Below are 56,279 nucleotides of genomic sequence, written 5' to 3' on the forward strand. Positions count from 1 at the left end.
CGAACGCCTGCGCGACGGACAGCCAGGCCGCGGCGGCCTCGCCGACCGCCGTGACGGCCAGGTCGTCGCGGTGCCTCCGCTGGGTCGCCAGCAGGCAGAAGTCCAAGGCGGGACCGGTGATCCGGTTCTCCGCGTCCTCCGGGCCCCACGTCCACGCACCGCCGTCCGGGGCCACCAGCTCGACCCGGACCGGCACCTGCGGCGCGGCCTGCCCGTGGACGACGAACGACCAGCCGAACGTGCGGACCGCGATGTGCGCGACGTGCTTGAGCCGGTCGGTCGGCTCGCGGGTCACGCCGAGCGCGTCGGCGACGTCCTGGCCGTGCGCCCACGTCTCCATCAGCCGGGCGGTGGCCATGGACGTGGCGCTCATCGACGGCCCGAACCACGGCATCTTCACGCCCGGCGGCAGCGCCGCCAGGGCTTCGGCCACCTCGACGCGGCTCGCCCGCCACTCCGCCAGCGTGATCGGCTCCCGGGCACCCTCCTCCAGCGCGTCCAACCCGGCCCGCCGCAACGCCTCGGCGAACGCGTCCGGGTCGCGGGCGGCCAGCGCGGCCACGCGGTCGGTCCAGCGCAGGTGGCTGATCTGGTTGGCGATCGTCCAGCCCTCGGCGGGCGTCGGGACGGACCAGTCGTCGAGCGGCGCGACCAGGTCGTCCAGCACCTGGCTCTCGGCACGCAGGTCGGCCAGCAGTTCGGTGATCACGGTGCCTGCCCTTCGAGGAGTTCCTCCAGCACCCGCGCCCAGTGCCGGACGATCCGACTCCGGCGCCTGCCGTCGTCGGTGAGCTGGTTGGCCAGAGCCAGGCCGCGCACCAGGTCCAGGGTGAGCTGCACGGTCTCGCGGACGCCCGGCTTGGTCTCGTCGGCGTCCAGCAGCTCGACGGCCAGGCGGTGCGTCTCCCGGCCGAGGCGGACCTCCAGCGGCACCACCACGGTCTTGAGGTCGGGATCGGTGCGCGCGGCGACCCACAGTTCGAGGGCGGCGGTGAACAGGTCGCTGGCGTAGAAGTCGGCGATCAGCTCGACCACGGCGACGGTGCTGCCGTTGACCTGCCGAGCGCGCTCCTTGAGGTCGAGGACGCTCTCCGCGCCCAGGTACTCGACCGCGGCGGCGACCAGTTCGCCGCGGGTGCGGAAGTGGTGCAGCTGAGCGCCGCGGGACACGCCGGCGCGCTCGGCCACCACGGTCGTCGTCGTGCCCGCCCAGCCCCGCTCGACCAGGCACTCGACGGTGGCTTCCATGAGCTTGCGCCGGGTCTCGCGGCTGCGGTCGGCCTGCCGCCTGGTTTCCCGCTGCCCGGTGTCGCGCTGCCCGGTGTCGGTGGACATGGCACCGAGTGTTCCGCGCCAACTAACAAACAGTCAAGACTGATTGTTAGTTGGCGCGGAGGGGTGACGCTGAGGGGACTGTCCCCTACCAGCCGCCCTGGACCATCGTCTGGAACAGCCACTTGCCGTCGACCTTCACCAGCAGGTCGCCGTACCGCACGACCTGCGAGAACTCACCGGCGGTGATGGTCGCGTCGGTGATCACGAACACCAGGTTCGCGTTGACGAACACCGGCGTGCGGACGGACTCCATCCGCACGTCACCGTCACCCAGGCTCGCCCTCATGTCGTCGAGGAACCGCGCCCGGTCCCACGACTGCGCCGACCCGTCGGTCACCGCGTTGACCGGGAACAACGCCTGGTCGGCCATCGCCTCGACGTCCTTGGCGACGGCCAGCGCGTCCCACTGCTCGAACCACGCGAGCACGCCCGCCACGTCTTCGTCGGTCGGCACGAACCCCGCTCCACTACCCGGCACAGCACTCATGCCGTACATTGTACCGTACGCCGTACGGCGATGAGCGCGCCCGAGGTCGGACGGGTTGTCCGTCCGGGTTTTCGACGTGATCTGGACGCAGGTTTCCGCGTCGGGCTTCCAGGGCTCAGGCGGGCCAGGACGTCAGCGCGATGTCGACCATCCGGTGCAACCGCTCGCGGTCGACGCCGTCCGCCGCCTGGACCGAGATGCCCTGCGCGACCAGCACCACGAACTTGGCCAGGTCCGCCGCGTCCACGTCGGCAGGGAGGTCGCCGTCGGCCTTGGCCCGCTCGAAGCGGTCCCGCAGCCCGGCCTCGCCACTGCGACGCCAGTCGGCCAGTCGCTCACGGGTCGCCACGGCGTCCTCGCCCATGGCCAGCCCGCCCTGGAGGCTCAGGCACCCCGCCGGACAACCGGGCTGGGTCGACACCTCGACGGCGCCGCGCAACATGCGCTCGGCGGCGGCACGGGCGGTCGGCTCGTCGAGCGCGTCCCGCACGTGGACGGCCTTCTGGTCGGTGTAGTGGTCGAGCGCCTTGCGGAACAGGGACTCCTTGTTCCCGAAGGCCGCGTACAGGCTGGGCCGGTTGATGCCCATCGCCTCGGTCAGGTCGGAGAGGGCCGCACCCTCGTAGCCGCGCTGCCAGAACACCCGCACGGCCTGGTCCAGCGCCTCGTCGACGTCGAACTCACGTGGACGACCGCCCGCCATCGACTCATCACCTCGATTCTGGACCTATCAGTACGGTACTCGATCCGGCCTGGTGAGGGCCGTCACAGGTTGTTGACCGTTCGGTACAGAATCGGAAATGTGTACCTCATGGTAAATAACTCGGGCAGGTTGGCTGGACGACGTGCGGTGGTCACCGGCGGCACGCGGGGCATCGGTGCGGGGATCGTGCGAAAACTGGCGGCCGAGGGCGCGGTCGTGCTGACCACGGCCCGTACGGCGGCCGTCGAGGAGCTGCCGGAGGGCGTCCTCTTCACCACGTCGGACGCGGCCGACCCGGACGCCGCGTCCCGGTTGGCGGACGAGGCGGTGAAGCAGCTCGGCGGGGTCGACATCCTGGTGAACAACGCGGGCGGCGGCCAGGCCCGGCCGGGAGGCGCCCTCGACATCGACGACAAGGCGTGGCAGGACGTCCTGGAGACGAACCTGCTCGGCGCGGTCCGGCTCGACCGCGCGTTGCTGCCCGGGATGGTCGAGCGCGGCACGGGCGTGATCATCCACATCTCCTCGTCCTCGGCGCACGTGCCCGTCGGGCCGCTGCTGCACTACTCGGCCGCCAAGGCCGCGCTCTCGAACTACAGCAAGGGGTTGGCCGAGGAGGTGGCCGCCAAGGGGGTCCGGGTGAACCGGGTCTCCCCCGGCATGACCGAGACCTCGGCGGTCGACGCGGTGATCGGCGACCTCGCCGCGAGCAGCGGCGGTGACCGCGACGACGCCCGCGCCGCGTTGGTCGAGCTGATCGGCGGCATCCCGATCGGCCGCACCGGCACGCCGGAGGACATCGCCAACCTGGTGGCGTTCCTGGTGTCCGACGAGGCGTCCTGGATCACCGGCGCCGACTACGTGATCGACGGCGGCACCCTCAAGGCCGTGTAGTCCGGCCGTCGACCGGCCGCTCCTCGGCGGTCCGAACAGCGGTTCCACCGTGATCAGGAGCCTTGTTCGATGGGTGCGGGCTGACGAGGAGGTCGGGGTGGCGGTGTCGCGGCGGGGCTTGTTGCGGTGGACGGGCGCGGCGGTGGTCGCCGGTGGCGCGGTGGCGGCGGGTGGCGCGCCGGCGGGAGCGGGACCCGGCAGGTGGGCACGGCTGCGTGCCCACCTGGGCGGTGAGCTGCTGCTCCCCGGCGACGCCGGCTACGACACCGCCCGCCTGCCGTTCAACTCGCTGTTCGACCACCACCGACCGGCGGCCATCGCCCGGTGCGTGCGGCCGGAGGACGTGCAGCGGTGCCTGGCGGAGGCCCGGCGCGGTCGGCTCCGGGTGGCCGCGCGCGGCGGCGGGCACAGCTACGCCGCCTACTCGACGCCCCACGACGGCCTGGTGGTCGACCTCGCGCCGATGAACGACGTCGAGCTGCGGCCCGACGGCACCGCGGTGATCGGCGCGGGCGCACGCCTCGGTGACGTCTACGCGGCCCTCGCCGCCGCCGGCCGGTGCCTGCCGCTGGGCAACTGCCCGTCCGTCGGCATCGCCGGTCTCACGCTGGGCGGCGGTCTCGGCTGGGTGGACCGCGCCTTCGGCCTCACGTGCGACTGGCTGCGCGCCGCCCGGGTGGTCACCACCGACAGCCGGCTGATCACCGTCTCGGAGGACCGCGAGCCCGACCTGTTCTGGGCGTTGCGCGGCGGCGGTGGCGGCAACCTCGGCGTGGTCACGTCGTTCGAGTTCGCCACCGCGCCCGTCCCGGAGGTGCTGACCGTGTTCCGGATGAGGTTCCCGGCCGGTTCGGCGGCGGACGTGCTCGGCGCCTGGCAGCCGTGGAGCGCGGCGGTTCCCGACCACCTGTCCAGCACGTGCGTGGTGCTGCCGGACGGCTCGGTGGACCTCACCGGCTGCTCGCTCGGCCCGGAGGCCCTGCTGCTCGGGGAACTGGCGCACCTGGGCGTCGCCGGGCCGCTGGAGCACGCCGAGGTCGACTACCCGACCGCGACGGCGATCATGACCCAGGGGCACCCGCCCCGCAACGCCTTCCGCGCGTCCTCACGCATCGCGGACGGCATGTGGGACGACCCGGCGGCGGTGGCGGACACCGTGCGGGGCAAGGACAGCGCGCTGCTCATCGTCGGCGCGCTCGGTGGCGCGATCGACCGGCTCGGCCCGACCGACACGGCCTACCCCCACCGCGGCGCGCCGACGTCCGTCGAGGTCTTCGGCACCGTCGGCGACCTGCCGCCCGAGCAGGTCACGCGCGAGGTGGACGACGCCCAGTCGGCGTTGGCGCGCCTGATCGGCACCGGCACGTACATCAACTACCTGGACCCGGAGCAGGACGACTGGGCGGAGACCGGCTACCGGCACAACCTGCGACGGCTGCGTGCCGTCGCCCGGCGCTACGACCCGGACGGCGTGCTGCGGTTCCCGCAGTCGGTGCGCTGAGCGTTGAACTCAGGGGTCGTGGACGTAGGACTCTCGCGGCCTGGACGTAGGACTCTCGGGTCAGAGGAGGGTCAGCTGTTCCTGGGCGACCGGGGCCGTCGGGGTCGAGGAGGGCAGGCTGCCCGCCGGCCACACGCCCTCGTCGTCACCCGGCACGCCGACCGTGTCACGGCCGCCGCGCACGTCCAGGCCGTGCCGCCGCAACAACGGCTCGATGCGCGCCGCCAGCCACCGCCGGTACCGTGCGTCCACATAGGACCCCCGCGCGTACAGCCGCCGGTAGTGGTCGACCAGGTCCGGCCGTTCACGCGCCAGCCAGCGGGCGAACCACTCGCGCGCGCCCGGCCTCAGGTGCAGCGGCAGGACCGTCACGCCGGTGGCGCCGGCCGCCGCGATCGAGGCCAGCAACGCGTCCAGCTGCTCCTCCGAGTCCGTCAGCTTCGGCAGCACCGGCGCGACGAACACGCCGCACGGCAAGCCCGCGTCCCGGACCCGGCGCACCAGCTCCAGCCTCGCCTGCGGGCTCGGCGTGCCCGGTTCCAGCCCGGCCTGCAGCTCGCGGTCCAGCAGCGCCAGCGACACCCCGATGCCCACCGACACCGAGGACGCGGCCTGCGCGAGCAGCGGGATGTCCCGCGACAGCACGGTCCCCTTGGTGAGGATCGAGAACGGCGTGCCGGAGTCGGCCAGCGCCCGGATGATGCCCGGCATCAACGCGTACCGGCCCTCCGCCCGCTGGTACGGGTCGGTGTTCGTGCCCATCGCCACGTGCTCGCGCCGCCACCGCTTGGACCGCAGCTGCGCCTTCAGCACGTCCACCGCGTTGACCTTCACCACCACCTGGGTGTCGAAGTCGCGCCCGGCGTCCAGGTCGAGGTAGGTGTGCGTGTTGCGGGCGAAGCAGTTGTGGCTCACGAGGCCGTTGGCCACGAAGTCGCCGGTGCCGGTGGTGATGTCGTACAAGGTCCGCGTCACCCCGAGCGACTCCACCGACACCACCGCCAGCCGGGACGTCACGGGCACCTCCAGACCCTCGACCGCGTTGCCGCGCGGGATCGCCGGGCCCACCAGGTGCAGGAACCGCAGCCGCTCGGCCAACCCGCCGACGATCCGCACCCCGCGCACCTCGACCACGTGCGACACGCGCAGCCGCAGCAACGCCACCACCGCCGCCTCGAACACCGCGCTGTCCGAACTGGACATCACCAGCTCGCCGCCGGTCGAGCTGCCCCGCGCGTCGAACAGGCCCGCCAGGAAGCCCTTCGACCACTCCTCCCCCGGCGTGGTCGGCCACTCCACCAGCTCGTCCTCGCGCGGCACCCGGCCGCCGGCGAACTCGCGCACGCGCGCCTGCACGTCCGGGTGGGTGGGCAGGCCGCCGCGCACCGCGCCCCACAGGTAGCCCGCGCGGTACTCCTCGCCGTGCGCGGGCGGCGTGGTGAACCGGCCCGTCCCGACCAGCCGCGCGCCCTTGACCAGGAACGGCCGCTCCTCGAAGTCGTCGCACCGGCCGGGCGTGACGTGCTTCCAGCCCTCGGCGGTGAGGAACCGGTGGTCGCCGCCCGCCACCACCTGCGTGCCGTCGCTCAACGTCAGCCGGTAGGCAGGCTTGGAGGTCTTCCAGTGCGCCTGGACGCGGGTGACCACGAACCGGCCCTCCGCCGTGCCGAACACCTCCTCGCCCACGGCCAGCTCGGCGATGGGCTTGGTGCGGCCGTCCGCCAGCAGCACGGGCGTGTCACCCGTCAGGCAGTACGTGCAACCGTGCGTGCAGCCGCGGTACGGGTTGATCGTCCAGTCGAACGGCAGCCCGTCGCCGGGCACCTTGTTCAACACGGACTTGGCGTTCACCTCGTGGAACACGACGTCGGCGAAGTCGGGAGTTCGTACGCTGCGCACCAGCCCCGGCAAACCCGGCAGAACCTGCTGCCGGTCAGCCCCGTCCTTCTGCCCGTCCCATCGCATGTCCACATTCGAACACGTGTTCGAATCACGGTCAATCGGAGTGCTCGTGTCTGTGCTGGACGTCATCCTCTGGCCCTTCAAAACCACCGCCTTCACGTTCGCCGGCGTCCCCACGAGCTGGGGCGAGGTCGCCGGTTTCGTCACCGGCGCGCTCTGCGTGTGGCTGGTGGCCCGGCAGAACCCGCTCAACTGGCCGATCGGCATCCTCAACAACCTCGCCTTCCTGGTGCTCTTCGCGACCAGCGGCCTCTACGCGGACTCGGGCCTTCAGGTCGTCTACGTGGTGCTCGCGCTGTACGGCTGGTGGGCGTGGCTGCGGGGCGGCGTCGAGCACACCCCGCTGCCGGTCAGCCGCACGACGCGCGAGCAGTGGTGGTGGCTGCTCGCGGCCGGCGTGGCGGGCACCCTGCTGCTGGTGTGGGTGCTCACCACGTTCAGCAACTCGACCGTGCCGTGGGCGGATTCCGTGACCACCGTCCTCTCGCTGCTGGCCACGTGGGGCCAGACCCGCAAGAAGGTCGAGTGCTGGTGGCTGTGGATCGCCGCGGACGTGATCTACGTTCCGTTGTACGCCTACAAGGACCTGTGGCTGACCGCGATCCTCTACGTCGGCTTCATGGCCCTGTGCGTGCTCGGCCTGCGCAACTGGACGAAGGCGCTGCGCCAAGACGAACTGGTGGCCGCGTGACCGACTTCGACCACGCCCTGGTGCTCGGCAAGTTCTACCCACCGCACGCCGGTCACCACCATCTCATCCGCACCGCCGCCGCGCGCAGCCGGCGCACCACCGTGACCGTGCTGGCGTCGAGCGTGGAGTCGATCCCGCTCGCCGACCGGGTGTCGTGGCTGCGCGCCGAGCACGCGGGCACGCCCGGCCTCGTCGTGCTCGGCGACGTGGACGACCACGAGATGGACTTCCACAGCGACCCGGTGTGGGAACTGCACATGGGCGTGGCGCGGGCGGTGCTGGCGCGGCGGGCCATCCTGGACGGCGACCCCGCGTCGGCGGCGGTCGACGCGGTGTTCTCCAGCGAGCGCTACGGCGACGAGATGGCCAAGCGGCTGGGCGCCCGGCACGTGCTGGTCGACGTGGACCGCGGCGCGTTCCCCGTGTCGGGGACGGCGGTGCGGGCCGACCCGCGCGGGCAGTGGGGGCGGCTGGGGCGGGCGACCAGGGTCGGGTTGTGCGCGCGGATCGTGGTGCTCGGCGCGGAGAGCACGGGCACCACGACGTTGTCGCGCGACCTGGCCGACGCGCTGGGCGCGCCCTGGGTGCCCGAGTACGGCCGGGAGCACACCGAGCTGAAGCTCGTCGCGGCGCGGGCGTTCGACCGTGGTGCGACCGTCGACGATCTGGTGTGGACGGTCGGTGACTTCCAGGACGTGGCGCGCAGGCAGCGGGAACTGGCCGACGCCGCCGTGGACGGGCCGGTCCTGGTGTGCGACAACGACCCGTGGGCGGCGACCGTGTGGGGCCACCGGTACCTCGGCGCGCCGCACCCGGACATCGCGCCGGACGCCCACCGGCCCGCCCTGTACCTGCTGACCGATCACGTCGGCGTGCCGTTCGAGCAGGACGGGTGGCGGGACGGCGAGCACCTGCGCGCGTGGATGACGGACCTGTTCCGGGACGGGCTGGCTCGGCGGGGCGTGCCGTGGCGGCTGGTCACCGGGTCGCCGGAGGAGCGGCTGCGGCAGGCACTGGCGGCGTGCGAGGAGGCGGTGGCGGCGCACTTCCGGTTCGCCGATCCGATGGCCCCACCCGGAGATCCGCACTGAACCGTCCGGCATGCGGACGAACCGGGTGGGCGGGCAGTATGTGCGCGTGCGCGCAAAGGACCTCATCGCCGCCCATGGACACGGCCATGGGCACGGCCCCGCCGAACCGGCCTCCCGACCTGTGCGCAAGCTGCTGATGCTCCTGCTGCTGCCGTTCGTGCTGGCGACCGTGGTCGGCACGCTGCTGCTGTACCCGTTCGGGCACGAGCAGCGCACGGGCGCGGAGGCGGGGCTCGCGCAGGTGCCGGTGCGCGGCGACGTGACGGCCGTGGCGCAGGGCGGGTGCGGTCCGGAGGTGGGTGAGCCGGGCGGCACCGGCTGCGTGCTGGTGACCGTGAAGATGAGCGACGGCGCGGCGGCGGGCCGGGAGGTCCGGGTGCCGGTGCCGGACCAGCCGGGCACGCCGACGTTCACCGTGGGTGACGCCGTGGTGCTGTCGTACGGCGGGGGCGACCCGAACGACAGCACGTCCTACCAGCTGGCCGACTTCCAGCGCGGCGTGCCGCTGCTGCTGCTGGCCGTGCTGTTCGCGGCGGCCGTGCTGCTGCTGGGGCGTTGGCAGGGGTTGGCGGCGCTGGGCGCGCTGGCGTTGAGCTTCGTGGTGCTGGTGCTGTTCGTGCTGCCCGCGATCCTGGCCGGCGAGAACCCGCTGACGGTGGCCGTGGTCGGCGCGGGGCTGATCATGTTCGTGGTGCTGTACCTGACGCACGGGGTGTCCGCGCGGACGTCCACGGCGGTGCTGGGCACGTTGGTGAGCCTGGCGTTGATCTGCGTGCTCGGCGCGGTGTTCTCGGCGTTCGGCAAGCTGACCGGGCTGGACCAGGAGACGTCGAACCTGGTGGCGCTGCTCGGGCACGGCATCGACACGCGCGGGCTGCTGCTGGCGGGCACGATCATCGGCGCGCTCGGCGTGCTGGACGACGTGACGGTGACGCAGACCAGCGCGGTGTGGGAGCTGCGGCGGGCCAACCCGTCGCTGGGGTTCCGGGAGCTGTACGCGGCGGGGTCGCGGATCGGCCGCGACCACCTGTCGTCCGTGGTGAACACGCTGGTCATGGCGTACGCGGGCGCGGCGCTGCCGTTGCTGCTGGCGTTCACGCTGTCGGGGCGGAGCCTGGGCGAGATCCTGACCGCGCAGGAGGTGGCGCAGGAGGTCGTGCGGACCCTGGTGGGCAGCATCGGGCTCGTGGCGGCGGTGCCGATCACGACCGCGTTGGCGGCGTTCGTGGCCGGGCGGGAGCCGGTGCGGGTGCCCGCGTCGGTGTCGGGTTCTGGTTCGGGGTCGGGTCGTGATTTGGAGTCGGGTTCGGGTTCGGAGTCGAGTTCGGGGTCAGGGCAGGGCGCGGGTGACGACCCGCTGTGGCGCAAGCACGTGCGGGGTGATTTGCGGACCGGTTACGACCCGGCCAAGGGACCGTGGCGACGTCCGGCTACCGGGCAAGCAGGACCAGGAGCAGCGCGATCGCGGCGGGGACGGACTGCACGACCAGGATCCGACGACTGACGGTCGCGGCGCCGTACAGGCCCGCGACGATCACGCAGATCAGGAAGAACACGGCGAACGCGAACCCCGTCGTGCCGCGCGCGATCAAGGCGAAGATCAGCCCGGCGGCCAGGAAACCGTTGTAAAGGCCCTGGTTGGCGGCCAGCACCTTGGATTCGGCGGCGAACTCGGGCGTGGTGCCGAACGTGGCACGGCCACGTGGCGTGTTCCAGAGGAACATCTCCAGCACGACGATGTAGAGGTGGATGGCCGCGACGAGCGCGGTGAGTACGTCTGCGGCGAGCTGCACGGATGGGTACCGTACCGCCATGCTGCGCACCGTGCTGGGCCTCACCGCCCGTGTCGCCGCCGGGCTGGTGTCGGGTGTGCTCGCGTTGCCGCGGATCGCCGACGCGCTGGAGAAGCTGACACCGTTGGCGCAGGCGTTGCCGCAGGTAGCGGAGCTGCGGGGCACGTTGGAACGGCTGGAGCAGCTGGCCACGTTCCTGGCCAACGAGATGCCCGAGGCGTTGCACCAGCTCGAAGCGGTGCAGCACCAGTTGGCGCAGCTGGAGCCGAAGATCGCGACGTTGGCCGGCAACACCGGGCAGCTCGACGAGTCGATCCGCGTGCTGGCCGCCGCGCTCGGGCCGCTGCAGGGCACCGCCGAACGCCTGGGCAGGCTGGTCGACCGCCTACCGGACCGCAAGCGCCGCGCGCAGCCGCTACCGGGATAATCGTCGGGTGGGACGGATCCGGAAAGCCGACGAGACCATCAGCCGGGAGGTCGACTCGGGCATCGCGGAACTGATCCCGGACCCCGACGTGCCGAGGGCGTGGATGCTGCGCCTCAACGGCACACCGCAGTCCCACGTCGACCTGGACGACCCGGGGCACCTGGAGTTCGAGTACCTGCGGCGGCTCGGCCACGTCGCCGACCTGGTCGCGCCGGGCAGCGAGCCGATCCGGGCGCTGCACCTGGGCGGCGGCGCGCTCACGTTGCCCCGGTACATCGCGGTGACGCGCCCGCGGTCCAGCCAGCAGGTGGTCGAGATCGACGCGGCGTTGATCGACCTGGTGCGCGGCGTGCTGCCGTTGGACCGGAACTGGCGGCTGCGGATCCGCAACGGTGACGCGCGGGCGGTGCTGGAGAAGGCGCCGGAGGCGGCGTTCGACCTGGTGGTGACGGACGTGTTCGCCGGGTCGCGGACGCCCGCGCACCTGACGTCGGTGGAGTTCGTGGCGCTGGCGTCGCGGACGCTGCGCGCGGGTGGTGTCTACGCGGCCAACATCGGCGACGGCGGGAAGCTGGCGTTCGCCAAGGCCCAGGCCGCGACGGTGCGCGCGGTGTTCCCGCACGTGTGCGTGGTGGCGGAGCCGGCGGTGTTCAAGGGGCGGAGGTTCGGGAACTTCGTGCTGGTCGGGTCGCACGTGGAGCTGCCGGTGGCGGCGTTGACCCGGTTGACGGCCGGAGACCCGTTCCCGGGGCGGGTCGAGCACGATGATTCGTTGATCCGGTTCATCGGCGGGGCGCCGGCGACGACGGACGCGACGGCGACGCAGTCGCCCGCGCCGCCGAAGGGGACCTGGGGTTTGCCGGATGATTAGAGGTTAAGAGCAGGTCGAGCCGATCAGGATCAGTCAGGAAGGTTCGTGGGTTTGCATGATCTGCCACGCCTTCGCGGCTGACCGCACCACGTCGTCCCACCTCGGGTCGGCGAGGTAGACGGCGTCCGGCTGGTCGCCCAGGTCGTCGATCAGCGGGCCGAAGACCGCGCCCAGTTCGGTGAGTGGTTCGACCTCGTCCGGGTGGATCACGGTTCCCACGGCGGTGGTCGGGTCGGGGAGCACGGTGGAGTCGTCGAACAGGCTGTGGATGGTGAGGTCTAGTTCGTCGTAGTAGCCGGGGTGTGGAAGCTCGTGGCGGATCCACACCCGTTCTTGGTAGGCGCGGTCGGAGAGGGACTCGACGGCGGCCAGCACCTGGGTTCGGACGCCGGGGTATTTGATGGTCACGGGTGGTTCCTAAAGATTAAAAGCGTCCTCGCCGGACGGGCAGATCAGCAGGATGACCCCAACTGCCTGGTTCTGTGCCGGGTCCGTTGTTGGTCCGGGTTTCGTGTCATCCCACCGACCTCCCTACGGGCTACCACACGCGTCAAGGGGGGCGGCAACAGTTGGCGCCGACAGGCATTGGTGGACAGCGCCCCCCTTGACACGCGCGGTAGGGCGGAGCCAGGTCGGCGGGATGACACGAAGCCCTTCCTTTGGGAGAAAGGCTTGCCAGTGGACGCCGGGGCGGGTTGCCGGGGGCCGTAGGCGGTATCGGTATCGGTATCGGTATTGGTATCGGTGTCAGGATTGGTCGAGGGTGGAGACGAAGCGGGAGATGGCTTCGGGGTTGAGTTTTTGGGCGAGGCGGCCGGTGGGGGCCATGGAGCCCAGTTGGTAGAGGGGGCGGTCGGCGGCGGGGAGGCCTCGGGCTTCCGCGCGGAGTTGGGCGACCAGGAGTTCGGAGAAGACGAGGCCTGGGGCGTCGCCTCGGCCGGCCAGGGTGTCGGCCAGTTTGCGGAGGGGGAGGACGCCCTGTTCGCGGCCGCCCGTGCCGGCGTAGATGGCCAGGGCCAGGTTGATGGCCTTGCCGCCGCCGCGGACGAAGAGGCCGACGGTTCGGGTGCCGCGGACGTCCGTGACCAGCAGGTCGAGTTGGTCGGCGGTGTGGAGGTCGACGGAACGGGTGCCGAAGGCGCGCACTGAGAGGACGTGGCCTTCCAGCCAGACTCGGCGCTTGGCTTCCGACCAGGCCAGCATGAGGAGGGGGATGGCGAAGACGGCTGCCGTGATCAGGCCGGCGGTTCGGCCGGCGAGCAGGCCGAGAAGGCCGCCGAACGCGGCGGCGACGATCAGCGCGCCGATGGCCACCGTTCGCGCGCGTTTGCGCACCGCCTTCGGGTCAAGCAGGTCAAGGGCAATCCGCTCGCTCACCGGCCCAACGCCTCCAGCACAGAGATCACCACGTCCGCCAGCGGCACCTCGCGCTGGTCGCCCGACGACAGTTCCTTCAGCTGCACGACACCGGCCTCGATGTCGCGCTCACCCAACACGAGGGCGAAGCGTGCGCCCGAACGGTCGGCGCCCTTCATCGCGCCCTTCAGGCCCTTGCCGCCATAAGACAGGTCGAACCGCACACCGGCGGCCCGCAGGGGGGCGGAGAGCGCGACCAGCCGCGACTTCGCCGCCTCGCCCAGCGGCACGCCGTACACGTCGCACCGCGTCACGTCACCCGGCGAGACGCCCTCGACCTGGCACGCCAGCAGCGCGCGGTCGACGCCGAGGCCGAAGCCGACGCCGGACAGCGGCTGCCCGCCCAGCTGCTCCATCAGGCCGTCGTACCGGCCGCCGCCGCCGATGCCGGACTGCGCGCCGAGGCCGTCGTGCACGAACTCGAACGTCGTCTTCGTGTAGTAGTCCAACCCGCGCACCATCCGCGGGTTCTCCACGAACTTCACGCCCAGGTCGTTCAGGTAGCCCTTGACCTGCTCGTAGTGCGCCAGCGACTCGGCCGACAGGTTGTCCACCATCAGCGGCGCGTCGGCGACCAGCTCGCGCACCTCGGGCCGCTTGTCGTCCAGCACGCGCAGGGGGTTCAGCTCGGCACGCCGCCGCGTCTCGTCGTCCAAGGGCAGCTGCGCCAGGAACGCCTGCAGCTTCTCCCGGTACTGCGGGCGGCACGTGGAGTCGCCCAGCGAGGTCAGCTCCAGCCGGAACCCGGTCAGCCCCAGCGCGCGGAAACCGGCGTCGGCGACGGCGATGACCTCGGCGTCCAGCGCCGGGTCGTCGACGCCGACCGCCTCGATGCCGACCTGGTGGAACTGGCGGTAGCGGCCCGCCTGGGGCTGCTCCGCCCGGAAGAACTGGCCCGCGTACGCGAGCTTCACCGGCAGCTGGCCGCGGTCGAGGCCGTGCTCGATGACGGCCCGCATCACGCCCGCCGTGCCCTCGGGGCGCAACGTGATGGACCGCCCGCCCCGGTCGGTGAACGTGTACATCTCCTTGCTGACCACGTCGGTGGACTCGCCGACACCCCGCGCGAACAGCGCGGTGTCCTCGAAGACCGGCAGCTCGATGTAGCCGTAGCCGGCTCGGCGCGCCGACTCCACGAGCGTGTCGCGCACCGCCAGGAACGACGCCGAGGTCGGCGGGAAGTAGTCGGGTACGCCCTTGGGGGCGGCGAAGGGGGTCGTCACTGTTCTCTACAGTCCTCGGTGCGGTGCGGCCGGCGCGCCCGGTGAGTCCAGCTCCAGCAGGAACGGGTTGCTCACGCGCTCGCGACCGATGGTCGTCGTCGGTCCGTGGCCGGGCAGCACCACCGTGTCGTCGGCCAACGTCAGCACCTTCGTGCGCAGTGACGTCAGCATCTCGCGGTGGTTCCCGCCCGGCAGGTCGGTGCGTCCGATGGAGCCGGCGAAGAGGGTGTCGCCGGACAGCACGAGCCGTCCGCCCTCCTCGGCGCCGGCGCGGAACATCACCGACCCGCCGGTATGGCCCGGTGTGTGGTCGACGGTCAGCCGGAGACCTGCCAGGTCCAGCTCGGCGCCGTCCACCAGCTCACGCACCTCCCGCGGCTCCCGCATCTCCAGCTTGCCACCGAAGAAGGCAGCCTGTGACTGCGCGCTCATGCCCCTGAGCGGGTCGGACAGCATCCCGCGGTCGTCGGGGTGGATCCACGCGGGGATGTCGTTGCCGTCGCAGACGGGCGCGACGGAGAACGTGTGGTCGAAGTGCCCGTGCGTCAGCAGCACCGCCACCGGCGACAACCGGTGCTCCCGCAGCGCCTCGGCCACCGGCTCGGCGGCCTCCTGACCGGGATCGACCACCACGCAGGGCCCGCCCGCGCCCGTGGCCAGCACGAAGCAGTTGGCCTGGAGAGCGCCGGTCGGGAACCCGATCACCAGCACGGGATCACCTCTCGACGGCAACGGATCGACAACGGATCCCTGTGGACCCCGTCAAGCAGCCTATCCGGCATACACCAGTCACATACTTGCCCCCTAGACTGCTGACCGATCGTCGCCGTCGACGTAGAGATCAGGGAGGTTGCAGGTGCCGACCAACGTGCAGCGCCGCGAGCAGGCCAAGCGGAAGCTGGAACGCCAGCTCGTCCGCAGGACGGAGCGCGCGAAGCGGCGCCGGGTGATCGCCATCGTCGCGACGGCGGTCACCGTCGTCGTGGTCGCGGGCGGTGTGTACTTCCTCGCCACGGCCGACTTCAGCAACACCGGCGACGACGCCGCCGCCGCCAGCTCGAACACCCCGGCCCCGATCGAGATCCCGACCGAGGTGAAGGCGCTGCCCACGCGCCCGACGCCGATCGCGGACCCGGCCACGTGCGAGTACCGCCCCTCGACGGAGCCCGCCTCCAAGGAGGGCACGAAGGCCCCCGAGGCGAGCACCGCCGCCACCGGCACCGCGACCGCCACCATCAAGTCCAACGTCGGCGAACTGAAGCTGACCCTGGACCGCGCCCTCGCGCCGTGCGCCGTGAACAGCTTCGTCAGCCTGGTCAAGCAGGGCTACTACGACGGCAGCACGTGCCACCGCATCGGCACCGAGGGCCTGCAGATGCTGCAGTGCGGTGACCCGACGGGCACCGGCAGCGGCGGCCCCGGCTACACGTTCGACAACGAGACCTGGCCCGAGCTGACCTACGGTCGCGGCTACCTGGCCATGGCGAACGCCGGCGGCACCGAGCCCGGCAAGGGCACCAACGGCAGCCAGTTCTTCATCGTCTACGGCGACGCCCAACTGTCGCCCGACTACACCGTCTTCGGCAGCCTCGACGAGGCCGGCCTGAAGCTCATCGACGAGGTCGCCCGCGCCGGCCACGACGGCTCGTTCGACCCGAGCCCCGGCGGCGGCAAGCCGAACAAGGAAGTCAAGTTCGAGTCGGTCACCATCGCCTGACCGGCGACAACCGGCAAGAACACGCGGAACACGCAGGAGCCCGCTACTCGGGAGAGGAGTAGCGGGCCCCTGCGTCTTCCCCGTCAACCGACCGACCGATCAACCAGGCCGGCCGACAACCCGGATGGTCCCACCGCCCGATTACGTTTCGCTGACGCGCCCCACCACTGCCCTCTACCCGCGCAAGGGCCACCTCTAGCGGAAGGCGACACCCCCGGCCGTCCGTCCGTCCACTGACACGTCTTTCTCCCTAAAGGAGGGCTTCGTGTCATCCCGCCGACCTGGCTTTGCCCTACCGCGCGTGTCAAGGGGGCGTGTTCACCGATGCCTGACCAGTGCTTCTGATGTCGCCCCCTTGACGCGTGTGGTAGCCCGGAGGGAGGTCGGTGGGATGACACGAAACCCGACCAACAACGGACCCGGACACATAACCGGGCAGTTGGGGTCATCCTGCTGATCTGCCCGTCCGGCGAGGACTCTTTTGATCTTTCCGATCTTTCACGTTCCGGTCACCACGCCGGCTGCCGACCTGCCGACTCAGGTAAGCCACGTGCGCCCCAAACAGCACGACCCAGAGCCCGGTCAACAGTCCCGGCACGTGCGACTCGTCGCGCGCCACGAACTCCTGGACCGGCCAGGCAAGGGCAAGACACCACAGAAGCGCCAAAACGCCCGCGACGGCTGCCCTCGCACGCCGGTTCTGCCGAGCGACGGCAAAGTCGTGGAAGGCGAACACGATCAGCAGCAGGACGCCACCGACGACGCACTCGAAGGGCTCCCACGCGCCCTCGGCGGACGAGGTGCTCAGCACGGCGGCGAGTGCGGCGGCCAGCAGCGCCACTTGGTCGAGCTTCATCGACGTCCCGGCCCCGGCACCCATCGAACCCCCAGTCCGAGCAGCACGACGGCGGCGCGCTGCCCGCCATCGACATCGCATCGACATCGGCCCACGGGCCGGCGACGTTAGCCGATCACGACGTCACCCGATCACGACGCCGACGTCACCCGGTACACGTCGTACACGCCCTCCACACTCCGCACGGCCTTCAGCACGTGACCGAGGTGCTTCGGGTCGCCCATCTCGAACGAGAACCGCGACACCGCCACCCGGTCCCGCGACGTCGTCACCGACGCCGACAGGATGTTGACCTTCTCGTCGGCCAGCACCTTCGTCACGTCCGACAGCAGCCGGTGCCGGTCCAACGCCTCGACCTGGATCGCCACCAGGAACACCGAGGACGACGACGGGGCCCACTCGACGTCCAGCAGCCGCTCGGGCGTCTTCAGCAGCTCGTCGGCGTTGGTGCAGTCCGTCCGGTGCACCGACACCCCGCCGCCGCGCGTCACGAAGCCGAGGATGTCGTCACCGGGCACGGGCGTGCAGCAGCGCGCCAGCTTGACCCACACGTCGGCCGCGTCCTTGACGATGACACCGGCGTCACCGGTGACCCGCCGCCGCGCCACGGTGGACGGCGTGGACCGCTCCGCCAGCTCGTCCTCGGCGTGCTCAACGCCGCCGAGCTGCGCGACCAGCCTCTGGACCACGTGCCGGGCAGAGGTGTGCCCCTCCCCCACGGCCGCGTACAGCGCCGACACGTCGGGGTAGTGCAGCTCCTTCGACAGCGCGCCCATCGAGTCGGCCGAGACGAGCCGCTGCAACGGGAGTCCGACGCGTCGGACCTCCTTCGCGATGGCGTCCTTGCCGACCTCGATGGCCTCTTCCTTGCGCTCCTTCGCGAACCACTGCTTGATCTTCGCCTTGGCGCGCGGCGAGGCGGCGAACGACAGCCAGTCGCGTGACGGGCCCGCGCCCTCGGCCTTCGAGGTGAAGATCTCGATCACTTCGCCGTTCTCGAGCTTGCGCTCGAGCGCCACCAACCGCCCGTTCACCCGCGCCCCGATGCACCGGTGACCCACCTCGGTGTGCACGGCGTAGGCGAAGTCGACCGGGGTGGACCCGGTCGGCAACGTCACCACGTCACCCTTCGGCGTGAAGACGAAGATCTCCCGCGCGGCCAGGTCGAACCGGAGCGACTCCAGGAACTCGCCGGGGTCGGCGGCCTCGCGCTGCCAGTCGAGCAGCTGGCGCATCCAGGCCATCTCGTCGACTTCGACGCCCTTGCCGGTGTGCGTGCCGCGCGTCTCCTTGTACCGCCAGTGCGCGGCGATGCCGTACTCGGCGGTCCGGTGCATGTCGTAGGTCCGGATCTGCACTTCCAGCGGCTTGCCGTCCGGCCCGATGACGGTCGTGTGCAGCGACTGGTACACCCCGAACCGGGGCTGCGCGATGTAGTCCTTGAACCGGCCGGGCATCGGCTGCCACAGCGCGTGCACGACGCCCATCGCCGCGTAGCAGTCGCGGACCTCGTCCACCTGGATGCGCACGCCCACCAGGTCGTGGATGTCGTCGAAGTCCCGACCGCGCACGATCATCTTCTGGTGGATCGAGTAGTAGTGCTTGGGCCTGCCCTCGACCTTGGCCGTGATCCGGGCGCCCTCCAACTGCTGGGACAGCTCCGTGATCACCCCGCCGAGGTACGTGTCGCGGGACGGCGCGCGGTTGGCCACCAGGCGCACGATCTCGTCGTACTTCTTGGGCTGGAGGATCGCGAACGCCAGGTCCTCCAGCTCCCACTTCACCGTCGCCATGCCCAGCCGGTGCGCCAGCGGCGCCAGCACTTCCAGCGTCTCCCTCGCCTTGCGGGCCTGCTTCTCCGGCGGGAGGAACCGCATGGTGCGCATGTTGTGCAGCCGGTCGGCGAGCTTGATGACCAGCACCCGGGGGTCCTTGGCCATGGCGATGACCATCTTGCGGATGGTCTCCGCCTCGGCCGCCGCGCCGAGCTTGACCTTGTCGAGCTTGGTGACGCCGTCCACGAGGAGTGAGACCTCGGTGCCGAAGTCGACGCGCAGCTGGTCCAGCGAGTAGTCGGTGTCCTCCACCGTGTCGTGCAGGAGGGCGGCCACCAGCGTGGTGGTGTCCATGCCCAACTCGGCCAGGATCGTCGCGACGGCGAGCGGGTGCGTGATGTAGGGGTCGCCGGACTTGCGCCGCTGCGGGCGGTGCTTCTCCTCCGCCACGTCGTACGCGTGCTGGAGCAGCGCCAGGTCGGCCTTGGGGTGCAGGTCGCGGTGGACGGCCGCCAGCGGTTCGAGCACCTGTTTCACCGGCGCGGCGCGCTGGGCGGTGATCCGACGTGCCAGCCGCGCGCGCACGCGCCTCGTCGCCGACGGCGGCCGTGCGGGCACGGGCTGCGACGTCTGCGCGGGTTCGGTGTCCTGGCTCAACCACGCTCCTCGGGTCTAGGAACCGAGGATAACTCCGATGGAGGCCTGACCCCGGCGACGAGCCGATGAGCGGTGCAGTTCACACGATGAGCAGCACCTGTGAATCGGCGCGACCAGTCGGCGCTACTCGCTCTTGAGGGCCGCCAGGAAGGCTTGGAACCTCTCCCGGGGGAAGCGCAGCTCCCCCGCAGCGGGCAGCTTGCTGTCCCGGACGGCCGTGGCCTCGGAAGTTACCGACAGCTCGACGCAGTCCGGCTGGGTGGAGCTGTAAGTCGACTTGCGCCACTGTCCTCGCTGGTCAGGCATACCTCGTGTCCCTCACTTCTCGGATGCGCTTCGCGGACTGCTCGGGATCGAGCGCCAGCCGGGCCACGTCCTCCCAGGCCGCGACCAGCTTGCCCACCATCCGTTCATTCTCCACGACCTTGATCCCGCCGTGGCCCTCCACGTAGACCGAGAGCGGCTCGTCGGGCTCGGGGTAGTCGAGCAGGGTCAACGCGCCGAACTGAGGGCCGTAAGCACCGATCTCGAAGGGGACGACCTGGACGGTGACGTTGTCCTGCTCGGTGACCGCGAGCAGGTGCGTCAACTGCTCGGCCATCAGCTCACGGCCGCCGACCACGCGGTACAGCGCCGCCTCGTCGATCAGCGCGTGCAAACGGAGCGGGTCGAACGACCGGGAGAGCAGCCCCTGCCGATCACGCCGCTCGGCCGCCGCCTGCGCGGTCCAGCCCTTGCCCGCCGTCAACGCGGGGGCGCACCGCCCCAACTCCTCGGCATAGTTCCCGAGCTGAAGGATTCCCGGCACCATCGTCGGATCGAGCGAGCGTTCCGCAGTCGCCTCACCCTCGTCCATCCTGAACCTCAGGTACCCCGACGACAGCGCGGACGCGTGCTCGACCACCACCGCGTCCACGTTCGCGCGTTCCCAGAGCGCCGTCCCCTCCCCCAACTCCTCGTCGGTCGCCTTGAGGACCATCATGATCGCCAGGAACGTCGGGTAGCGCGGCAGGTGGTCGCCGGACAGCAGCCGGTTGACCGTGTCCTTCGACGTCTTGACCAGGTCCGCGACCTCGGCGGGCTTGAGTCCGGCCCGTTCCACGATCGGTTTGACGTGTCGGCCGAGCCTGCGCTTGGCACGTGTGGTTCCTACCGCCATGACGATCACCTTAACCACCCTGCGTAATCGACCTGCACGCAGAGTTCACTCGGTTGCTTACCGGAGGTTTGCCAGCCGCAAACTATAGGCTGGCACGCATGACGGAGAACGTAGACCAAACGGCAGAGCGCCTCCGCTGCCAGTGGCTGGAGATCCCCCACACCTACGGCCTGGCGGCCACGCTGGAGGTGCACCGGGCCACCCTCGACCTCGCCACCCGACACCCGCTCGCCGAGTCCGCCGCCGTCCCGCTGGAAGTCGCCGCGCAGGTCTACGCCCGGATGGGTCTGTTCCTGGCCGCCACCACCATGGCGGCACGTGCGGTCGAACTCCGCCGCGACCTCTGCCTCGACCAGGCGACCGCGGACCGACTCGGCAGGCACGTCTTCGCCCTCGACCTGCTGGCGAGCATCTACCGCGCCCGCGGCATGACGGACGCCATCACCGGCTGCCTCGTCCAGCTGGTCGAAATGCACTTCACCTGCGAGAACAACATCGGCGTCGCGTGGGCCGTCCGCGAACTGGGCGCGCACGCGCTCCTCACCGGCGACTTGGACAACGCGATCGCCAAGTTCACCCGGGCCGACGAGCTCTACACCGAGTACGACCCCGACACGGACCCTGACCTGAGCACGGAACGCGGCGAGTGCCGCGTGCTCCTCGGCCGCGCCCGCCTGGCCCAAGGAGACCGCGAATCAGCCCTGCTCTGGTTCAAGCGGGCAGCCGACGACTTCACCACCGCCGGCGCCGACGCGCTCGTCCTCGAAACCGAAGCGCTCCAGACCGCCGTGCACTCCTCCGCCGAGCCGCCACCGCCGGACCAGCTCGTGATCGGCGACTTCGGGGTCATCGCCTGGTAGGAACGGCGACCACACTCAACCGATCGCACTCAACCGATCACACACTCAACAGGGCGTTGACCTCTCGGCCCGCCAGCCGCTCACGGCCGCCCAACCCGGGGATCTCCAGCACCACCGACACCCCCGTCACCACACCACCGGCCCGCTCGACCAGCTCGCACGCCGCCGCGGCCGTGCCACCGGTCGCCAGCACGTCGTCGACCACGACCACGTGCTGACCGGGCACGACGGCCTCCGCCGGCAACTCCAGCGTGGCCGTCCCGTACTCCAAGTCGTACGACACCCGGTGCGCCACCGCGGGCAGCTTGCCCGGCTTGCGCAGCGGCACGACGCCGTAGTGCCAGCCGTAACCCAGCGCGGCGCCCAGCAGGAAGCCCCGCGACTCGATCGCGGCCACTACCTGGGTGTCGGGGTGGATCTTGTCCTGCAGGGCGTCGACCACGGCGCGCAACGCGTCCGGGTCGGCGAGAACCGGCGTGAGGTCCCGGAAGACGACCCCCGGCAGGGGGAAGTCCGGGACCTCACGCAGCAGCCCTAGGGCGCGGTCGAGCTTCAACGGTGCTTCTTGCCCGTCGGGCGGCGCCGCGCGTCGCCTGCCTTGCCGGTCCGCGCGGGCACGCCCGCCGCGGCCGCCATGGCCTTCTCCTTGCGCAACTCGGCCTGCAACGACTCGTCGTCGGTCGACTCCACGATGTCGCCACCGCCGGCGACCTCGGTGGTCGCCTCACCGGCGGCGGCCTTGCGGGCCAGGTTGTCGCGCCGTGCCTGGACCCGGGCGGCCTGCGCCTTGTACCGGGCGTCGCGCATCTTCAGGTCCACCGCGATCGGGGTCGCGATGTAGATCGACGACAGCGCGCCGATGACGATGCCGGTGAGCTGCACCAGCGCCAGGTCCTTCAGCGTGCCGACGCCGAGCAGGCCGACGCCGATCGCCAGCAGGCCCAGCACCGGCAGCACCGCGATCAACGAGGTGTTGATCGAGCGCATCAGGGTCTGGTTGACCGCCAGGTTCGCGGCCTCGCCGTAGGTGCGGCGGGTGAGGCCGAGCAGGCCGCGGGTGTTCTCCCGGACCTTGTCGAACACCACCACCGTGTCGTACAGCGAGAAACCGAGGATGGTCAGCAGACCGATCACCGTCGCCGGCGAGACCTCGAAGCCGACGATCGAGTACACGCCCGCCGTGATCACGACGTCGTGCAGCACCGCGACGAGCGCGGCGATCGCCATCGACAGCTCGAAGTACAACGCCAGGAAGATCATCACCGCGACGAAGAACACGAGGAGCGCGATCAACGCCTGGCTGGTGATCTCACCACCCCACGAGGCGGACACCGCGCTGTCGCTGATGGCGTCCGTGCCGCCGTTGGGCTTCAGGTCCTCGTTGAGCGTGGTCTTGAGCTTCAGGACCTGGTCGGCGTTCAGCGTCTCCGACCGGATCTGGATGGTCGCCGAGTCGCCGGTGCCCACGGTCTGCGTGGCGGCGGGCTCCTTGCCGAGCGCCTTCTCGAACGACTCCTTGGCCGCCTCGATGCTGATCGGGCCCGAGGAGCTGACCGCGGGCATCTGGACGCGCGTGCCACCGGTGAAGTCGATACCCCGGTTGAAGCCCTTGAACACGATCGACAGGATGCAGATCAGCAGGATGACGCCGAACACCACGTACCAGCGCTTGCGCTTGCCGACGATGTCGAACGCGCCGTTGCCGACGTAGAGCCGCTGGAAAACGTTGCGCTTCTTCGTCTCGGCCACGTCAGACCTCCTTCACAGCGGTGCTCTTCGCACCCAGCGGCGCGCGGTCGTCGACCGCGGCCTGAGCTGCGCCGCCCAGACCCGAGAGCTTCGGGTTGGACAGGCGCTTCGACTTGGAGATGATGCTGACCAGCGGGTGCGTCACCAGGAAGACCACGACCAGGTCGAGCACGGTCGACATGCCGAGGGTGAACGCGAAGCCCTTCACCTGGCCGACGGCGAGCACGTACAGGATGGCCGCGGCGAGGAAGCTGACCATGTCCGCGGACAGGATGGTGCGACGGGAGCGGACCCAGGCGCGCGGCACCGCGGACCGGAACGACCGGCCTTCGCGCATCTCGTCCTTGAGCCGTTCGAAGAACACCACGAACGAGTCCGCGGTGATACCGATCGACACGATGAAACCGGCGATGCCCGCGAGGTCGAGGGTGAACCCGATCCAGCGGCCGAGCAGCACCAGCACCGAGTAGACGATCACACCGGAGAGGGCGAGCGACAGGATCGTCAGCAGGCCGAGCAGGCGGTAGTAGAACAGGCAGTACACGAACACCAGCAGCAGGCCGATGCCGCCGGCGATCAGACCGGCTTCCAGCGAGGCCAGGCCCAGCGTCGCGGACACCGTCTCGGCCTCGGAGGCCTCGAACGACAGCGGCAGCGAGCCGTACTTGAGCACGTTGGCGAGGTGGGTCGCCTCGCTCTGGCTGAACTTGCCGCTGATCTGCGTCGAACCGCCGAGGATGGGCTCGTTGATGTTCGGCGCGGACACGACCTGGGTGTCGAGCACGACGGCGACCTGCTGCGAGACGTTCGCCGAGGTGAACTTGCCCCACTTCTCGCCGCCCTCGCCCTTGAAGGTGAGGTCGACGACGAAGCCCGCGCCCTGCGGGTCGGTGCCGGACACCGCGTTGTCGATGTCCTCGCCGCTCAGCCGCGAGTAGAGGCTGAAGTCGTCGTCCTTCACGCTGCCGTCGGTCGGCGGGGTGACCGGGGCCAGCACGTACTTCTCGGTGCGGTCCTGGTCACAGGTCAGCAGCGGCAGCGCCGGGTCGTCGTTGCCGATCAGCGGGTCGACCGCCGGGCAGGTGAACGCGCCGAGCGCCTGGGACACGGTCTGCGCGTCCAGCGTGGTCAGCTGCGGGTCCTGCCGGCAGGTGCGGGACTCCTCGATGGCCTTGGTCGGGTCCTCGGAGTACTGGCCCTGGAACACCGCGCGGCAGTCGACCTGCGACTCGGCGGGCGGCTGCTCACCGGCGGGCGCGTTCGGGTCCGCGGGCGGCGTCGCGGGCGTCGTGGTCGACTCCGGCTGGCCCTCGAACGCCGGCGCCGGACGGCCCTGCGCGGTCGTCGTCGGCGCGACGGACGCCGCGGTCTCGGTCGGCTCCTTGCCGTCGCCCGCGGGCGGCGCGGCCGAGCCCGACGTCGTCGGCGGCGCGCTGCTCTCGGTCGGCTGCTCCGGCTCCGGCGCGTTGGGCACCGGCGAACCGATGACCTTGCGGAAGTTGAGCTTCGCCGTCTGGCCGAGGCGCTTGGCTCCCTCGCTGTCGGAGCCGGGGACCGTGATCACCAGGTTGGTGCCGTCGCGGATGACCTCGGGACCGGCCACGCCCAGACCGTTGACGCGCGTCTCGATGAGGGTGCGCGCCTGGTTGAGCGACTCCTCCGACGGCGTCTTCCCATCAGGAGCCCGGGCGGTCAACGTGACACGGGTGCCACCCTGGAGGTCGATGCCGAGCTTGGGGGTCGCCTTGCCGTTCCCGGTGAAGAACACCAGGGAGTACAGCGCGACCACGATGAGGACAAATGCGCCCAGGTACTTCGCGGGGCGGATTTGCCCGGCCGGAGGTGCCACGGTCCGTCCGTCTCCTGATAGTTGACAAGGTCAGCGAGGCCGCAGCGTACCCCTGATGGTGTGAGCTGCGCGTCACTGCCTGGAGTCGGCACGTTGACAGTTGCCGGCTCCAGGCGAGGGGTCCGCTGGTTACTTCTGGTTACTTCTTGCTCTCCTGCTGTGCGCGTTCGGCGTCGGCGGTCTCGTCCACGACGTCCTCGACATCTTCGACGTCGTCCACGACCGCGTCGGTCTCGGTGTCCACGACAACCTTCTCGCGGATGGCCTGGCGGAGCCAAGTGGTGATGACGCCGTCGGCGATCTCGAGCTCGATCGTGTTGTCGTCGTCGTTCACGCCGGCCACCGTCGCGTACAGCCCGGAGGTGGTCATGACCCGGTCACCCGGCTCCAGGGAGTTCAGCAGCGCCTGCTGTTCGGCGACGGCCCGCTTCTGCTTGCGGGCGCTGAGGAACAGCGGCACCGCGAGCAGCACGAGCAGCAGCGGGAACATCAAGGAGGACAGGTCCATCATTCTCCGATCAACCGGACGGGGCGAGCGCGATCAGCGCCCGGTACGTCCGAATTTCTGGGGTGCCGCTGCCGATTGTGCCAGGTGAGTAATACCGATCACTCGGTGGCGTCGTCGAACAGGGATCGGGTGGCCTCCCCCGGCGCCCGCGGCGGCGGCTGCAACCCCAGGTGCAGCCAGGCCGTGGCGGTGGCGACGCGACCACGGGGCGTGCGCGCCAACATCCCGGCCCGGACCAGGTACGGCTCGCAGACCTCCTCCACCGTGGTGGGCTCCTCACCCACCGCGACGGCCAGCGTGGAGACGCCGACCGGGCCGCCGCCGAACGAGCGGACCAACGCGTCCAGGACCGCCCGGTCCAGCCGGTCCAGGCCCAGTTCGTCCACGTCGTAGACCTTCAGGGCGTCGCGGGCGACCTCCAGGGTCACCGCGCCGTCCGCGCGCACCTCTGCGTAGTCCCGAACCCGCCGGAGCAGGCGGTTCGCGATGCGGGGCGTGCCGCGGGACCGGCCCGCGATCTCCCGGCCGCCGTCCTCGCGCAGGTCGACGCCGAGGATCGTGGCCGACCGGCGGACGATCAGCTCCAGCTCCTCGGGGCTGTAGAACTCCATGTGCCCGGTGAAGCCGAACCGGTCGCGCAGCGGGCCGGTCAGCGCGCCGGAGCGGGTGGTGGCGCCGACCAGCGTGAACGGGGCGATGTCGAGCGGGATGCTGGTCGCGCCGGGTCCCTTGCCGACGACCACGTCGACCCGGAAGTCCTCCATCGCCAGGTACAGCATCTCTTCGGCGGGCCGGGCCATCCGGTGGATCTCGTCGATGAACAGCACGTCGCCCTCGACCAGGTTCGACAGCATCGCGGCCAGGTCGCCCGCGCGTTCGAGGGCGGGGCCGGAGGTGATGCGCAGCGACGCGCCCAGCTCGGCGGCGATGATCATGGCGAGGCTGGTCTTGCCCAGGCCGGGCGGGCCGGACAGCAGCACGTGGTCGGGGGGCGAGCCGCGTTGCAGCGCGCCCTGCAGGACCAGTTCGAGCTGTTCGCGGACCTTCGGCTGGCCGACGAACTCGTGCAGGTCCTTCGGCCGGAGGGTGGTCTCGAGGTCCCGCTCGGTCGGGTCGGGCAGCGGGTTGAGGGTGTCGTCTTCGTCGTGGTTCATCGCTTGCGGCCCAGGGCGGCCAGGGAGCGGCGGAGAACTTCGGAGGTGCCGAGCGCGCCGTCGGCGGCCAGCACGGCGTCGACGGCCTGCTCGGCCTGCTTGGCCGGGAAGCCGAGGCCGAGCAGCGCTTCGGCGACCTGCGCGCGGACCTGGCCGGTGTCGCCGGTGGCGCTCGGCGCGGGCGCGAGTTGGCCGACCTTGTCGCGCAGCTCGATGATCAGCCGTTCGGCGCCCTTGCGGCCGATGCCGGGCACCTGGGTGAGCACGGTGATGTTGCCCTCGGCGAGGGCGGCGCGCAGCTTGTCCGGCTCCAGCACGGCCAGCGTCGCCAACGCCAGCCGCGGCCCGATCCCGGAGACGGTCTGGAGCAGGCCGAACAGCTCGCGGGCGTCGGCGTCGGCGAACCCGAAGAGGGTCAGCGAGTCCTCGCGCACCACCAGCGCCGTGGCCAGCTGGGTCTCCTCGCCGCGGCGCAGCGTGGCCAGCGTGGCGGGGGTGGCCTGCACGGCGTAGCCGACGCCGCCGACCTCGACGACGACGTGGTCGAGCCCGATGGACAGCACCTGCCCGCGCAGTGACGAGATCACTGACCCTTACCTGCTTCCCGCTTGTCGATCGTCGTGGCCTTGGCCGGTGCGGCGTCGGCCGTCGTGGCCTTGGCGGACGCGGCCTTGGCCCGTGCCGCCGGCCGGGTGGCCGTCGGCGTGGCCGATGCCTTCGCACCCGCCTGCGCCAGTCTCGCGCGGTGCGTCCGGGCGATCTCAGCCGCCCTCGCCTGCGCCTCCTCCAGGCGCGACCGCATGGGCGCGCGCCACAGGTGGCAGATGGCCAGCGCGAGCGCGTCGGCGGCGTCGGCGGGCTTCGGGGCGGTCTTCAGCCCGAGCAGCTTGGTGACCATGGCGGTGACCTGGGCCTTGTCCGCCCGCCCCGACCCGGTGACGGCGGCCTTGACCTCGCTCGGCGTGTGGAACACGACCGGCAGGCCGCGGCGGGCCGCGGACAGCGCCACCACACCGCCCGCCTGCGCCGTGCCCATCGCCGTGCGCACGTTGTGCTGGCTGAACACCCGCTCGATGGCCACCACCTGCGGCTCGTAGCGGTCCAGCCACTGCTCGACCGCGTCGGAGAGCTGGAGCAGCCGCAACGCCAAGTCCTCGTCCGCGGGCGTGCGCACGACGTCCACGGCGACCGGCCGCACCGTCCGGCCGGGACCGCCGTCGACCACCCCGAACCCGCACCGGGTCAAGCCGGGGTCGACTCCGAACACGCGCACGCTGGTCCTCTCGACAGCCGACGAACACCAGTTCGAAACCTTAGAGGGTGATCACCGCGGACGGCCCGCTGACACGCGCACGGTGACGAACAGGTACCCCCGGATCGACACAGCGTCACGAGGTCAATACAGTGGCTCGGTCATCTGATCGGCTCCAGAGGCGGCATGAGCGGGGTGCCATGACCCTGAGGCGGTTCGGCGTCGTCTCCGTCGCCGTCTGCGCTCTGGTCGTCTGCGTCGTCTGCCTCGTCGTCTCCGGGGTGCTGGACCGGCCGACGTCCGTCGCGATCGACAAGTTCACCCAGTTGCTCGCCGCGGTCGCCGCGATGGTGTCGTACTGGCGGGCCGCGCGGGCCCGGCAGGGTGTGGCGCGGCGCTGGCGGCTGTGGATGGTCGCGGCGATGGCGAGCCTGGCCGTCGGGCTGGCCGTGTGGATCTGGGGCCAGGTGTTCCTCGGGGTGTCGCTGCCCTCGTCGACGCTGGCGCCGATCGGGTTCATGCTCGTGCCCGGGCTGACGCTGTGCGCGATCCTGGTGCTGGCGCACGGCGGGTCGGGCAAGCTGCCCGGCCACCGCAGCAAGCTCGTGGTCGCGCTGGACGGGCTGATCGTGGTCGGCTCGCTGTTCGTGCTCACGTGGGTGTCGCTGCTGGAGTCGATGGTCCGCGCGTGGGCCACCTCCGGTCCCGGATTCGCGACCGTCGTCGCGCACCCGGCCGCCTACCTGGTGACGCTGGTCGTGCTGCTGGTGTCGTCGTGGACGCACCGGTCGGTGCGGCAGCTGCCGGTGCTGTTCATCGCGCTGGCGGGCCTCGCGCAGTCGGCGTCGGGCTGGGTGTTCGCGTACCTGGTGAGCAAGGGCGCCACCGCCATCCCCACGGCCGCCGACATCGGGTTCATGGTGTGCCCGGCGTTGTTCTTCCTCAGCTCGATCGCGCCGAGCAACGCCGCGCGGGAACGGGTCGGCGCGGCCCGGCTGCGCGCGGGCGAGCTGCTGCACCTGCTGGTGCCGTACCTGCCGATGCTGGTCACGGGCCTGTTCATCGTGGTGGGCACGGCGACCGGCGTGCGGCTCAACCCGCTGGAGATCTACGTCGGGCTGGGCGTGGTGCTGCTGGTGATCGCCCGGCAGCTGCTGACCCTGATCGACAACGTGAAGCTGCTGGAGCAGCTGCGGGACAGCCGGGAACGGCTGCGGCACCAGGCGTACCACGACCCGCTGACCGGGGTGCCGAACCGGGCGCTGTTCCGGGAACGGCTGGACGCGGCGCTGGCCGGGACGTCGCCGGTGGTGGTGCTGTTCATCGACGTGGACGGGTTCAAGGACGTCAACGACAACTTCGGCCACGCCGAGGGCGACGCGGTGCTGCGGATCGTGGCGGCGAGGTTGCAGGCGTGCGTGCGGCCGCAGGACGTGGTGGCCCGGCTGGGCGGTGACGAGTTCGGCGTGCTGGTCGACGGCTACCCGCAGCCGCCGGAGGAGATCGGGCGGCGGGTGCTCGGCGCGCTGGACGAGCCGCACCGCACCGAGAACGGCTCGCACGTGATCCGCGCGTCGATCGGGATCTCGCACCGCGAGGCGTTCGACCCGTCGCTCACCGCCGACGACCTGCTCGGCACGGCGGACGCGGCGATGTACACGGCGAAGCGGCTGGGCAAGGGCATGGTCGTGGTGCACGGAACGGTGGAAGCGGAGCTGACATGAACGCCGAGGACGTCATCGCGGCGCTGGGCCTGGCCGAGTTGCCGGTGGAGGGCGGGTGGTTCGGGCAGTCGTGGCGGTCGCCCGAGGTGTCCGCGATCTACTACCTGCTGCGCGAGGGCGAGTTCTCCGGCGTGCACAAGCTGGACCACGTGGAGATCTACGCCCACCACCTCGGCGCGCCGTTGCGGATGCTGTTGCTGCACCCGGACGGCACGGTGACCACGCCCGTGCTGGGCCCGGACCTCGCCGCGGGACAGCGACCGCAGGTGGTCGTGCCGGCGGGGGTGTGGCAGGCCAGTGAGCCGGACGGCGAGTGGTCGTTGGTCGGCACGGTCGTGGTGCCGCCCTACACCGACGACGTGGTCACCTTCGGCGAGGCCGACACCCTCGCGCCGCGCTACCCCTCGCACGCCGACCTGATCCGGCGGCTCTGCCGGCTCTAGTCCCGGCCCAGGGTCTCCACCGGGGTGGCGCCGGGACGGGTCCACTGCGGCACGGGGCGGCTGGTCGGGCCCCAGGTGGCGTGGCCGTCCGCGTCCGCACGCCAGGACCAGCACGCGTGCTGCCCTTCGGGCCACCCCTCGGGCTTGTCCTCCCACGTCTCGCCGCGGCCGTAGGGCGTCATCTCCAGCAGGCCCAGCGACGCGTTGACCCGCTCGTTACCGCGACCCGTCGTGCGGTAGGTGAGGAACGTGCGGTCGCCGTCGCGCAGGAAGCACGTGAGGTAGCCCATGTCGCCGCCGACCGGCGCGGCCACGTCCCGCACCGAGTACCAGGGCTGGGTGTAGCCCATGAACTCGACGTACGACGCCACCTCGGCCCAACGGCCCGTGGTCAGGACGGCGAACGAGACGCCGCGGGCGTTGAGGTAGACGGCGTCCTTCAGGTGCCAGGCCGTGGTGGTGCAGCCCTCGCACTGCCCCTGGTGCGGCGCGCCGTCGTACCACATGTGCTGGTAGACGACGAGTTCGTCACGGCCCTGGAACAGGTCGAGGAACGGGACCGGGCCGTCGGGTCCGACGACCTCGACCGCCCCGTCGAACTCGACCATCGGCAGCCGGCGGCGGGCCGCCGCGATGGCGTCGCCCTCGTGCGTGTGTGCCTTCTCGCGGACCAGCAGCTCGTCGCGGGCGGCCTGCCAGGTGGCCGGGTCGACCACGGGCGGCCGGACGGGCGTCGCCGTGGTCGGGTCGTCGGGCGTCATGGTGTCCTCCGGGGTGTCAGCCCATCGTCTTCTGGCCGTCCAGGGTCTCGCGGATGATGTCCGCGTGGCCGGCGTGCTGCGACGTCTCGGCGATCAGGTGCAGCACCACGCGGCGGACGGTCCACGAGGCGCCCTGCTCGAACCACGGCGCGACCGGCAGCGGGTGCGCGGTGTCGAGGTCCAGGTCGTGGAGGAGCCGTTCGGTCTTCGCCGCCGTCTCCTCGTAGTCCGCGAGCAGCCCTTCCAGCGTCTCGTCCGCCAGCATGCGGAAGCCGTTCTCCCAGTCCGACGGCACGCTCTCCATCGCCTCCGCGCCGCCGACCGCGAAGCGCATCCAGCCCTCTTCCGTGGAGCGGACGTGCTTGATGAGGCCGCCCAGGGAGAGCGCGCTGGCCGTGGGCGCCTGCCGCGCCTGGTCGTCGCTCATCCCGCGGACCGTGAAGCGGAGGAAGTCGCGGTGCTTGGCCAGCGTCGACAGCAGGTCGGAGAGCTCGGTCGAGAGGGTCGCGGTGGTGCTCATGGTGGTGTTCTGCCTTCCGTTTCGGCGTTCTGGCACCACCCTATGAACCAATGCGGACAGGTTCCGCCCTCGATTCGGTTCCACGGTGAATCCCACTCGTTCGATTTACGCTCGGCGCGTGGACCTCCCCGTGATGCCGCCCGTGCGACCGATGCTCGCCAAGGCCGTGCACTCGGTGCCGCGCGCGCCGGGGCTCGTTTACGAGCCGAAGTGGGACGGGTTCCGGTGCGTCGTGTTCCGCGACGGCGCCGAGCTGGAACTCGGGTCGCGCAACGACCGGCCGTTGACCAGGTACTTCCCCGAGGTGGTCGAGGTGCTGGCGGCCGGGTTGCCGCCGCGGTGCGTGGTGGACGGCGAGATCGTCATCGTCACGCCCGAGGGGTTGAGCTTCGACCTGCTCCAACTGCGGCTGCACCCGGCCGCGTCACGGGTGCGCAAGCTGGCCGTCGACACGCCGGCCGGGTTCGTCGCGTTCGACCTGCTCGCGCTGGACGACCGGGACCTGACCGGGACGCCGTTCGGTGAACGGCGGCGGCTGCTCGAAGAGGTGCTGCGGGACGTGCCGGGGCTGTACCTGACGCCGGCGACGGACGACCCGGACGTGGCCGAGGACTGGTTCACCCGGTTCGAGGGCGCGGGGTTCGACGGCGTGGTGGCCAAGCGGACCGACCTGCCGTACGAGCAGGACAAGCGGGTGATGTGGAAGGTCAAGCACGAGCGGACGGCCGACTGCGTGGTGGCCGGGTTCCGGCCGCACAAGGACGGCGTCGGCGTCGGCTCGCTGCTGCTCGGGCTGTTCGACGACGCGGGAGCGCTGCACCACGTCGGCGTGGCCAGCAGCTTCACCGCCGAGCGCCGCCGTGAGCTGCTGGCGGAGCTGGCGCCGTACCGGGAGAACGCGCTCGCCGACCACCCGTGGGCGGAGTGGGCCGCGATCGACGCCGCCACGCCGGGCGCGCAGAGCCGGTGGAACCCGACGAAGACGCTGACCTGGGAGCCGGTGCGGCCGGAGCTGGTCGCCGAGGTGCGCTACGAGCACCTCCAGTCACGCCGGTTCCGGCACACGAGCAGGCTGGTCCGCTTCCGGCCGGACCGCACGCCCGAGTCGTGCACGTACGCCCAGCTCGAAGAGGTCGCGCCGGCGGAGCTGATGGACGTGTTCGGCAAGTAGGTCAACAACCGTCCTACAGATCGGGCATCCTGACGGCGTGACCGACACCGCGGGCCGGCTGCTGACCCTGTTGTCGCTGCTCCAGACGCCGCGCGAGTGGCCGGGCAGCGAGTTGGCGCGGCGGCTGGAGGTCAGCCCGCGCACGATCCGCCGCGACGTCGACCGGCTGCGCGAGCTGGGTTACCCGGTCGAGGCGTCGATGGGCGCGGAGGGCGGCTACCGGCTGGTCGCGGGCACGGCCATGCCGCCGTTGCTGCTGGACGACGAGGAGGCCGTGGCGATCGCGGTCGGGTTGCGGACGGCGGCGCGGCAGACCGTGGCGGGCATCGAGGAGGCGTCCGTGCGGGCCATGGCGAAGCTGGAGCAGGTGCTGCCGGCCCGGCTGCGACGGCGGGTCGGGGCGTTGGGCGCGGCGACGTTGCCGGTGGTGCTGGGCGCCGACGGGGTGACGGTGGACCCCGAGCACCTGACCGTGCTGGCGTCCGCCATCGCGAACCGGGAACGGCTGCGGTTCCGGTACTCGGCGGCGGACGGCGCGGAGAGCAGGCGGCACGTCGAGCCGCTGCACCTGGTGCCGTCCGGGCGGCGGTGGTACCTGGTGGCGTTCGACCCGGAGCGCGACGACTGGCGGTTCTTCCGGGTCGACCGGATGACCGCGTTGTCACCCACCGGGGCGAGGTTCGCGCCGCGGGCGCTGCCCGCCGACGACCCGGCGGCCTACCTGGCCGAGCACATGCTCAGCCGGGCGCCGACCTACACGGCGGTGGCGACGGTCCGCCTGCCCGCCCGTGACGTGCGGGCCAGGTTCCCCGGCGTGGACGTCGAGGCCGTCGACGAGCGGACGTGCGTGCTCCGGAACTTCACCGACACGGTCGAGTACCTGGCGTTCCACCTGCTGCAGCTGGGGTGCGAGTTCGAGGTGCACGAGCCGCCCGAGCTGGTCCGGCACCTGCGCGAGCTGCACGACCGGATCGGGCGGGCGGTCGGTCCGGGCTGAGGGCACGCGGTCGCGCGGCGCGGGGCGGATCACGCGGCGGCCAGCAGCGCCCGGCCGTCGTCGGTCAGCCTCGCGGGGCCGGCCTGCGCCGCGATCAGGCCCGCCCGCGCCAACCGCGGGCCGACGAACTGGTCGCAGCAGCAGAGGCCGTCGACCAGCAACGTGCCCGCGGCGTACTCGCACCGGCCCGCCGCGACGGCGCGGAGCACCGCCCGGTCCCTCCCGCTGATGGCGGTGATCGTGGCGTCCATGACGGTCTCCCTCCGTGCGTCGGGTGCTTCTACCCGTACGACGAAGCGGACCTCTCCGGAATCGACACGGCCCGGTCGCGAGCTCCGGTGTACCGATTCCGAACGCTCACTCGGCCGCCTTGGCGGCCTCCCGGCAGGCGTCCACGAGCTGGGGCCACCGGCCCGCCCGGTCGCGGTTGATCGACAGCGGCGACGGGTGGGGCGCGTTGAACACCTTCAGCTTGTGGCCGCGGCCGGACAGCGTCCAGCCCGTGCCCGCGGGCCTGCCCAGCACCACGACCGCCTTGAGCGAGGTCAGCATCCGCAGCAGCTCGACCAGGTAGGGCACGGCCGCGCGCAGGTCGGCGGGCGACGGCTCCCGGTTGGCCAGGTACCAGGGCACCACGTTCCAGCTCAGGCTCACCCGCCGGGACAGGCCCGCCTCGGCCATCGCGGCGAACACGTTGGCCGCGGTCGGGTCGTCGTTGTCCGGCGAGTTGATGCCCGAGCCCGACGACGCGGGCCCGGGCGACTCGAGCAACAGCAGGACCTTGGCGTCGACGCCGCCGCTGGCCGGGTCGAACAGCGGCACGTCGGCCTTGCGCTCGGTGGCGATGCGCTGGGCGAACTCCGTCAACTTCGCCAGGTGGGGCGCTTTGAGCAGAGCCATCTTCCGAGCGACGACCACGGGGTTCCGGTGTGCCCTCGGGGTGGAGGGGAAGACGTCCATGGGCGCTAGCGTTCCCGTCTTGATCAGGCACTACCATCCGCCGTCCGGGCGGCGCCCCGAGGATCTTGCCGGCCGGTCAGCCGACGTGGGTGCGGGGCTTCTCCTCCAGGACGCCGTCGACGTAAGTGTCGACCTTCTCGTTGTAGAACGCGACCAGACCCGCGACCTGCCTGCTCTCCGGCAGCGGGTTGCGGTAGCCCCAGACGACGTTCTCGTGCGTCTCGTCGCCGAGCACGACCGACCAGTACTCGGCGGTGCCCTTGTACGGGCAGCTCGTGCGCAGGTCGGTCGCCCGCAGGAGGTCCAGCCGGACGTCGGTCATCGGCAGGTAGTAGCGGGCGGGCAGCCCGGTCTCGAACAGGATCACCGGGCGGTGCGAGTTCGCGACCTCGACGCCGCCGACCTCCACCCGGATGTGCCTGCTGCTGGGCAGCGCGTCGACCCTGGTGTACGGGTCGCGCGGGTGGACGTAGACCGGCTCGTCCTCCTCGAACCACTCGTCCATCGCGTCCCAGTCGAGCCGGACCAGGTCGCGCAACGCCTCCAGCGGCGAGTCCGGGTAGCGCAGCCCCGCGCCCGCCGCCGTGCCGGAGCCGGTCTTCACGTCGAACAGCTCGCCGTTGCCCCGACTGGGTGATCGCTTCACCTCGCCGGTCGGCACCAGGTTCGCCCGGACGTCCTCCGCCGGGAAGTAGTACGTGGGGTAGTACGGCTTCTCCCACACCAACGTCGGCCGTGTGGTGTCCACGACCAGTTCGCCCGCGAGGTAGGCCCGAACCCGCTTGGTCCCGGTCTCCAGCCGCACCCGTCCGCGTTCCGCAGCACTCATGATGTCGAAGCTACGCCCGAGTCGGCCCGGCCGGCCGGCGCCGCGCTTCTCCGGTGTTGCCCAACGGTCTAGCCAAGTCGTGCCGACTGCGCCGCCCGGGCCGTCACGATCGACGCCGCCAGGTCGCGGGTCTCCTGGTCCGCGCCGCTGTCCTGCTCGCCGCGCGCGAGCAGCGCCGACTGGGCCAAGTGCTCGCGCAGCGTCGCGGGCAGGCCCGTCGGGTCGAGGCGCAGGCCCGCCAGGTCGGCCTCCGACACCAGGCCGGGCATCTCGTGGCCGGCGTGCGGGTTCTCGTCCGACAGCCCGGCACGCGCGCGCAACCGCTTGAGCTGAGCCAACTCCCGCTCGTGCGACACCTCCAGCTCCGCCGCGAACGGCGCCAGCTCGGGCGGTGCGAGGGCGAGCGCGGGCAGCAGCTGCTCGTTCATCGGGATCATCAGCTGGATCCACGCGGTGTCGGTGGCGTTGAACGGCGACGCCGCCGGCGGCGGAGCGGGCGCCGGAGCGGGCGTGCAGGCGGCGAGGAGCAGCAGCGCGGCGGTCGCGGCCGACGTGCGGAGTGTTCGGGACACCGTTGTCCTCCTGCCCGGGAGGGCCGGGGGATGTGCTCCCTCCGGCCCTCCGGCGGTTGCGTCAGCTGCCGCGGACGCGGCGGATCGTGTCGCGGTACCAGAGCGCGCTGCTCTTCAGCGTGCGGACCTGGGTGTCGTAGTCCACGTGCACCAGGCCGAACCGCTTGTCGTAGCCGTAGGACCACTCGAAGTTGTCCATCAGCGACCACGCGAAGTACCCGCGCACGTCCGCGCCCTCCGTGCGGGCCTTGGCGACGGCCGCGATGTGCGACTCCAGGTAGGCGGTGCGGTCGTCGTCCCGGACGAACCCGGCCTCGTCGGCCTTGTCGTCGAACGCGGCGCCGTTCTCCGTGATGACCATCGGCACGCCCGGGTACTCCGCGCCGATCTGCACCAGCAGGTTCGTGAAGCCCTCGGGCACGATCTCCCAGTCCATCGCGGTCACCGGGCGGCCGTAGCGGACTTCCCGGCACACCGGCACGCCGTCGGCGTCCTCCGTGTTGCCCGCCTCGTCCACGCCGGAGAACTTCGAGCTGGAGTAGTAGTTCACGCCCAGCACGTCGATGGGCTGCTTGATGACGTCCAGGTCGCCCGGCTCCTCGGGGATCTTCACCCCGCGCGCGGCCAGGTCGTCCACCACGTCGGCCGGGTAGTGGCCGCGCACCAGCGGGTCCAGGTAGATCCGGCGGGACAGGCCGTCCGCCCGGCGGGCCGCGTCGTGGTCGGCGGCGCTGTCGGTGGCCGGGGCGGCGTGGCTCATGTTCAGCGTGATGCCGAACTCCATCGGCACGGTGGCCGCCTCGCGCATCCGCCGCGTCGCCAAGCCGTGGCCGAGGAGCAGGTGGTGCACGGCGTGGATGGCCGCCTCGAAGTCCTGCCTGCCGGGCGCCTGGCGGCCCTCGTAGTAGCCGAGCATCGCCGAGCACCACGGCTCGTTGAGCGTGGTCCAGTGGCGCACCCGGTCGGACAGCGCGTCGAACACGAGCATCGAGTAGTCGGCGAACCGGTAGGCGGTGTCGCGGACCGGCCAGCCGCCCGCGTCCTCCAGCTCCTGCGGCAGGTCCCAGTGGTAGAGCGTGACCCACGGGTCGACGCCCTTGGCCAGCAGCTCGTCCACCAGCCGGTCGTAGAACGCCATGCCGGCCGCGTTGACCGGCCCCTTGCCGCCCGGCTGCACGCGCGGCCAGGCGACGGAGAACCGGTAGGTGTCCACGCCGAGCGAGCCGATCAGCGCGACGTCCTCGGGCATGCGGTGGTAGTGGTCGCACGCGACGTCGCCGTTGTCGCCGTTGTGCACCATGCCGGGCGTGCGGCAGTACGTGTCCCAGATGGACGGCCCGCGTCCGTCCTCGTCGTGCGCCCCCTCGATCTGGTACGCGGACGTCGCCACGCCCCAGCGGAACGAGGCGGGCAGGGTGTCGATCGCGGGGTCGAGCCCTGCGGTCGGCGCCGTGGTGTCGGTGTAACTGTCCACTTGGGAAAACTCCTCTGGAGGTCGGAACCCGTCGTCGTGGACGGGATCAGAGCCCGTTGTCCTGAACGGGGTGCAGCCAGCAGGCCACGGTGCGGTCGGCGGGCCCTGGTCGGTCACCGGGGACGCCGAGCACCGGGACCTCCACACCGCAACGCTCCATCGCGTGCGGACAGCGTGGGTGGAACGCGCAGCCCGCGGGCATGGCGCGCAGGTCCGGCGGTGAGCCGGGGATGCCGGTCAGCTCGCGCTTCGGTCCGCGCAGCGCGGGGAACGAGTTGAGCAGGCCGTGGCTGTACGGGTGCAGCGGGTCGCGGTAGAGGTCGGCCGAGGCCGCCTCCTCGACGATCCGGCCGCCGTACATGATCGCGATCCGGTCGGAGAACTCGACCAGCAGCGACAGGTCGTGGGTGATGAACACGACCGAGAACCCGAGCCGTTCGCGCAGCTCGACGAGCTGGCGCAGGATCTGCCGCTGCACCACCACGTCCAGCGCGGTGGTCGGCTCGTCCATGATGACGACCTTCGGCTCCAGCGCCAGCGCCATGCCGATCATCACGCGCTGCCGCATGCCGCCGGAGAGCTGGTGCGGGTAGCTGTCCAGCCGGTCGGCCGAGATGCCGACGAGGTGCAGCAGCTCGCGGGCGCGGGCCAGCCGGGACGCGCTCGTGCTGCGCGGGTCGTGCGCCTTGATCACGTCGGTGAGCTGGGTGGAGATCCGGTGCACCGGGTTGAGCGAGTTCATCGCGCCCTGGAACACGATCGCGGTCTCCGCCCACCGGAACTTCCGCAGCGTGGCGTGGTCCATCCGGAGCACGTCCACCGGGTCGCCGCCGTCGGGGTGGTACAGCACCTCGCCGCCGGTGATCACGCCCGGCGGCGGCAGGAGCCTGGTCAGGCCGTAGGCCAGGGTGGACTTGCCGCTGCCGCTCTCCCCCGCGAGGCCGAGGACCTCGCCCCGGTGGAGGGTGAGGTCGACGTCGCGGATCGCGTGCACGGCGTCGTCGCCCAGGCCGTAGTCCACGTTCAGGCCGCGGATCTCCAGCACCGCGTCGGTCACGGCGTCTCCCTTCCCTCGGACCGGGTCTTCGTCGCGAGCACCGGCGTGAAGCCGACGCGCATCCGGACCGTGTGGCCGTCGGCGGTCTTGACGTTGCTCTTGCCGCCGCCGCGCAGCCGCGGGCTGACGAACTCGTCGATGCCGAAGTTCACCAGCGACAGCGCGGTGCCCAGGAGCGCGATGGCCAGGCCCGCGGGCACGAACCACCACCACGCGCCCTGCGCGAGCGCCTGCTGGCTCTGCGCCCAGTACAGGACCGTGCCCCAGTTCCAGTCGCTGCCCGCGCCGATGCCGATGAACGCCAGCGTGATCTCCAGGGTCACCGCGAAGATGACCGTGCCGACGAACCCGGAGGCGATGACCGCGGTGAGGTTGGGCAGGATCTCGAACAGGATGATCCGCCACGTCTTCTCGCCGGTCGCCCGCGCGGCCTCCACGTAGTCACGTCCGCGCAGCGACAGCGTTTGCGCGCGGAGCACGCGTGCGCCCCAGGCCCACGACGTGAGGCCGATGACCAGGGCGATGGTGAGGGTGCCCGTCTCCGGCAACGTCGACGTGATGATGATCATCAGCGGCAGCGCCGGGAGCACCAGGAACACGTTGGACAGCGCGGACAGCACCTCGCTGCCGGCGCCGGCCAGGTAGCCGGACGTGACGCCGACCAGGATCGACAGGATCGTGGCCACGATGCCCGCGACGAACCCGACGACGATGACGCTGCGCGTGCCGACCACGACCTGGCTGAAGATGTCCTGGCCGAGGTGGGTGGTGCCGAACCAGTGCGCGGCCGACGGTCCCTGGAGCAGGTCGCTGCTGCGCCCCGACGGGTCGTACGGTGCGATCCACGGGCCGACGACCGCGATCAGGGCGAAGAAGCCGAGGATGACCAGGCCGGTGGTGGCCTTGGGGTTGGCCACGAACCGCAGCCTGCGGCGCTTGACGGGCGCGGCGACCGGGGTGGCCGTCCCGGTGGTGGGAACCACGGTCACGGCTCAGCCCTCCCGTCGGGTGCGCGGGTCGAGCGCGAGGTAGGCCACGTCGGCGAGGAAGTTCGCCAGCAGCACGGACAGCGTGATGATCAGGAAGATGCCCTGCATGAGCGGGTAGTCCTTGGCGCCGACGGCCTGGTAGAGCTGCAGGCCGAGACCGGGGTAGGAGAACACGATCTCCACCAGCAGCGTGCCGCCGACGATGAAGCCGAGCGACAGCGCGAACCCGGAGACGTTGGGCAGCAGCGCGTTGCGCGCCGCGTACGACACCATCACGCGCCGGTCGGACAGGCCCTTGGCGTGCGCGACGGTGACGTAGTCCTCGGAGGCGACCGTGACCATCATGTTGCGCATGGACAGGATCCAGCCCGCCATGGACGAGATCAGGATGGTGAACGCGGGCAGGATGCCGTGCCGCACCACGCTGCCGATGAACTCCAGGTCCGGGTTGGGCACCAGGCCGTTGTCGTAGGCGCCCGACGCCGGGAAGAAGCTGTCCGGGCCGGTGAGCAGCGCGATCGCGATCAGGCCGAGCCAGAAGTACGGGATGGACGACACGAACGTGGTCACCGGGATGAGCGCGTCGGCCCACGAGCCGCGTCGCCAGCCGATGCCCGTGCCCAGCGCGGTGCCGATCAGGAAGCCGAGCACGGTGGTGATGCCGACCAGGCCCAGCGTCCACGGCAGGCCGTCGCCGAGCACCTGCGTCACCGGTGACGGGAAGTGGGCGAACGACAGGCCGAGGTCGCCGCGGAGCAGCTGCCCGAGGTAGTCGACGTACTGCTCGACCAGGCTCGCGTCCTTGTCCAGCCCGAACAGCACGTACAGCGACTGCACGGCCTCGCTGGTCATCTGGCCGCGCGACCGGGTGATCAGCGCCTGCACCGGGTCGCCGGGGATGACGCGCGGGATGAAGAAGTTGATGGTGATCGCGGCCCACGCGGTGAACAGGTAGAACGCGATCCGCTTGAGGAGGTAGCTCACGACACCTCCTCGCGCAGCTTGACCTTGTCGGCCCCGGACAGGTCGTCGCCGTAGAGCCAGCACGCGGCGAAGTGCCCGTCCCCGTCGCCGATCGCGAACCGCGGCGGCACCTTCTCGGCGCAGACCTTCATCGCGTGCGGGCAGCGGGGGTTGAACCGGCAGCCGGCAGGCGGGTCGATCAGCGACGGCGGCTCGCCCGTGCCGCCGTCCTTCTCCTGCGCGGCGGGCCGGTCGGGGTCCGGCGCGGAGTCGATCAGCAGCTGCGTGTAGGGGTGCGCGGGCCGTTGGGTGACGGTCTCGCTCTCGCCGCCCTCGACCACGCGACCCGCGTACATCACGTACGTCTCGTCGGCGAAGTAGCGCGCCGAGGCGATGTCGTGGGTGATGTAGAGGATCGCGAGGTGCAGGCGTTCCTTGAGGTCCCGCAGCAGGTTCAGCACGCCGAGCCGGATGGAGACGTCCAACATGGACACCGGCTCGTCCGCCAGCAGCACCTCGGGGTCGGCGCCGAGGGCGCGGGCGATGGCCACGCGCTGGCGCTGGCCGCCGGACAGCTCGTGCGGGAACTTGTCCACGTACCGCTCGGGCGGGGTGAGCTGCACGCGGGTGAGGAGGTCGGCCAGCGCCTCCTCCAGCTCCTGGGACGTCTTGCCCGCGTTGCCGTGGATCTTCAACGCCCGGGTCAGGTGGTAGCGCACGGTGTGCACGGGGTTCAGCGAGGCGAACGGGTCCTGGAAGATCATCTGGACCCGCTTGCTGTACGCCCGGAAGCGCCTGCCGCCCTTGGCGTCGACCGGCTCGCCGCGCAGCCTGATCTGCCCTGACGTCTGGGGGTAGAGCTGCGCCAGCAGCCGGGCCACCGTCGACTTGCCCGAACCGGACTCGCCGACCAGCGCGGTGACCCGGCCGCGGTGCAGCCTGAGCGTCACGTCCTCGACCGCACGCACCGCGCGCGTGGTCCGGGACAGCAGCTCGCGCCCGCGTTTGCGGACCGGGAAGTGCTTGGTCAGGCCATCGGCCTCCAGGACCACCTCAGTGGTCCCGGAGGCCGACGGTGCGGTGCCGGTCGTCATGCGGCCGGCTTCAGGTGCATGACGACGTCGAGCGCGTTCTCCAGCGTGGGCTGGGCGGGCGCGTACGGGTTGGCCTGGTCCGGCCAGCCGACCCAGTTCTTGGTGCTGTACTGGCCGCCCGCGTTCGCCGCGGAGGTGATGGCGACCGGCATGTCCCGCACGAAGATCTTCTGGAGCTGGTGCAGGGCCGCGTTGCGGGCGGTGTCGTCGGCGGCGTTGGCGTACTCGTTGAGCAGCGTGGTCGCCTCGGGGTTCTCGTAACGGCCGTAGTTGCCGTTGATGCCGCCCTCGCCGATCGGCTTGAACAGCGCGCCGTTCATGATGTTCTCGTAGATGTCGTACGGCGTCGGACCGTTGTTGGTCCAGTGCAGCGCGGCCTGGAAGTCACCGGTGTCGAGCGCCTTGCTCCACGCGTCGGCGTTCGGCAGGTCGACCGTGGCCTCGATGCCGATCTTGGACACGTTGTCCTTGATGATCTCCAGGTTCGTCACGTAGTCCGACCAGCCGGACGGCACGGTCATCTTCAGCGTGACGGGCTGGCCCGACGGGTCCTTGAGCTTGTCGCCGTCGAAGGTGAAGCCGGCGGCGGTCAGCTCCTTCTTGGCGCCGTCGACGTCGACGTTGACGACCTTGCTCTTGAACTCCGGCGCGAGGTACGAGTCGCCGGCGGGCGTCGGGATGCCGGTGATGTTGTCGACCTTCGGGTAGAAGTACCCCGCCTCGCCCTGGGTGAAGATGTCGTCGCGGTTGATCACCATGTTGACCGCGCGGCGCAGGGCCGGGTTGTCCCACGGCTTGACCTTGGTGTTGAACCACAGGCCGTGGATGCCGAGCACCGGCGGGAAGTAGAGCTTGTAGTGCTCGGGGTCCTTGGAGGTGTAGACGGCCTCGTAGTTCGGGATGAACACGAAGCTCCACTCGGCCGCGCCGGTCGCCAGGGCGGTGGTCTGCGCGTTGTTGTCGCTGTAGGAGGTGTAGCGGACCTCCTTGACCTTCGGCAGCTCCTGCCAGTACGAGTCGCGCACGGTCAGCGTGACGGTCTGCGAGGTGAACGACTTGAGCGTGTACGGGCCGCTGCCGACCGGGGTCTTGACCGCGTCCGTGCTCGGGTTGGCGATCGTCGACCAGATGTGCTTGGGCACGATCAGCTGTTCGAGGATCTTCTTCTGGTTGACGAACTGCGACCTCGGGAAGCCGACGTCCACCTTGTTGCCCGACGAGGAGACCCTCTCGTAGGGGACGGAGTCGACGTTCAGGCCGGGGTTCTTCTGCAGCAGCTCGAAGGTGAACGCCACGTCCTCGGCGGTCAGCGGCTTGCCGTCGGACCACGTCGCGCCGTCGCGGATGGTCAGGCTCAGCTTGCTGAAGTTGTCCGACCACGTCCACTCGGTGGCCAGCCACGGCTTGGGCTTCTCCGTGGGGTTGGTCTCGTTGACCATCGCCAGCGGCTCGAAGAGGAGCCGGCGGTAGCCGAGCGAGCTGGCCGCGGACGTGTTGAGGAACGGGTTGTTGTTCTCGGTCTGCGGACCGTTCGGCATGCCCACGTTCAGCACGCCTTCGTTCGTCTTGTTCGCACCGGGGTTCGAGGTCGAACAGGCTGCCGAGAACAGCAGTGCTGCCGCGACGGCGAGAGCGGACGTTCGCCTGAGTCGCATGGGTTCTCCTTGTCGGGCGGGGGAAGGGCGAGCGCTCGTGAGTGCGGGCCGCGTGTGCCATCGCGGCTGGGACGCTGGACGCGTCCTCGTGTCGTTGCAGACTCAACCCCGGTGAGCCAAGTCACGTCAATCACGAACAGGTTACAAACTTAGACTAATTTTAAGTCGCAAACTAAGGTCCGTGGCGTGGCACCGAAGCGCACCACCGTCCGCGACCTGCGTCGGCAGAACCGTTCGACGTTGCTGTCGACGCTGTTCTTCGACGGGCCGTTGAGCAGGTACGAGCTGTCCCGGCGGTCCGGGCTGTCGGCGGCCACGGTGTCGAACGTGACCGGTGAGCTCGTCGACGACGGGCTCGTGGTGGAAGCGGGTTCGGTCGACTCCGACGGCGGCCGGCCGCGCGTGCTGCTGCGGGTCAACCCCGCGTTCGGGCACGTGGTCGGCGTGGACGTCGGCGAGACCGGGATCAAGGTCGAGCTGTTCGACCTGTCGCTGACCCAGCTCGCCGCCTTCGACCACGCGCTCTCCCCCTCGTCCCCCGCCGCGGTGGCGTCGTTGATCGCGTCGGCGGTCCGGGATGTGGTCACGTCGGCGGGTGTCGACGCGTCGACCGTGCTCGGGGTGGGGATCGGGGTTCCGGGGACGGTCGAACAAGGGGCCACCGCGGTGGTGCACGCGCCGACCATCGGGTGGGACGGCGTGCGGCTGGAGGAGCTGGTGGCGGACGCCTCCGAGTCCGCCTGGCCGTTGTACGTGGAGAACGGGGCGAAGACCCAGGGCCAGGCCGAGATGTGGTTCGGCGCCGGTCGCGGGGCCCGGCACGTGGTCATAGCCCTCATCGGGTCCGGCGTCGGTGCGGCGGTCGTGACCGATGGCGGCGTGTACCGGGGTGCGACCAGTTCGGCGGGCGAGTGGGGGCACACGACCATCATGTACGGCGGGCGACCGTGCCGGTGCGGTGCGTTGGGCTGCTTGGAGGCGTACGTGGGCGCCGAGGGCATCCTCGACCGGTACCGCAAGGCGCGTGGGCGTGAACTGCCCGAAGGTGACGAGCAGTCGAGCGTGGCCGCGTTGATCGAGGCCGCCGCCCGCTCCAAGACCGCCGCCCGCGTGCTGGAGGAGACCGCCGGTTACCTGGGCGCGGGCATCGCGAACCTGGTGAACCTGTTCAACCCCGAGCGGATCGTGCTGGGCGGGTGGGCCGGGCTGGCCCTCGGCGCGCACCAGTTGGACCGCATCGTCGCCGCGACCCGTGCGCACGCGTTGCGGCACCCGTACGAGCAGATCTCGATCCAGCTGGGCCGGTTGGGGCCGGACGCCGTGGCCGTGGGCGCCGCCACCCTGCCCGTCGCCGCGCTGCTGGACCGTGCGGCCGACCCGCGGAAGCCGACGTCGCCCGACCTGAGCGTTGAACTCGGGGTACCTGAGCGTTCGACACGCGTGTTCTGAGCGTAGGACACGCGTGTTCTGAGCGTTCGACACGCGTGTTCTGAACGTAGGACACGCGCGGGTGCAGGCAGAATGCGGGTATGAGCAGGCCGCCGACGTTGGAGGACGTGGCGCGGGTCGCCGGTGTGTCCCGGGCGACGGTCTCCCGCGTCGTCAACGGCACCCGCAACGTCGACCGGAAGATCCAGGAGGTCGTGCGCGCCGCCGTCGACCAGACCGGCTACGCGCCCAACCGCGCGGCCCGCTCCCTGGTCACCAAGAGGGCCGGGACGATCGCGCTCGTCGTCTCGGGCGCGGGCGACCCGGGCGACGAGGACGCGTTCGCCGCACGGGTGTTCGCCGACCCGTTCTTCGGCCGGGTGGCCGGCGGTGTGCTGGGTTTCCTGCGCACGCGCGGCGTGCACCCGGTGCTGATGGTCGCCGACACCGAACCGGCCCGCGAGGACGTGCTGTCGTTCCTCCGCCAGGGCAGCGCGGACGGCGCGCTCCTCGTCTCCACGCACGCCGAGGACCCGCTGCCGGCCCGGCTGGTGGCGGCGGAGCTGCCCGCCGTGCTGTTCGCGCGCCCGGCCCGGCCCGTGCCGATCAGCTACGTCGACCTCGACCACCGGGCCGGCGCCCGGCTCGCGGCCGACCACCTGGTGCGCCGCGGCTGCACGCGGGTCGCGACGATCACCGGCCCGCTGGACGTGCCCGCGGCCCAGGAGCGGCTCACCGGGTTCCGCGATGCCATGGCGCGGCACGGTTTCCCGCACGTCCCGATCGCCGAGGGCCGGTTCACGTCGGCCAGCGGCGAGGGGGCGATGGAACGGCTGCTGGCCGAGCACCCCGGCATCGACGGCGTGTTCGCGGCCAACGACCTGATGGCGCAGGGCGCGTTGCTGGTGCTGCACAAGCACCGCAGGCGCGTGCCCGGGCAGGTGGCGCTGGTGGGTTTCGACGACAGCAGCCCCGCGCTGTCCTGCCGACCGCGGTTGACCACCGTCCGGCAGCCGGTGGAGGACATGGCGGCCGGGATGTCCCGGTTGTTGTTGGACCACGTCGAAGAACCGGGACTGCGCCCGGAATCCGTCGTCTTCGAGCCCTCGCTCGTGGTGCGGGACTCCGCCTGAAGATCGGTCCGCACCGTCGTTGACGTCCTCGTGACATCGGCGTTACGCTCCGAGAGAGCGCTCTCTCAGCGCCTCCGGTGCCACGGAGGCACGGCTCCGGGCCTTCTCGCGCCCCTTACCTCGTCAGGTAGGACCATGAGCTCTCCCCGTTCCCTGTCACGGGTCCTGACCGCCGCGCTGGCACTCGGCCTCGCCGCGGTGCTCAGCCCCGTGATCACCCAGTCCGCGCAGGCCGCCGAGTGCGGCACGACCAACGCCGCGCTCAACCGCCCGGCCACCGCGTCGTCCGTCGAGAACGGCGGCACCCCTGCCGCCGCCGCTGTCGACGGCAACACCGGCACCCGCTGGTCCAGCGCGTTCGCCGACCCGCAGTGGCTCCAGGTCGACCTCGGCTCCACCCAGCAGGTGTGCCGGGTGACGCTGACCTGGGAGGCCGCGTACGGTCGGGCGTTCCAGGTGCAGTTGTCGGACAACGCGTCCACTTGGAACACCGTCTACTCCACCACCACCGGCACCGGTGGCGTGCAGGCCGTGACCGTCACGGGCAGCGGCCGCTACCTGCGGGTCCACGGCACCGCGCGCGCCACCGGCTACGGCTACTCACTGTGGGAGCTGGCAGTCAACACCGAGACCACGGGCGGCGTCGTGATCCCGCCGACCGACCCGCGCAACCCCGACTTCGGCCCCAACGTGCTCGTCTACGGCCCCGGCTACGACCGGGTCGCGATGCAGTCGCGGCTGGACCAGATCGCCACCCAGATGAAGACCAACCAGTTCGGCCCCGAGCGGTACGCGGTGCTGTACAAGCCGGGCGTGTACGACGCGGACGTCAACCTCCGCTTCTACACCCAGGTCGCGGGCCTCGGCCTGCACCCGGACGACGTGCGGCTCAACGGCCACGTGCGCGTCGAGGCGGACTGGTTGCAGCAGGGCGACAACCCGAACAACCTCGGCAACGCGACGCAGAACTTCTGGCGCCAGGCCGAGAACATGCACGTCAACCTGCCCGCCGGCCAGATCGAGCGGTGGGCCGTGTCGCAGGCCGCGTCGTACCGGCGCATGCACCTCAGCGGCCAGGTCCAGCTGTGGAACGGCGGCGACGGCTGGGCGTCCGGCGGCCTGATCGTGGACAGCAAGATCGACGGCGTCGCGGTGTCCGGCTCGCAGCAGCAGTTCCTGACCCGCAACAGCAACCTCGCGGGCGGCTGGAACGGCTCGGTGTGGAACATGGTGTTCGTCGGCTCGCCCGGCTCGCCCGCGCAGCACTTCCCGAACCCGTCGCACACCACCGTCGACACCACGCCGGTCGTGCGCGAGAAGCCGTTCCTGTACTTCGAGAACGGCGAGTACAAGGTGTTCGTCCCGGCGCTGCGGCACAACTCGCGCGGCACGAGCTGGGAGTCGGGCGCGCCCGCCGGCCAGTCGATCTCGCTGGCGGACTTCTTCATCGTCAAGCCCGGCACCCCGGTGGCGACGACCAACGCGGCGCTGGCGCAGGGCAAGCACCTGCTGCTGACGCCGGGTGTGCACCGCCTCAACGACACGATCAACGTGACCCGGCCGAACACCGTGGTGCTCGGCCTGGGCCTGGCCACGCTCTCGCCGGACACCGGCAGGGCGGCGATGGCGGTGTCCGATGTGGACGGCGTGAAGCTGGCCGGTTTCCTGGTGGACGCCGGCGTGCAGAACTCCCCCGTGCTGCTGCAGGTCGGCCAGGCCGGCTCGGCGGCGTCGCACGCGGCGAACCCGACCTCGCTGCACGACGTGTACCTGCGCGTCGGCGGTTCACAGGCGGGCAAGGCCACGGTGTCGTTGGAGGTCAACAGCGATGACGTGATCATCGACCACACGTGGGTGTGGCGGGCCGACCACGGCGCGGGCGTCGGCTGGAACGTCAACACCGGCCGCAACGGCGTCGTCGTCAACGGCGACAACGTGACCGCGTACGGGTTGTTCGTCGAGCACTACCAGCAGCACAACGTGGTGTGGAACGGCAACGGCGGTCGCACGTACTTCTTCCAGAACGAGCTGCCGTACGACCCGCCGAACCAGGCGTCGTGGATGAACGGCGCGCAGCTGGGCTGGGCCGGGTACAAGGTGGCCGACCACGTCACCACGCACGAGGGCTGGGGCATGGGCGTGTACGCCTTCAACCAGGCCGACCCGAGCGTGCGGACGGCGAACGGCTTCGAGGTGCCCAACCGGTCGGGCGTGCGGCTGCACGACCTGGTCACGGTGTCGCTCGGCGGTGTCGGCACGATCGACAACGTGGTGAACGGCATCGGCGGCGCCGCGAACATGGCCACGCAGCAGCGTTACGTCGTCAACTACCCGTGACGCCGTGAGCCGAACCGCCCCGCCGATGGTTCTCCTCGGCGGGGCGGTTCCCTGCGCCGAGGGTTATTCGGCGCTCAGGCAGAGCGGGTGGCCCTCCGGGTCGATGAGGACGGTCCACTTCTCCTCGCCGGGCTGGAAGTCGGGCTTGCGCGCGCCCAGGTCGAGCAGGGTGGCGACGGTCGCGGCGACGTCGGGCACGGCGAAGTCGAGGTGGGCGTGCGTGCGGTCGTCCGGCCAGTTCGGGCCCTGGTAGTCGGCGACGCGCTGGAAGCCGAGCTGCACCGGGCCGCCGTCGCCGATGAAGACGTACTGGTCGTCGGTGTAGGTCGGCTGCCAGCCGGTGGCGGCGGTGTAGAACTCGGCGAGCCTGGCCGGGTCGGCGCTGTCGAGGATGATCGTGGCGAGGCGCATGGCAGGTCCTTTCCGGGTGGTGTGCGTGCAGCTTCTCCGATCGGGGCGGGGCCGGTATTGAACTATTTTGTCGGACCACCGGCGTACCTTGCCGAGCGTGCTCACCCCGATGTCCCTCGCCGCGTCGGCTGATTTCACCGTCGACGCGGTGACCTGCACGGATTCGCACCCCCGGTGGTCGGAGGCCGAGGCGGCGCCCGGGCACCTGATCGTCCTCGTGCGACGGGGCCGGTTCCGGCGGCGGGCGCGGGACGGGGTGTTCGAGGCGGAGCCGGGGACGGCGTACGTGCAGGAGCCGGGTGAGCCGGTGGAGTTCGCGCACCCGGCCGGCGGTGACGTGTGCACGGCGGTGTGGGTGCGGCCGGGGTTGTGGCGGTCGGTGGTGGGCGAGGACCGGCCGGCGCGGACGTCGTTCTACGTGGACGCGGCGGTGGACCTGGCGCACCGCAGGCTGGTCGGCCGCCGTGACGTCGAGTTCGGCGTGGCGGAAGGCCTGGTCGGCTTGCTCGGCGCCGCCGTGGGCCGCCTGTCGCCCCGCCCGCTGCCGGGTGCGGAGGACCGTGCGGCGGTGGCCGCGGCCCGGGAGGCGGTGCTGGCGGACGCCCCCGAGTCGGCCGGCCTGGTGCCCCTGGCCGAGTCCCTCGGCGTGTCGCCCTACCGCCTGAGCCGCGCGTTCAGCCGTGAGGTCGGCGTCTCCCTGACCAGATTCCGCAACCGCGTGCGGGTGGGGCGGGCGGTGGAACGGCTGGAGGCCGGCGAGCACGACCTGGCCGGCCTGGCCGCGGACCTGGGCTTCGCCGACCAAGCCCACCTGACCCGCACGGTCCGCGAACACCTGGGCCACACCCCGGCCGCACTGCGCCGCCTGCTCGCCGGCTGACGGAGGCACAGGTCGAGGAAGCGCCCACTTGCCCGAGGCATTCTCCGGTCACCCATCAGGACGTGGTGATCGCCTTCGGCCACGTCGGCGGGGTCAGCCCGCGACGTCGTCGGTTCGGTTGCTCGACAGCGGCACGGAGTTCGTCGGCAGGCGCACGGTGCGCAGGAACGCCGGCAGCAGCCACGGACGGCGGCCGGAGACGCGCAGCTTGCCGGTCAGCGCGGCGCGGGCGTGGCTGACGCGGCCGAACAGCACCAGGTTCAGCACGGCCGGGTCGAAGGTCAGGCGCACGTCGACCGGCGCGCCCGGTTCGCCGACGGAGACCCGGCCCCGGTGCAGGACGATCGTCACCGGGGTGGTGTGGCGGGAGCGGAAGGCCACGGCGACGCGGCGGTCGCTCGGCGGTTCCCCGTCGAGGACGCCGCCGACGTCGTTGCGCATCATGCCGACGATGAACAGCTCGAAGAACAGCGCGGCCTCGCGCGGCGGGATCGACCACGGCGTGCCAACGCCGCGGGCGATGTCCCAGCCGTGGATGAGCAGTTCGTTCACGAGGTGGGCCAGCACGCCGGCGATCGGCACCCGGGACGAGCCCAGCCACGGCACCGCCCGCTCGGGATCGGTCGCCGCGGTCATGTCGAGGATCGAGGCCACCATCGACCGCAGCATGGCGGCCAACGTGGCGGGGTCGCGCTCGGTGAACTGCCGCAGCGCCAGGTCGTTCAGGTCGGCGACGGTGTCCACGGTGACGGTGGGGATGCGCTCGGCGAGCGCCGGGTCGGCCACCTCGGCGCCGTCGGGCGCCAGCAGCGTGGTGTAGATCGAGGCGATGGCGACGACGTGCGCTGCAGTGTCGGCCACCGTCCAGTCGGGGGTGGCGAGCGCGTTCGGGTCCGACCCGGCGACGAGGTCCGCGAACCGCCCCGTCACGTCGGACAGCACGTCCCGCACCACTGGCCACTGCTCGGATTCCACGGCACCCCCAGTCCCTCGGACGGACGATAACAGCGTTTCCGTCCCGCCGGCTACCGAACGGCCAGCCGCACGGTGGCCTCCACGAACGCGCGCACCACCGGCCGGGCGGTCTGCGGCGCCCACCCGATGGCGATCCGGAGCGGCTCGATGTCGGTCACCGGCCGCCACGCCAGGTCGGGGTGCGCGTAGTACTCCGCCATCGACTCCGGGCCGAAGCACACCGCCGCACCGGCCGCGACGTGCTCCAACATCTCGTCCGCGTTGTCGTTCTCCGGTCCCCACACGGGTTCCCCGCCGTCCGGGCGCGGGTTGACGGCCCACCAGTCGACCCACTCCTTCGGCGCCTTGCGCGTCCACATCAACGGCTCGTCACGCAGGTCCGCGATGTCCACCGACTCCCGTGCGGCCAACGGGTGGTCGCGGGCGAGGGCGACGTACCGCGCCTCGGTCGCCACCACGCGGGTGCGCAGGCCGTCGGTGTCGTTGGGCAGCCAGACGAACGCCACGTCGACCAGGCCCTGCCGCAGGGCGTCCGGCTCGCCGCCCCAGTCGCACCGCTTCGGCTCGATCGTCACGTCGGGCCGCTGCTCGGCGAACGCCGCCCTGGCCCGGCGCGCCACGTTGCCACCGCCCGACGCGACGAACCCGACCCGCAGCACGTTCGCCTCGGCCGCCGCCGCGGACCGCGCCGACCGCACCGCGTCCCGCCAGTCGTCCAACGCCTTCCGCGCCGACGGCAGCAACTCGACGCCCGCCGCGGTCAGCCGCACCTCCCGACCGGTCCGCACGAACAGCTCGACGCCGAGGTCCGCCTCCAACTGCCTGATCTGCCTGCTCAACGCGGGTTGCGAGACGTACAGGTCACGCGCCGCCCCGGTGAAGCTCAACCGTTCGGCCACGGCCACGAAGTACCGCAGCACCCTGGTGTCCACGTCGAGAGGACTCATGCGGGCAGCGTATTTGCCCGGCGACGCCCCCGTGGCGGGGGCCGTTCCGGTGATCACGGTGCGATCCGCGACGACCGGTGCGCCACGCTTCCCTAATCTCGTCCCATGCGCCGAGCGTTGCTGATCGCCACCGACACCTACCGCGATCCGACGTTCGGGGCACTGCGCGCGCCGCGCCTCGACGCCGCCGAGCTGGACGCCGTCCTGAGCGACCCGGCCATCGGCGACTTCACGACCGAGGTGCTGGTCAACGAGCCCGTCCAGCACCTGCGCGAGCGCATCGAGACCGTGCTCGGCGAAGCCGGTCACGACGACCTGGTCCTGCTCTACCTCTCCGGCCACGGCGTCAAGGCGCGGCTCGGCGACCTGCACTTCGTCACCACCGACACCCGGCACACCGTGCTCGCGACCACCTCGCTCGACGCGGCGTTCGTCCGCAGGCAGATCGACGACAGCCTGGCCGGACAGGTCGTGGTGTGGCTCGACTGCTGCTACGGCGGCGCCTTCCCCAGCGGGATGCTGCCCCGCGCGACCGAGGACGTCGACGTCGTCCAGCAGCTGGCGGAAGGCCGCGGCTGCGCGGTCATGACCGCGTCCACGCACATCCAGTACGCCTACGAGCCGGTAGGCGACCACGTCGACGACCGCGCCGAGCCGTCCGTCTTCACCAAGGCGATCATCGACGGCCTGCGGACCGGCGACGCCGACCTCGACCACGACGGCGAGATCAGCGCCCGCGACCTCTACGGCTACGTCCACGACCGCGTGCGCCGCACGAACCCCGACCAGACGCCGACGAGCAGCGGCACCCTGTCCGGCGACCTGCGGATCGCCTACGCGGGCACGCCGCTGCCCCCTGGGCTGCCCGACGAGCTGCGCCGACTCCTGCGCAGCCCGGAGGACGGTTTCCGCCGGGCAGGGTTGCGCATCCTGCACGAGCGAGCCCACTCGGGCGACCAGGTCTCGCTCGCGGTGCTGCACGCGCTCCGGGGAAGCGCGGACCAGCTGCTCTCCGCCTCCGCACAAGAAGCCCTGACGCCGAGGACGACCCCGAGACCCGACCCACCGGCAGCCCCGCACCCGAACTCCGGAACGACGATCGAGGACGAGACCGGTCAGGCGATCCGGACGATCCTTCGGCGGTCGGTGCCGGAATTCAGCGCCCAGGGCGTTGTGGGCCACGGGCTTCGAGTTACCCCGTTACTCGGAGTTCCGCGCGTTCAGCCCCGACGACCGCTTGGTTCGTGGCCTTCAACCACAGCGAGCTCGTCGTGCTCCGGACGGCGAACTGGGAGCAGGTGGCCTCCCTTCGCATCTCCGGATCCATCGACGAGGTCGGCTTCAACCACGACGGCACGCTGCTGGCAGTCACCTCGCGGAGCATCACGACGATCTTCCAGGCGGTCGGTGACCGCTGGCAGTCCCTCGACCAGCCCGTGTTCCGCGAGGTCCGCGACGCCCGGTTCTGCCCCGACACCCCGCGCCTGGTGGTCGCGACGGACGACGGGCGCGTCGAGCTGTGGGACACGGCTACCTGGACGCGGATCGGCTCCACGAACCTCGTCGGCGTACAGGTCACGGCGCTTCGGTTCGGGTCGCTCCTGGCCGCCGCGTCGAGGGAGACCGTCGTGGTGTGGCGCACCGACACCTGGGAGGTGGTCAACTCCGCGCAGCTCGAGTCGAGCCTCTACGGCCCGGTTGCTTTCGGACCGGAGCTCGACGTGCTGATCTGTCGCGGCCGGCAAGGGGTCGAACTCCGCGGCGTCGCTGATGGGAAGATCAGCCGAACGATCTCTACCGATCTGTGGTCACCCGTGCTGAGCGGGAACGGGCGGTTCCTTGCCGGGATATCGCCGTACGGCTCGCACCGGAAGGACAACGAGGTATGGGTCTGGGCGCGCGACCGCTCGGATGCTGACGGGTTGCGCTCCAAGCGCGTGCCGCCCACGCCGTCCGTTTCCTCGAAGAACGAGGACCGGAGGCGAGTGGGACGGATCGGTGCGGTGAGCGGTGGTGCCGTCGTGGCAGCAAGCGTCTTCGCGAGCCGCGAGTTGGGCGTGATTCCGGCCGTTGGCGCCGGAGGGGTGTTGGCCGCTCTCGCTTGGTGGGTCGTGGACCGGGTCTGGTCGGCCTGACCCGGTCCACGATCGCCTACACCGCGACCGAACGTCGTTGCGGCGCGCGGTAGGCCCAGTCCCACACCGCTTCCACGGGTCCGCGCTCGAACCGCCGCATCCACCACGACGCGCCCACCATGAGCAGCACGGCGACCGCCAGCCACACGGCACCGGTGAACCACGCGCCCAGGTGGCCCCACCGCTGGGCCAGGCCGAGGCCCCACTGGTAGCAGAGCGCGGACGCGATCACGTTCTGCCCGACGTAGCAGCTCAGCGCCGACCGGCCGACCGCCGTGACGCCCCGCCTCACCGGCCCCGCCTCGGCCCGCAGCCGGTTGACCAGCAGGGTGATCCCGCCGAGCAGCCCGAACGCGACCAGCGGCGCGCACACGTACCGGTCGACGGCGAACCAGCTCGCCCCGGCGAGCGTGGTGGCGACGTTCAGCGGCACGCCCACCCCGAGGCCCCACACCGCCAGCCGCCGTTGGATCCGGGCGCCGCGCGCCGAGTTCTCCAACGCGCCCGCCTTGAACAGTCGCGCGCCCGCCAGGAACAGCAGCCCGCTCAGCGGCAGCACCAGGAAGCCTTCCGCGCGGAACACCGCGAAGTGCTCGACCCGCGCCTGGACGCCGCCCCACCAGCTGTCCGTGGTCAGCACGAACCCCGGATCCCCGGTGGTCGTGCTGCCGGTCAGCAGCGCCACGGTGATCAGGCCGACGACCGCCAGGTTCACCGCGCCCATCGCGACCATCCAGCCGACCTGGACCCGTCCGCTCCGCCCCACCAGGTAGGCGACCAGCACGGACACCACCGCGTAGAACATCAGCACGTCGAACTCGAACACCAGCACGTAGTGCAGCAGGCCCTCGAACAGCAGCAGCGCCGAGCGCCACAGGTACCAGCCCGGCCACCGCCTGCCCCGCCGTTCGGCCGAACGGTGCTGGATCGCCAGGCCGATGCCGAACATGATCGACAACAGGCCCAGGAACTTGCCGTTCGTGATCATCTGCAGCAGCGCGGTCACGGCGTCGCCCGAGCCCGAGCCGAAACCGGTCAGGAAACCCGTCACACCCTGCGGGTGCGTGAAAGCCCACACGTTGGTCCCGAACGTGCCCAGGATCGCCACCCCGCGCAGCACGTCGAGCGCCACGATTCGTCCACCCATGCCCGCCCCCCGATCTGGTTCGCCACCGAACGTAGGACGAGCGGTGGTGCGCGATCGTCGGCCGAAGGTGGCCGGCCGTGTCGCACCTTCGGACGATGGCAGCGGCCGAACGGATGACGCGGCGACAGCGGATCGTGAGCTGGGAAGGTCACAAGTGCATACCGTGAGCATCTGGCCACACGAACGTAACCTCGCGCGTCCGGCACGCAACACGCGGTTCATAGCTTCTCGGTTCCACCTGCTCGAAAGGAGCCGCCGGTGCGTTCCAGAACCTTCAGCCGCGGTCTGCTCGCCCTCCTGCTGCCCGCCCTGCTCACGACGGCCTGCGTCGAGGAGCCCGGCGGTGGCGCGGGGGCCTCCGGTGACGAGATCAAGGTCGGCATCCTGCACTCGTTGAGCGGCACGATGGCCATCAGCGAGGTGACCGTGCGCGACGCGGAGCTGCTGGCCATCGAGGAGATCAACGCCAAGGGCGGTGTGCTGGGCAAGAAGGTCGTCCCGGTCACCGAGGACGGCGCGTCGGACTGGCCCACGTTCGCGGAGAAGGCGCAGAAGCTGATCTCGCAGGACAAGGTGGCGACGGTGTTCGGCGGCTGGACGTCCGCCAGCCGCAAGGCGATGCTGCCGGTGTTCGAGCGCAACAAGGCGCTGCTCTGGTACCCGGTGCAGTACGAAGGGCTGGAGAGCTCGCCGTACATCTTCTACACCGGCGCGACGACGAACCAGCAGATCGTGCCCGCGCTGGACTACCTGGCCGCGCAGGGCAAGAAGAAGATGTTCCTGGTGGGCAGCGACTACGTGTTCCCGCGCACCGCCAACAAGATCATCAAGGCGTACGCCGCCGCCAAGGGCATCGAGATCCTGGGCGAGGAGTACACGCCGCTCGGCCACACCGAGTACAGCACGCTGGTCAACAAGATCGCCGACGCGAAGCCGGACGCGGTGTTCAACACCCTCAACGGCGACAGCAACGTGGCGTTCTTCAAGCAGCTGCGCGGTTCCGGCATCACGCCGCAGACCACGCCGGTGGTGTCGGTGAGCGTCGCCGAGGAAGAGGTCAAGGGCATCGGGCCGGAGAACGTGGCCGGGCACCTGGTGGCGTGGAACTACTACCAGACCACCACCACGCCCGCGAACGACGCGTTCGTCAAGGCGTTCAAGGCGAAGTACGGCGCGGACAAGGTGACGTCCGACCCGATGGAGGCCGGCTACAACGCGGTCCACCTGTGGGCGGCGGCGGTGGCGAAGGCGGGCACGACGGAGGTCGAGGCGGTGAAGAAGGCCGCAGGCGGCATCACGATCGACGCGCCCGAGGGCACCACCACCATCGACGGCGACAACCAGCACGTGGCCAAGACCGCGCGGATCGGCCTGGTGCAGGCGGACGGCCAGATCAAGGAGGTGTGGTCCTCCCCCGGCCCGATCAAGCCCGACCCGTACCTGAAGGGCTACGACTGGGCCGGCGGGTTGAGCTGATGGGCGCGCTGGTCAACCAGCTGCCCATCGGGCTGAGCATCGCGGCGGTGCTGCTGCTGATCGCGCTCGGGCTGACGTTCACGTTCGGCCAGATGGGCGTCATCAACATGGCGCACGGCGAGTTCATCATGGCGGGCGCCTACACCGCGTACCTGCTGCAGGGCCTGACGAGCCAGTCGTTCCTCATCGCGCTGCCGGTCGCGTTCGCCGTGGCCGGGTTGATGGGGCTGCTGCTGGAGTGGTCGCTGATCCGGCGTTTCTACGGGCGGCC

57 protein-coding genes and 2 pseudogenes (2 of these 59 cut by a window edge) are annotated in these 56,279 nt (G+C 71.1%); 22 read left to right on the plus strand and 37 right to left on the minus strand.

The annotated features are described in order from the left end of the window. The 4 genes from ADK67_RS17355 to ADK67_RS17370 all read right to left on the minus strand — a co-directional run. Positions 1 to 709 carry the 5' portion of a TIGR03084 family metal-binding protein gene (locus tag ADK67_RS17355; RefSeq protein ID WP_053717461.1) on the minus strand. The gene continues 44 nt to the left of window position 1, outside the view, so 709 of the gene's 753 nt are visible here — the first part of the coding sequence; it begins with the start codon at positions 707 to 709; its stop codon lies beyond the left edge, outside the window. After that, a complete protein-coding gene (locus tag ADK67_RS17360; protein WP_053717462.1) occupies positions 706 to 1,335 on the minus strand; it encodes a TetR/AcrR family transcriptional regulator in 630 nt (209 codons plus the stop codon). The genes ADK67_RS17355 and ADK67_RS17360 overlap by 4 nt, the downstream gene beginning before the upstream one ends. An 85-nt stretch (positions 1,336 to 1,420) precedes the next feature. Continuing rightward, positions 1,421 to 1,822 carry a hypothetical protein gene (locus tag ADK67_RS17365; protein WP_053717545.1) on the minus strand — a complete coding sequence of 134 codons (402 nt, stop codon included), beginning with the start codon at positions 1,820 to 1,822 and terminating at the stop codon, positions 1,421 to 1,423. A gap of 115 nt (positions 1,823 to 1,937) precedes the next feature. Further along, positions 1,938 to 2,525 (minus strand): TetR/AcrR family transcriptional regulator, encoded by a 588-nt coding sequence (locus tag ADK67_RS17370; protein WP_053717463.1) that lies wholly within the window; start codon positions 2,523 to 2,525, stop codon positions 1,938 to 1,940. A 129-nt stretch (positions 2,526 to 2,654) separates the two neighbouring features. Here ADK67_RS17370 and ADK67_RS17375 point away from each other — a divergent pair, with 129 nt between their 5' ends. Next, positions 2,655 to 3,419, plus strand: a complete 765-nt coding sequence (locus ADK67_RS17375) for an SDR family oxidoreductase (protein ID WP_231648230.1) — start codon at positions 2,655 to 2,657, stop codon at positions 3,417 to 3,419. Positions 3,420 to 3,492: 73 nt separating this feature from the next. Further along, positions 3,493 to 4,920, plus strand: coding sequence for an FAD-dependent oxidoreductase (locus tag ADK67_RS17380; protein ID WP_231648231.1), 1,428 nt, complete (start codon positions 3,493 to 3,495; stop codon positions 4,918 to 4,920). Between the two features lie 60 nt (positions 4,921 to 4,980). On the opposite strand, the gene ADK67_RS17385 is transcribed toward ADK67_RS17380, so the two are convergent. Beyond that, a complete protein-coding gene (locus tag ADK67_RS17385; RefSeq protein ID WP_197289492.1) occupies positions 4,981 to 6,885 on the minus strand; it encodes an intein-containing Rv2578c family radical SAM protein in 1,905 nt (634 codons plus the stop codon). 40 nt (positions 6,886 to 6,925) lie between these two features. Here ADK67_RS17385 and pnuC point away from each other — a divergent pair, with 40 nt between their 5' ends. From pnuC to ADK67_RS17400, 3 genes are read left to right on the plus strand one after another with little or no spacing between them, the layout of a single operon-like run. Then, complete coding sequence (gene pnuC, locus ADK67_RS17390) at positions 6,926 to 7,573, plus strand: nicotinamide riboside transporter PnuC (RefSeq protein WP_231648232.1); 648 nt, start codon at positions 6,926 to 6,928, stop codon at positions 7,571 to 7,573. Beyond that, positions 7,570 to 8,664 carry an AAA family ATPase gene (locus ADK67_RS17395; RefSeq protein WP_053717466.1) on the plus strand — a complete coding sequence of 365 codons (1,095 nt, stop codon included), beginning with the start codon at positions 7,570 to 7,572 and terminating at the stop codon, positions 8,662 to 8,664. The genes pnuC and ADK67_RS17395 overlap by 4 nt, the downstream gene beginning before the upstream one ends. Before the next feature lie 46 nt (positions 8,665 to 8,710). Next, a complete protein-coding gene (locus ADK67_RS17400; RefSeq protein WP_442974161.1) occupies positions 8,711 to 10,168 on the plus strand; it encodes a YibE/F family protein in 1,458 nt (485 codons plus the stop codon). Here the strand turns inward: ADK67_RS17400 and ADK67_RS17405 are convergent. Further along, positions 10,095 to 10,478 carry a DUF1304 domain-containing protein gene (locus ADK67_RS17405; protein ID WP_442974162.1) on the minus strand — a complete coding sequence of 128 codons (384 nt, stop codon included), beginning with the start codon at positions 10,476 to 10,478 and terminating at the stop codon, positions 10,095 to 10,097. The two genes, ADK67_RS17400 and ADK67_RS17405, sit on opposite strands and share 74 nt — an antisense overlap. Between ADK67_RS17405 and ADK67_RS17410 the strand changes: the two genes are divergently transcribed. Together ADK67_RS17410 and ADK67_RS17415 are read left to right on the plus strand one after the other, a co-directional pair. Beyond that, positions 10,477 to 10,884, plus strand: a complete 408-nt coding sequence (locus tag ADK67_RS17410) for a hypothetical protein (RefSeq protein ID WP_053717468.1) — start codon at positions 10,477 to 10,479, stop codon at positions 10,882 to 10,884. The genes ADK67_RS17405 and ADK67_RS17410 overlap by 2 nt on opposite strands. Before the next feature lie 7 nt (positions 10,885 to 10,891). After that, positions 10,892 to 11,755 (plus strand): spermidine synthase, encoded by an 864-nt coding sequence (locus ADK67_RS17415; RefSeq protein ID WP_053717469.1) that lies wholly within the window; start codon positions 10,892 to 10,894, stop codon positions 11,753 to 11,755. 33 nt (positions 11,756 to 11,788) lie between these two features. On the opposite strand, the gene ADK67_RS17420 is transcribed toward ADK67_RS17415, so the two are convergent. The 4 genes from ADK67_RS17420 to ADK67_RS17435 form a co-directional block, all read right to left on the minus strand. Beyond that, positions 11,789 to 12,163 (minus strand): SCO4402 family protein, encoded by a 375-nt coding sequence (locus tag ADK67_RS17420; RefSeq protein WP_053717470.1) that lies wholly within the window; start codon positions 12,161 to 12,163, stop codon positions 11,789 to 11,791. 339 nt (positions 12,164 to 12,502) lie between these two features. Next, positions 12,503 to 13,132 (minus strand): hypothetical protein, encoded by a 630-nt coding sequence (locus ADK67_RS17425; RefSeq protein ID WP_053717471.1) that lies wholly within the window; start codon positions 13,130 to 13,132, stop codon positions 12,503 to 12,505. Further along, a complete protein-coding gene (gene hisS, locus ADK67_RS17430) occupies positions 13,129 to 14,394 on the minus strand; it encodes a histidine--tRNA ligase (protein ID WP_053717472.1) in 1,266 nt (421 codons plus the stop codon). Before hisS ends, ADK67_RS17425 begins: the two co-directional genes overlap by 4 nt. Positions 14,395 to 14,400: 6 nt before the next feature. After that, positions 14,401 to 15,105: an MBL fold metallo-hydrolase gene (locus ADK67_RS17435; protein ID WP_053717473.1), complete on the minus strand. Its 705-nt coding sequence runs from the start codon at positions 15,103 to 15,105 to the stop codon at positions 14,401 to 14,403. A 145-nt stretch (positions 15,106 to 15,250) separates the two neighbouring features. Here ADK67_RS17435 and ADK67_RS17440 point away from each other — a divergent pair, with 145 nt between their 5' ends. Further along, complete coding sequence (locus ADK67_RS17440; RefSeq protein WP_053717474.1) at positions 15,251 to 16,111, plus strand: peptidylprolyl isomerase; 861 nt, start codon at positions 15,251 to 15,253, stop codon at positions 16,109 to 16,111. Between the two features lie 445 nt (positions 16,112 to 16,556). Here ADK67_RS17440 and ADK67_RS17445 read toward each other — a convergent pair whose 3' ends face one another. The 4 genes from ADK67_RS17445 to ADK67_RS17460 all read right to left on the minus strand — a co-directional run bounded on the left by ADK67_RS17445 (position 16,557) and on the right by ADK67_RS17460 (position 20,558). After that, positions 16,557 to 16,967: a hypothetical protein gene (locus tag ADK67_RS17445; RefSeq protein ID WP_157620502.1), complete on the minus strand. Its 411-nt coding sequence runs from the start codon at positions 16,965 to 16,967 to the stop codon at positions 16,557 to 16,559. Between the two features lie 131 nt (positions 16,968 to 17,098). Next, positions 17,099 to 19,399, minus strand: coding sequence for a RelA/SpoT family protein (locus ADK67_RS17450; protein WP_053717476.1), 2,301 nt, complete (start codon positions 19,397 to 19,399; stop codon positions 17,099 to 17,101). A gap of 123 nt (positions 19,400 to 19,522) precedes the next feature. After that, positions 19,523 to 19,705, minus strand: coding sequence for a DUF397 domain-containing protein (locus ADK67_RS17455; protein ID WP_053717477.1), 183 nt, complete (start codon positions 19,703 to 19,705; stop codon positions 19,523 to 19,525). After that, positions 19,698 to 20,558: a helix-turn-helix domain-containing protein gene (locus ADK67_RS17460; protein ID WP_157620505.1), complete on the minus strand. Its 861-nt coding sequence runs from the start codon at positions 20,556 to 20,558 to the stop codon at positions 19,698 to 19,700. Before ADK67_RS17460 ends, ADK67_RS17455 begins: the two co-directional genes overlap by 8 nt. A 98-nt stretch (positions 20,559 to 20,656) precedes the next feature. Between ADK67_RS17460 and ADK67_RS17465 the strand changes: the two genes are divergently transcribed. Further along, positions 20,657 to 21,418, plus strand: coding sequence for a tetratricopeptide repeat protein (locus ADK67_RS17465; protein ID WP_053717479.1), 762 nt, complete (start codon positions 20,657 to 20,659; stop codon positions 21,416 to 21,418). A gap of 37 nt (positions 21,419 to 21,455) precedes the next feature. Here the strand turns inward: ADK67_RS17465 and ADK67_RS17470 are convergent, their stop codons facing one another. The 7 genes and pseudogenes from ADK67_RS17470 to ruvC all read right to left on the minus strand — a co-directional run. Next, on the minus strand, positions 21,456 to 21,974 hold the full coding sequence (locus ADK67_RS17470; RefSeq protein WP_053717480.1) for an adenine phosphoribosyltransferase: 519 nt from the start codon (positions 21,972 to 21,974) through the stop codon (positions 21,456 to 21,458). Next, positions 21,971 to 23,167, minus strand: a complete 1,197-nt coding sequence (gene secF / locus ADK67_RS17475) for a protein translocase subunit SecF (protein ID WP_053717481.1) — start codon at positions 23,165 to 23,167, stop codon at positions 21,971 to 21,973. The genes ADK67_RS17470 and secF overlap by 4 nt, the downstream gene beginning before the upstream one ends. Before the next feature lies 1 nt (position 23,168). Continuing rightward, a complete protein-coding gene (secD, locus tag ADK67_RS17480; protein ID WP_053717482.1) occupies positions 23,169 to 25,016 on the minus strand; it encodes a protein translocase subunit SecD in 1,848 nt (615 codons plus the stop codon). 139 nt (positions 25,017 to 25,155) lie between these two features. Further along, positions 25,156 to 25,524 carry a preprotein translocase subunit YajC gene (gene yajC, locus ADK67_RS17485; protein WP_053717548.1) on the minus strand — a complete coding sequence of 123 codons (369 nt, stop codon included), beginning with the start codon at positions 25,522 to 25,524 and terminating at the stop codon, positions 25,156 to 25,158. A 98-nt stretch (positions 25,525 to 25,622) separates the two neighbouring features. Then, positions 25,623 to 26,678 (minus strand): Holliday junction branch migration DNA helicase RuvB, encoded by a 1,056-nt coding sequence (gene ruvB / locus ADK67_RS17490; RefSeq protein ID WP_053717483.1) that lies wholly within the window; start codon positions 26,676 to 26,678, stop codon positions 25,623 to 25,625. Then, entirely contained in the window at positions 26,675 to 27,265 is a 591-nt protein-coding gene (gene ruvA, locus ADK67_RS17495; RefSeq protein ID WP_053717484.1) for a Holliday junction branch migration protein RuvA, read from the minus strand. Before ruvA ends, ruvB begins: the two co-directional genes overlap by 4 nt. 107 nt (positions 27,266 to 27,372) lie before the next feature. Next, positions 27,373 to 27,951, minus strand: a pseudogene (ruvC, locus tag ADK67_RS17500) (crossover junction endodeoxyribonuclease RuvC); the annotation flags it as partial. Between the two features lie 179 nt (positions 27,952 to 28,130). Between ruvC and ADK67_RS17505 the strand changes: the two are divergent. Both ADK67_RS17505 and ADK67_RS17510 read left to right on the plus strand, forming a co-directional pair. Continuing rightward, on the plus strand, positions 28,131 to 29,654 hold the full coding sequence (locus tag ADK67_RS17505; protein ID WP_053717485.1) for a GGDEF domain-containing protein: 1,524 nt from the start codon (positions 28,131 to 28,133) through the stop codon (positions 29,652 to 29,654). Next, positions 29,651 to 30,097, plus strand: a complete 447-nt coding sequence (locus tag ADK67_RS17510; RefSeq protein ID WP_053717486.1) for a cupin domain-containing protein — start codon at positions 29,651 to 29,653, stop codon at positions 30,095 to 30,097. The genes ADK67_RS17505 and ADK67_RS17510 overlap by 4 nt, the downstream gene beginning before the upstream one ends. Here the strand turns inward: ADK67_RS17510 and ADK67_RS17515 are convergent. Continuing rightward, a complete protein-coding gene (locus tag ADK67_RS17515) occupies positions 30,094 to 30,858 on the minus strand; it encodes a DUF899 family protein (protein ID WP_053717487.1) in 765 nt (254 codons plus the stop codon). The genes ADK67_RS17510 and ADK67_RS17515 overlap by 4 nt on opposite strands. Positions 30,859 to 30,874: 16 nt before the next feature. Continuing rightward, entirely contained in the window at positions 30,875 to 31,378 is a 504-nt protein-coding gene (locus ADK67_RS17520) for a DinB family protein (protein ID WP_053717488.1), read from the minus strand. A gap of 118 nt (positions 31,379 to 31,496) precedes the next feature. Between ADK67_RS17520 and ADK67_RS17525 the strand changes: the two genes are divergently transcribed. Both ADK67_RS17525 and ADK67_RS17530 read left to right on the plus strand, forming a co-directional pair. Further along, entirely contained in the window at positions 31,497 to 32,549 is a 1,053-nt protein-coding gene (locus ADK67_RS17525) for an ATP-dependent DNA ligase (RefSeq protein ID WP_197289494.1), read from the plus strand. A 37-nt stretch (positions 32,550 to 32,586) separates the two neighbouring features. Then, positions 32,587 to 33,546 (plus strand): helix-turn-helix transcriptional regulator, encoded by a 960-nt coding sequence (locus ADK67_RS17530; RefSeq protein WP_053717489.1) that lies wholly within the window; start codon positions 32,587 to 32,589, stop codon positions 33,544 to 33,546. A 29-nt stretch (positions 33,547 to 33,575) separates the two neighbouring features. On the opposite strand, the gene ADK67_RS17535 is transcribed toward ADK67_RS17530, so the two are convergent. From ADK67_RS17535 to ADK67_RS17580, 10 genes are all read right to left on the minus strand, one after another. Next, complete coding sequence (locus tag ADK67_RS17535) at positions 33,576 to 33,797, minus strand: hypothetical protein (RefSeq protein ID WP_053717490.1); 222 nt, start codon at positions 33,795 to 33,797, stop codon at positions 33,576 to 33,578. 106 nt (positions 33,798 to 33,903) lie between these two features. After that, positions 33,904 to 34,506 (minus strand): uracil-DNA glycosylase, encoded by a 603-nt coding sequence (locus ADK67_RS17540; RefSeq protein ID WP_082403543.1) that lies wholly within the window; start codon positions 34,504 to 34,506, stop codon positions 33,904 to 33,906. A gap of 76 nt (positions 34,507 to 34,582) precedes the next feature. After that, positions 34,583 to 35,335, minus strand: a complete 753-nt coding sequence (locus ADK67_RS17545) for a DUF427 domain-containing protein (RefSeq protein ID WP_053717492.1) — start codon at positions 35,333 to 35,335, stop codon at positions 34,583 to 34,585. A gap of 68 nt (positions 35,336 to 35,403) precedes the next feature. Further along, a complete protein-coding gene (locus tag ADK67_RS17550; RefSeq protein ID WP_053717493.1) occupies positions 35,404 to 35,907 on the minus strand; it encodes a hypothetical protein in 504 nt (167 codons plus the stop codon). Between the two features lie 61 nt (positions 35,908 to 35,968). Continuing rightward, positions 35,969 to 37,381 carry a GH1 family beta-glucosidase gene (locus tag ADK67_RS17555; protein WP_053717494.1) on the minus strand — a complete coding sequence of 471 codons (1,413 nt, stop codon included), beginning with the start codon at positions 37,379 to 37,381 and terminating at the stop codon, positions 35,969 to 35,971. A 46-nt stretch (positions 37,382 to 37,427) separates the two neighbouring features. Further along, positions 37,428 to 38,438 (minus strand): ABC transporter ATP-binding protein, encoded by a 1,011-nt coding sequence (locus ADK67_RS17560; RefSeq protein ID WP_053717495.1) that lies wholly within the window; start codon positions 38,436 to 38,438, stop codon positions 37,428 to 37,430. Next, the gene (locus tag ADK67_RS17565; protein WP_053717496.1) at positions 38,435 to 39,427 is read right to left on the minus strand and encodes an ABC transporter permease; all 993 of its coding nucleotides are present in this window, start codon (positions 39,425 to 39,427) and stop codon (positions 38,435 to 38,437) included. Before ADK67_RS17565 ends, ADK67_RS17560 begins: the two co-directional genes overlap by 4 nt. 3 nt (positions 39,428 to 39,430) lie before the next feature. Then, the gene (locus ADK67_RS17570) at positions 39,431 to 40,411 is read right to left on the minus strand and encodes an ABC transporter permease (RefSeq protein ID WP_053717497.1); all 981 of its coding nucleotides are present in this window, start codon (positions 40,409 to 40,411) and stop codon (positions 39,431 to 39,433) included. Continuing rightward, the gene (locus ADK67_RS55375; RefSeq protein ID WP_053717498.1) at positions 40,408 to 41,484 is read right to left on the minus strand and encodes an ABC transporter ATP-binding protein; all 1,077 of its coding nucleotides are present in this window, start codon (positions 41,482 to 41,484) and stop codon (positions 40,408 to 40,410) included. The genes ADK67_RS17570 and ADK67_RS55375 overlap by 4 nt, the downstream gene beginning before the upstream one ends. After that, positions 41,481 to 43,139, minus strand: coding sequence for an ABC transporter substrate-binding protein (locus tag ADK67_RS17580; protein WP_053717499.1), 1,659 nt, complete (start codon positions 43,137 to 43,139; stop codon positions 41,481 to 41,483). Before ADK67_RS17580 ends, ADK67_RS55375 begins: the two co-directional genes overlap by 4 nt. Before the next feature lie 186 nt (positions 43,140 to 43,325). On the opposite strand from ADK67_RS17580, the gene ADK67_RS17585 reads away from it, so the two are divergent. The 4 genes and pseudogenes from ADK67_RS17585 (at position 43,326) to ADK67_RS17595 (ending at position 48,037) form a co-directional block, all read left to right on the plus strand. After that, entirely contained in the window at positions 43,326 to 44,588 is a 1,263-nt protein-coding gene (locus tag ADK67_RS17585) for an ROK family transcriptional regulator (RefSeq protein WP_053717500.1), read from the plus strand. Positions 44,589 to 44,665: 77 nt separating this feature from the next. Next, positions 44,666 to 44,809 (plus strand): annotated as a pseudogene (locus tag ADK67_RS54670) (LacI family DNA-binding transcriptional regulator); the annotation flags it as partial. Between the two features lie 111 nt (positions 44,810 to 44,920). Beyond that, positions 44,921 to 45,700 carry a LacI family DNA-binding transcriptional regulator gene (locus tag ADK67_RS17590; RefSeq protein WP_269436004.1) on the plus strand — a complete coding sequence of 260 codons (780 nt, stop codon included), beginning with the start codon at positions 44,921 to 44,923 and terminating at the stop codon, positions 45,698 to 45,700. Positions 45,701 to 45,835: 135 nt separating this feature from the next. Continuing rightward, complete coding sequence (locus tag ADK67_RS17595) at positions 45,836 to 48,037, plus strand: discoidin domain-containing protein (protein WP_082403544.1); 2,202 nt, start codon at positions 45,836 to 45,838, stop codon at positions 48,035 to 48,037. Positions 48,038 to 48,100: 63 nt separating this feature from the next. Here the strand turns inward: ADK67_RS17595 and ADK67_RS17600 are convergent, their stop codons facing one another. Further along, complete coding sequence (locus ADK67_RS17600) at positions 48,101 to 48,448, minus strand: VOC family protein (protein WP_053717502.1); 348 nt, start codon at positions 48,446 to 48,448, stop codon at positions 48,101 to 48,103. A gap of 97 nt (positions 48,449 to 48,545) precedes the next feature. On the opposite strand from ADK67_RS17600, the gene ADK67_RS17605 reads away from it, so the two are divergent. Beyond that, on the plus strand, positions 48,546 to 49,328 hold the full coding sequence (locus ADK67_RS17605; protein ID WP_231648233.1) for a helix-turn-helix domain-containing protein: 783 nt from the start codon (positions 48,546 to 48,548) through the stop codon (positions 49,326 to 49,328). Positions 49,329 to 49,421: 93 nt separating this feature from the next. On the opposite strand, the gene ADK67_RS17610 is transcribed toward ADK67_RS17605, so the two are convergent. Continuing rightward, a complete protein-coding gene (locus ADK67_RS17610) occupies positions 49,422 to 50,303 on the minus strand; it encodes a maleylpyruvate isomerase family mycothiol-dependent enzyme (RefSeq protein ID WP_053717504.1) in 882 nt (293 codons plus the stop codon). Between the two features lie 50 nt (positions 50,304 to 50,353). Beyond that, positions 50,354 to 51,250: a LysR family transcriptional regulator gene (locus ADK67_RS17615; protein WP_157620507.1), complete on the minus strand. Its 897-nt coding sequence runs from the start codon at positions 51,248 to 51,250 to the stop codon at positions 50,354 to 50,356. Between the two features lie 105 nt (positions 51,251 to 51,355). On the opposite strand from ADK67_RS17615, the gene ADK67_RS50980 reads away from it, so the two are divergent. After that, on the plus strand, positions 51,356 to 52,978 hold the full coding sequence (locus tag ADK67_RS50980; protein WP_157620510.1) for a caspase family protein: 1,623 nt from the start codon (positions 51,356 to 51,358) through the stop codon (positions 52,976 to 52,978). Further along, positions 52,879 to 53,385, plus strand: a complete 507-nt coding sequence (locus tag ADK67_RS50985) for a hypothetical protein (protein WP_157620513.1) — start codon at positions 52,879 to 52,881, stop codon at positions 53,383 to 53,385. The genes ADK67_RS50980 and ADK67_RS50985 overlap by 100 nt, the downstream gene beginning before the upstream one ends. Before the next feature lie 16 nt (positions 53,386 to 53,401). Here ADK67_RS50985 and ADK67_RS17625 read toward each other — a convergent pair whose 3' ends face one another. Further along, positions 53,402 to 54,532, minus strand: coding sequence for a DUF418 domain-containing protein (locus tag ADK67_RS17625; protein ID WP_053717506.1), 1,131 nt, complete (start codon positions 54,530 to 54,532; stop codon positions 53,402 to 53,404). Between the two features lie 258 nt (positions 54,533 to 54,790). On the opposite strand from ADK67_RS17625, the gene urtA reads away from it, so the two are divergent. Next, positions 54,791 to 56,008 carry an urea ABC transporter substrate-binding protein gene (gene urtA / locus ADK67_RS17630; protein ID WP_053717507.1) on the plus strand — a complete coding sequence of 406 codons (1,218 nt, stop codon included), beginning with the start codon at positions 54,791 to 54,793 and terminating at the stop codon, positions 56,006 to 56,008. After that, on the plus strand, positions 56,008 to 56,279 hold the beginning of the coding sequence (urtB, locus tag ADK67_RS17635) for an urea ABC transporter permease subunit UrtB (protein WP_053717508.1). 604 nt of this gene lie beyond the right edge of the window; only the first 272 of its 876 coding nucleotides appear in the window; it begins with the start codon at positions 56,008 to 56,010; the stop codon falls past the right edge of the window. The genes urtA and urtB overlap by 1 nt, the downstream gene beginning before the upstream one ends.

Origin of the sequence: Saccharothrix sp. NRRL B-16348 (genome assembly GCF_001280085.1) — a bacterium.
In the GTDB taxonomy this organism is placed as follows: domain Bacteria; phylum Actinomycetota; class Actinomycetes; order Mycobacteriales; family Pseudonocardiaceae; genus Actinosynnema.

Bases quoted from the DNA above. Each gene is read 5' to 3' on its own strand.
- ADK67_RS17360 (WP_053717462.1), bottom strand. From the start codon at position 1,335: ATGTCCACCGACACCGGGCAGCGCGACACCGGGCAGCGGGAAACCAGG.
- ADK67_RS17365 (WP_053717545.1), bottom strand. From the start codon at position 1,822: ATGAGTGCTGTGCCGGGTAGTGGAGCGGGGTTCGTGCCGACCGACGAA.
- ADK67_RS17370 (WP_053717463.1), bottom strand. From the start codon at position 2,525: ATGGCGGGCGGTCGTCCACGTGAGTTCGACGTCGACGAGGCGCTGGAC.
- ADK67_RS17385 (WP_197289492.1), bottom strand. From the start codon at position 6,885: ATGCGATGGGACGGGCAGAAGGACGGGGCTGACCGGCAGCAGGTTCTG.
- ADK67_RS17410 (WP_053717468.1), top strand. From the start codon at position 10,477: ATGCTGCGCACCGTGCTGGGCCTCACCGCCCGTGTCGCCGCCGGGCTG.
- ADK67_RS17405 (WP_442974162.1), bottom strand. From the start codon at position 10,478: ATGGCGGTACGGTACCCATCCGTGCAGCTCGCCGCAGACGTACTCACC.
- ADK67_RS17445 (WP_157620502.1), bottom strand. From the start codon at position 16,967: ATGAAGCTCGACCAAGTGGCGCTGCTGGCCGCCGCACTCGCCGCCGTG.
- ADK67_RS17455 (WP_053717477.1), bottom strand. From the start codon at position 19,705: ATGCCTGACCAGCGAGGACAGTGGCGCAAGTCGACTTACAGCTCCACC.
- ADK67_RS17460 (WP_157620505.1), bottom strand. From the start codon at position 20,558: ATGGCGGTAGGAACCACACGTGCCAAGCGCAGGCTCGGCCGACACGTC.
- ADK67_RS17465 (WP_053717479.1), top strand. From the start codon at position 20,657: ATGACGGAGAACGTAGACCAAACGGCAGAGCGCCTCCGCTGCCAGTGG.
- yajC (WP_053717548.1), bottom strand. From the start codon at position 25,524: ATGGACCTGTCCTCCTTGATGTTCCCGCTGCTGCTCGTGCTGCTCGCG.
- ruvB (WP_053717483.1), bottom strand. From the start codon at position 26,678: ATGAACCACGACGAAGACGACACCCTCAACCCGCTGCCCGACCCGACC.
- ADK67_RS17505 (WP_053717485.1), top strand. From the start codon at position 28,131: ATGACCCTGAGGCGGTTCGGCGTCGTCTCCGTCGCCGTCTGCGCTCTG.
- ADK67_RS17510 (WP_053717486.1), top strand. From the start codon at position 29,651: ATGAACGCCGAGGACGTCATCGCGGCGCTGGGCCTGGCCGAGTTGCCG.
- ADK67_RS17515 (WP_053717487.1), bottom strand. From the start codon at position 30,858: ATGACGCCCGACGACCCGACCACGGCGACGCCCGTCCGGCCGCCCGTG.
- ADK67_RS17520 (WP_053717488.1), bottom strand. From the start codon at position 31,378: ATGAGCACCACCGCGACCCTCTCGACCGAGCTCTCCGACCTGCTGTCG.
- ADK67_RS17535 (WP_053717490.1), bottom strand. From the start codon at position 33,797: ATGGACGCCACGATCACCGCCATCAGCGGGAGGGACCGGGCGGTGCTC.
- ADK67_RS17540 (WP_082403543.1), bottom strand. From the start codon at position 34,506: ATGGACGTCTTCCCCTCCACCCCGAGGGCACACCGGAACCCCGTGGTC.
- ADK67_RS17545 (WP_053717492.1), bottom strand. From the start codon at position 35,335: ATGAGTGCTGCGGAACGCGGACGGGTGCGGCTGGAGACCGGGACCAAG.
- ADK67_RS55375 (WP_053717498.1), bottom strand. From the start codon at position 41,484: ATGACGACCGGCACCGCACCGTCGGCCTCCGGGACCACTGAGGTGGTC.
- ADK67_RS17580 (WP_053717499.1), bottom strand. From the start codon at position 43,139: ATGCGACTCAGGCGAACGTCCGCTCTCGCCGTCGCGGCAGCACTGCTG.
- ADK67_RS17595 (WP_082403544.1), top strand. From the start codon at position 45,836: ATGAGCTCTCCCCGTTCCCTGTCACGGGTCCTGACCGCCGCGCTGGCA.
- ADK67_RS17600 (WP_053717502.1), bottom strand. From the start codon at position 48,448: ATGCGCCTCGCCACGATCATCCTCGACAGCGCCGACCCGGCCAGGCTC.
- ADK67_RS17615 (WP_157620507.1), bottom strand. From the start codon at position 51,250: ATGAGTCCTCTCGACGTGGACACCAGGGTGCTGCGGTACTTCGTGGCC.
- ADK67_RS50980 (WP_157620510.1), top strand. From the start codon at position 51,356: ATGCGCCGAGCGTTGCTGATCGCCACCGACACCTACCGCGATCCGACG.
- ADK67_RS17625 (WP_053717506.1), bottom strand. From the start codon at position 54,532: ATGGGTGGACGAATCGTGGCGCTCGACGTGCTGCGCGGGGTGGCGATC.